Annotated in this window: 31 protein-coding genes, 1 tRNA gene, 1 other RNA gene and 1 riboswitch; of the genes, 22 read left to right on the top strand and 11 right to left on the bottom strand. The window is 68.2% G+C overall.

The features are described from left to right. Positions 1-976 (bottom strand): GAF domain-containing protein (locus MFF30_RS14845; RefSeq protein WP_238280165.1); only part of this gene is annotated, 976 nt, incomplete at its 3' end. Positions 977-1,228: 252 nt separating this feature from the next. Here MFF30_RS14845 and MFF30_RS14840 point away from each other — a divergent pair. From MFF30_RS14840 to MFF30_RS14820, 5 genes are all read left to right on the top strand, one after another. Beyond that, a complete protein-coding gene (locus MFF30_RS14840; RefSeq protein ID WP_238280164.1) occupies positions 1,229-1,450 on the top strand; it encodes a hypothetical protein in 222 nt (73 codons plus the stop codon). Between the two features lie 379 nt (positions 1,451-1,829). After that, positions 1,830-2,426: an AraC family transcriptional regulator gene (locus MFF30_RS26100; protein ID WP_306424581.1), complete on the top strand. Its 597-nt coding sequence runs from the start codon at positions 1,830-1,832 to the stop codon at positions 2,424-2,426. A 65-nt stretch (positions 2,427-2,491) separates the two neighbouring features. Beyond that, the gene (locus tag MFF30_RS14830) at positions 2,492-3,250 is read left to right on the top strand and encodes a sulfite exporter TauE/SafE family protein (RefSeq protein ID WP_238280163.1); all 759 of its coding nucleotides are present in this window, start codon (positions 2,492-2,494) and stop codon (positions 3,248-3,250) included. A gap of 1,223 nt (positions 3,251-4,473) precedes the next feature. Further along, the gene (locus MFF30_RS14825; RefSeq protein WP_238280162.1) at positions 4,474-5,448 is read left to right on the top strand and encodes an alpha/beta fold hydrolase; all 975 of its coding nucleotides are present in this window, start codon (positions 4,474-4,476) and stop codon (positions 5,446-5,448) included. 41 nt (positions 5,449-5,489) lie between these two features. Then, a complete protein-coding gene (locus MFF30_RS14820) occupies positions 5,490-6,983 on the top strand; it encodes an FAD-dependent monooxygenase (protein WP_238280161.1) in 1,494 nt (497 codons plus the stop codon). Between the two features lie 1,019 nt (positions 6,984-8,002). Here the strand turns inward: MFF30_RS14820 and MFF30_RS14810 are convergent. After that, on the bottom strand, positions 8,003-8,980 hold the full coding sequence (locus tag MFF30_RS14810; RefSeq protein WP_238280159.1) for a sensor histidine kinase: 978 nt from the start codon (positions 8,978-8,980) through the stop codon (positions 8,003-8,005). Between the two features lie 184 nt (positions 8,981-9,164). Here MFF30_RS14810 and MFF30_RS14805 point away from each other — a divergent pair, with 184 nt between their 5' ends. From MFF30_RS14805 to MFF30_RS14780, 6 genes are all read left to right on the top strand, one after another. After that, on the top strand, positions 9,165-9,539 hold the full coding sequence (locus tag MFF30_RS14805; RefSeq protein WP_238280158.1) for a response regulator: 375 nt from the start codon (positions 9,165-9,167) through the stop codon (positions 9,537-9,539). 248 nt (positions 9,540-9,787) lie between these two features. Beyond that, positions 9,788-13,153 (top strand): PAS domain-containing protein, encoded by a 3,366-nt coding sequence (locus MFF30_RS14800; RefSeq protein WP_238280157.1) that lies wholly within the window; start codon positions 9,788-9,790, stop codon positions 13,151-13,153. 330 nt (positions 13,154-13,483) lie between these two features. Beyond that, positions 13,484-14,092 carry a phosphatase PAP2 family protein gene (locus tag MFF30_RS14795; RefSeq protein ID WP_238280156.1) on the top strand — a complete coding sequence of 203 codons (609 nt, stop codon included), beginning with the start codon at positions 13,484-13,486 and terminating at the stop codon, positions 14,090-14,092. A gap of 39 nt (positions 14,093-14,131) precedes the next feature. After that, positions 14,132-15,007, top strand: coding sequence for an SDR family oxidoreductase (locus MFF30_RS14790; RefSeq protein ID WP_238280155.1), 876 nt, complete (start codon positions 14,132-14,134; stop codon positions 15,005-15,007). Positions 15,008-15,042: 35 nt separating this feature from the next. Beyond that, a riboswitch (cobalamin riboswitch) is annotated at positions 15,043-15,260 on the top strand. A gap of 317 nt (positions 15,261-15,577) precedes the next feature. Further along, positions 15,578-17,794, top strand: coding sequence for a TonB-dependent receptor (locus tag MFF30_RS14785; RefSeq protein WP_238280154.1), 2,217 nt, complete (start codon positions 15,578-15,580; stop codon positions 17,792-17,794). Beyond that, the gene (locus MFF30_RS14780; protein WP_238280153.1) at positions 17,794-19,209 is read left to right on the top strand and encodes a PepSY-associated transmembrane domain-containing protein; all 1,416 of its coding nucleotides are present in this window, start codon (positions 17,794-17,796) and stop codon (positions 19,207-19,209) included. Before MFF30_RS14785 ends, MFF30_RS14780 begins: the two co-directional genes overlap by 1 nt. Here MFF30_RS14780 and MFF30_RS14775 read toward each other — a convergent pair. Next, positions 19,206-19,427 carry a hypothetical protein gene (locus tag MFF30_RS14775; protein WP_238280152.1) on the bottom strand — a complete coding sequence of 74 codons (222 nt, stop codon included), beginning with the start codon at positions 19,425-19,427 and terminating at the stop codon, positions 19,206-19,208. The two genes, MFF30_RS14780 and MFF30_RS14775, sit on opposite strands and share 4 nt — an antisense overlap. Before the next feature lie 421 nt (positions 19,428-19,848). Between MFF30_RS14775 and MFF30_RS14770 the strand changes: the two genes are divergently transcribed. Both MFF30_RS14770 and bla read left to right on the top strand, forming a co-directional pair. Next, positions 19,849-20,346, top strand: coding sequence for a hypothetical protein (locus MFF30_RS14770; RefSeq protein ID WP_238280151.1), 498 nt, complete (start codon positions 19,849-19,851; stop codon positions 20,344-20,346). A 225-nt stretch (positions 20,347-20,571) separates the two neighbouring features. Then, positions 20,572-21,456 (top strand): class A beta-lactamase, encoded by an 885-nt coding sequence (gene bla / locus MFF30_RS14765; protein ID WP_238280150.1) that lies wholly within the window; start codon positions 20,572-20,574, stop codon positions 21,454-21,456. A gap of 663 nt (positions 21,457-22,119) precedes the next feature. On the opposite strand, the gene MFF30_RS14760 is transcribed toward bla, so the two are convergent. From MFF30_RS14760 to MFF30_RS14745, 4 genes are all read right to left on the bottom strand, one after another. Then, on the bottom strand, positions 22,120-23,331 hold the full coding sequence (locus MFF30_RS14760) for a S1C family serine protease (RefSeq protein WP_238280149.1): 1,212 nt from the start codon (positions 23,329-23,331) through the stop codon (positions 22,120-22,122). Positions 23,332-23,356: 25 nt separating this feature from the next. Next, positions 23,357-23,704: a hypothetical protein gene (locus MFF30_RS14755; protein WP_238280148.1), complete on the bottom strand. Its 348-nt coding sequence runs from the start codon at positions 23,702-23,704 to the stop codon at positions 23,357-23,359. Positions 23,705-24,564: 860 nt separating this feature from the next. Continuing rightward, a complete protein-coding gene (locus MFF30_RS14750; protein WP_238280147.1) occupies positions 24,565-24,738 on the bottom strand; it encodes a hypothetical protein in 174 nt (57 codons plus the stop codon). A gap of 221 nt (positions 24,739-24,959) precedes the next feature. Further along, positions 24,960-25,036 (bottom strand) — tRNA-Arg (locus MFF30_RS14745). A gap of 462 nt (positions 25,037-25,498) precedes the next feature. Between MFF30_RS14745 and MFF30_RS14740 the strand changes: the two genes are divergently transcribed. Both MFF30_RS14740 and MFF30_RS14735 read left to right on the top strand, forming a co-directional pair. Then, on the top strand, positions 25,499-25,885 hold the full coding sequence (locus MFF30_RS14740; RefSeq protein ID WP_238280146.1) for a hypothetical protein: 387 nt from the start codon (positions 25,499-25,501) through the stop codon (positions 25,883-25,885). Between the two features lie 43 nt (positions 25,886-25,928). Next, on the top strand, positions 25,929-26,603 hold the full coding sequence (locus MFF30_RS14735; RefSeq protein ID WP_238280145.1) for a hypothetical protein: 675 nt from the start codon (positions 25,929-25,931) through the stop codon (positions 26,601-26,603). Between the two features lie 183 nt (positions 26,604-26,786). Here the strand turns inward: MFF30_RS14735 and ssrA are convergent. The 4 genes from ssrA to MFF30_RS14715 all read right to left on the bottom strand — a co-directional run bounded on the left by ssrA (position 26,787) and on the right by MFF30_RS14715 (position 29,010). After that, positions 26,787-27,154: a transfer-messenger RNA gene (gene ssrA / locus MFF30_RS14730) on the bottom strand. A 5-nt stretch (positions 27,155-27,159) separates the two neighbouring features. Next, on the bottom strand, positions 27,160-27,507 hold the full coding sequence (locus MFF30_RS14725) for a hypothetical protein (RefSeq protein WP_238280144.1): 348 nt from the start codon (positions 27,505-27,507) through the stop codon (positions 27,160-27,162). Continuing rightward, complete coding sequence (locus MFF30_RS14720) at positions 27,488-27,670, bottom strand: hypothetical protein (RefSeq protein WP_373320908.1); 183 nt, start codon at positions 27,668-27,670, stop codon at positions 27,488-27,490. The genes MFF30_RS14725 and MFF30_RS14720 overlap by 20 nt, the downstream gene beginning before the upstream one ends. 167 nt (positions 27,671-27,837) lie before the next feature. Beyond that, positions 27,838-29,010 carry a zinc-dependent alcohol dehydrogenase gene (locus MFF30_RS14715; RefSeq protein WP_238280142.1) on the bottom strand — a complete coding sequence of 391 codons (1,173 nt, stop codon included), beginning with the start codon at positions 29,008-29,010 and terminating at the stop codon, positions 27,838-27,840. 206 nt (positions 29,011-29,216) lie between these two features. Between MFF30_RS14715 and MFF30_RS14710 the strand changes: the two genes are divergently transcribed. From MFF30_RS14710 to parE, 7 genes are all read left to right on the top strand, one after another. After that, a complete protein-coding gene (locus MFF30_RS14710; protein WP_238280141.1) occupies positions 29,217-29,423 on the top strand; it encodes a hypothetical protein in 207 nt (68 codons plus the stop codon). Between the two features lie 193 nt (positions 29,424-29,616). Further along, on the top strand, positions 29,617-30,000 hold the full coding sequence (locus MFF30_RS14705; RefSeq protein WP_238280140.1) for a response regulator: 384 nt from the start codon (positions 29,617-29,619) through the stop codon (positions 29,998-30,000). A gap of 98 nt (positions 30,001-30,098) precedes the next feature. Further along, entirely contained in the window at positions 30,099-32,003 is a 1,905-nt protein-coding gene (locus MFF30_RS14700; RefSeq protein WP_238280139.1) for an AI-2E family transporter, read from the top strand. 173 nt (positions 32,004-32,176) lie between these two features. Continuing rightward, entirely contained in the window at positions 32,177-34,984 is a 2,808-nt protein-coding gene (topA, locus tag MFF30_RS14695) for a type I DNA topoisomerase (RefSeq protein ID WP_238280138.1), read from the top strand. A 284-nt stretch (positions 34,985-35,268) separates the two neighbouring features. Beyond that, positions 35,269-37,005 carry a methyl-accepting chemotaxis protein gene (locus MFF30_RS14690; RefSeq protein WP_238280137.1) on the top strand — a complete coding sequence of 579 codons (1,737 nt, stop codon included), beginning with the start codon at positions 35,269-35,271 and terminating at the stop codon, positions 37,003-37,005. A gap of 97 nt (positions 37,006-37,102) precedes the next feature. Next, a complete protein-coding gene (locus tag MFF30_RS14685) occupies positions 37,103-39,079 on the top strand; it encodes a PhoX family protein (RefSeq protein ID WP_238280136.1) in 1,977 nt (658 codons plus the stop codon). A gap of 262 nt (positions 39,080-39,341) precedes the next feature. Continuing rightward, complete coding sequence (gene parE / locus MFF30_RS14680) at positions 39,342-41,393, top strand: DNA topoisomerase IV subunit B (protein WP_238280135.1); 2,052 nt, start codon at positions 39,342-39,344, stop codon at positions 41,391-41,393. The last annotated feature ends 165 nt before the right edge of the window (positions 41,394-41,558 follow it).

Genomic DNA, 41,558 nt, shown 5'->3' with positions numbered 1-41,558 from the left:
AGCGGCCCTCCTGGGCGGCTTCGACCTCGCGTTCGCGGCTCTCCAGGATCCAGGAGAACATCTGTCCGAACAGCTCCGCGCCGGTCCGGCGCTCCAGCGAGATGTGCCGCGCCTCCATGTGGTGGCAGGCAAACAGGCCCCAGAGACGTCCGTTGCGCAGGATGGAGACCGACAGCGAGGCGGCCACGCCCATGTTGCGCAGGTATTCGAGGTGGATCGGCGAGACCGTCCGTAGGGTCGAGAGCGAAAGGTCGAGCGGTGCTTCGTCGGGATCGCGCGCCGGCACCACCGCGGCGCCGGGTGCGTCGACATCGGCGATGATGCGCAGCCAGTTGCGTTCGTAGAGGGCCCTGGCCTGCTTCGGAATGTCCGAGGCCGGGTAGTGCAGGCCGAGGTAGCGGTCGAGGCCGGAGCGCACCGCCTCCGCGACGACTTCACCCGAGGCGTCCTGCGCGAAGCGATAGACCATGACCCGGTCGAAGCCGGTCAGCGCCCGCATCTGCCGGACGGCCTCGCGGCAGAGCGGCTCGAACCCGGCCGTCTGCTGGAGGCGGGTGACCATGCTGCGCACAAGGTTGCCGGCACTGAGGTGCTCCGGCGCGCTGGGTTCGGCCTCGATGACGATGGAGCCGCCCGAAAGGTGCAGGGCTACGTCGAACAGGGGCTGGTCCAGCAGCAACCGGACCCCGAACACCCGGTCGACGGCATCGGGGCCGCGCAGGGTCTGAAGGTGACCCCGCAGGACGTGGAGGGCCTCGCCGTCGATGAGCTCGTCCAACGGCATGCCGAGCATCGCCTCGACGGGACGCCCCAGCCACTCCGATGCATTCGCGCTCGCCCGCGCCACGATCCAGTCCGGGGACACGGCCAGCAGGAAGCCGAAGCCTTGGACGGCCCCGAGGATGTGGATCGGCTCGCGGTCGCACGAGTTCAGGTCGACGGATGCAGGGGGCTGGCCGTCAATCGTCTGGGTCATGTCTTGGGAGGCTTGGGGCACGCGAACCGCCGCTCGGCCCGCCATGCATCCTCTTCCGAGGCATTCACGGCAAACCCATGGCGGTCAATGCAGAGAAAATGCGGAGATGCCCGTTCTGTCGAAGCACTTTCGATCGGGACCAGGACGTGACTCGATCATATGGGAACGGACCATTGTGTAGTTTCATACGTTGTTCTTGAGTCGGCGCCGTCAGGGGTCGACCACATCGCGTGCCGGGAGGCGAATATGCCCATGAGGATACCCTCCAGTCCGGAGTTCAACCGAGCCGCGTGCCTGACGGAGCTGAGCGCCTGTATTGCCGAGGTCGAGGTGTCCTCCTCCGCCCAGGCAGCTACGGTCCGCATCCTAGCCCGGACGGGGTACGATGCGTCCGAGGCCACGCAATCGCTCTGGGGTGAGATGGATGCCCTGGTGGCCTTGCGAGAGGTCCGGAGCTTTCTCGCCATCTACTGATCATCACGGTAGAGCTCGCCTGGGGCAGCGAGTGAATCACCGTTGTGCCCGACGCCTCAGCGGTGTCCGATACCTTGCGGCTACAGCGCAGATCACTAACCGTCGGAGGATGCGCGAGAGATCCTCCACCGAGTAAGGCTTTCGTTCAGCGATCTGCCAACGTCCGCTTCTTAGGACCTGGATCGTTATGATGAACGACTCAATTGGGTCGGGACCCGTCCAGTCGCTCTATGACCGGGTCGGGTGGATTTTTACCAGTCCGCTCTTGGAGGAGATAGCTTGTGACGCGGACGTTTGTGCGAGGGGTGGCATCCTGACCGCAGTCGCGGACTATTTCCACCGGTGTAGCCGGCCCCATCAAGCGAGAGGATGAGGTTCCATGTCATGGTGCTACGTGCGGTCACTTGTTGGTCAAGATATCGAGTTGGCTGTGTGCCGTGCCGGCCGCAATAAATCTCTCGTCCAACATTTCCATCAAGAAGCGCAGATCAGCTTCGTTCTGACTGGCTGGCGTCAGTTCCTAGTCGACGGCTGCCACATCGATGTACCGGCTGGAAGCTCCTGCGTCCTGCCTGCAGGCGTCCCGCACCAGGGGATTGATTGTGCTCCCGACACTGTATCCCTCAATCTCTACGTTCCCGCTGAACACTCTATAGCTTTGATGAGCATGACGAGGCCACTAGCGGAACTCTTCCCAAATAGGCCTTCCTCTACTGGGACTGCGACAATCGCTTGCGTCGCAGCCCGGGCCGGCTTGAGCCGAGAGGGTTTCACGCGCCGCTTCTCGCGCCACCACGGCATGCCACCTCATGCTTACAGGCGCATGCTCCGCCTCAATGATGCCCGTCGGATGCTGCGGACGGGTACGCCCCCCGCAGAGGTGGCTGCGGCGACAGATTTTGCTGACCAAAGCCATTTCGGCCGCTGGTTCAGGCATGCCTTTGGGACCACCCCCTCCCGCTACCAGTTTGCCTGAGAGCGGTCACAAACGTTCCAGACTTCTCGTCTCGCAGCCATCACAACCCGCGCTGGAGGTGAACGATGGACTGGATGACAGCGACGCTTCTCATTGCAGCTGGAGTGGCTGGGGGTGTGATCAACGCGGTGGCCGGAGGGGCAACGCTCATCACCTTTCCGGTCATGCTCCAAGTCGGCCTGCCTCCCGTGATCGCTAATGCTTCAAATGCCGTGGCAGTCATGCCAGGTCATCTCATCGCTGCCCTCGCGGATCCAGGACGATGGCCACCGCTTAACGCACGCCTTGCCTGGCTGGCTGCCGCATCCCTTTTCGGAGGCATGTCCGGTGCGCTTCTCCTGCTCTGGCTTCCCGAATCTCTATTCACGGGTCCGGTACCGATTCTCATCGCGTTCGCGACACTCCTGTTCGCGTTTGCACCAACAATCCAGGCTCGCCAGACGAAACGTGGTCCCAGGCCCATCGCAGCGCTGAGCGGCCCTGCGATGATCGGCGTGGCTTCCATCTACGGCGGCTTTTTCGGTGCGGGGCTCGGTGTCATCCTGACTGCACTTTTGTCGATCAGTGTCAGCCGGGACATTCGCACGGTGAAGGTACTTAAAAACCTGATTGCGACTATTGTTAGTGTCGCGTCCACGACGGTATTCATCACTCAAGGTGCAATAAGTTGGCCGGAAACTTTCATCATGCTGTTAGGAGCCCTTATGGGCGGTTTTATGGGAGGTTGTCTCATAAGATTTCTGCCAGCCGAATGGGTGCGCCGGGCAGTGATTGCTGTGGGATGCTTGATGTCCACAATATATGGAATTAAATATTGGACGTAAGGTACACAATATTACGTGTTCCGTTCGGTAATACTTGCACGGGGAATGTCCGTTTCCGAGGACGATGGCGACGGACGTCAACGACCAAGTTGGGTTCGGATGCGGGCGAGTTGCTTGGGGTGGAATTCAGCTCGTCTGCTTCAGAATGAGGCAAGCATTAAGTGGACGTAGCCGTTCCGCCCATTTTCGACACTTAGTGGACTTCGCGCTGAACGTTTCCATCAAACGCACATCGAAGGGATCGGTGTGAAAGCCAGAGACCCAAGGTAACGCTTGCTATCAGCATAGGTATAAGGATGGGCCAAAATATATAGAATGCCATGCTGCTTGCGTCAGAAGGCATCGTATTCAGCCAGCCGGCAAACAGGGCACAGCCAAGGCCGAAGGAGCCTACCGTCGCTCCGACTCCTATGAGGAGTGGCTTCATGAATGGGCGCGGCATCATATGGCAACCATACTTAAAGAGCCCGTAGCTCGGAGAACCGATTGTACAACCAGTCAGCTTCGGCTTTCCACCCCGAGCCAAAGCTGACCGAGGACTGAGGAACGGCCGCTTTGGAAAAGCGCCGCCGACGGTCTGAGCGGCTTTGTTGAGTCGGATGCGGAACGTCTGCTTCAGGACGAAGGGTTCATCTCACCACCCAACCCGGTCATAGAGCGGGCGGTCAGGACCAGACCGGACCTCGCCGTCGAGGGTGATATGTTCCACTCTTGAAAGCTGATCTTCGCTGCAATGCAGGTTCCGCCGAAGTCAGGGCGAGCAGGAAAACATTCACGAATGTCCCAATATGTCTTGTGAGTGTCAGGAAAAATCAAGTAGTGCTTTCATATGCTGTTACGGTTCTCCTCACAATGACCTGATACGTTGATCGACATGCGGCTTTCGAATTGGTAGCGAGATGTTGCTTTAGAGGCTGGCCGGGATCTGCTTATCCTTGGCTTCGATGACTGGAGGTCAAAACGTGATCGAAAGGTCGAAGCAGGCGCTCGCCGCGCGGGGCGTATTTTGGGAAGCGAAGACGCGAGTTAGCATCTTGCGGCTGTTTGGGATTCTTCTGTTGACCGCGGGCCTGTCTGCATCGGCCTCGCTCGCTGTGGCGGGTCAGGCGCATGGGCGGTCGGCAAGTATGCGATCCGGTTCAGGAACCCTGCTTGACCAGCAACCGCTACCGAATGCGCCGCTGGGCGCAACGGCCTACCGGGTACTCTATCGCTCGACCGGGATGCGCGGCGAGTCCATCGCCGTCTCGGGTGCCATCATCGTGCCTGCCGGGCCAGTACCGCCGGGCGGGCGCCCCATCGTGGCCTGGGCACACCCGACCACGGGCGTCGTCGACAAGTGCGCGCCCTCGCTCGCCCGCGTCCTCTACCAATCGATCCAGGGCCTGCAGGGGATGCTGGACCGCGGCTACATCGTGGCCGCCACTGACTATCCCGGGCTCGGGACACCGGGCGTGCACCCCTATCTCGTCGGCGTGAGCGAAGGGCGCGCCGTGCTCGATTCGGTGCGGGCCGCCCGTCAACTCGCCGGCCCCGGAGGCGCTACGAACGCGTTCGCCGTATGGGGTCACTCGCAGGGTGGCCACGCAGCCTTGTTCACGGGCATCCTGGCGCGCGGCTACGCACCGGAGCTGACGCTCGTTGGCATTGCGGCGGCGGCCCCGGCGACCGAGCTTGCCACCCTGATGATGGCGGACCTCGACACGTCCGGCGGGAAGAACCTGACCGCCATGACGCTTTGGACGTGGTCCCAGGTCTACGCAGCGCCCATGAACAAGGTGGTCACGCCCGCAGCCTTGCCGGTCATCGACGAACTCGCGAACGACTGCATCGAGACGATCCTCGACGTGCTGGAGCGGCGCGGCCCGTCGAAGGCACTCGACCGCAGCTTCCTGACGGTCAACGACCTCGCCGACCGGGAGCCCTGGCGCTCGCTGCTCGCCCGCAACACGCCCGGCACCCTGCCGCCACGCATCCCGGTTTTTCTGGCGCAGGGCACCGCCGACACCCTCGTCCTACCACGGGTGACGCAGGACTACCGGGCGCGCCTGTGTCGGGCCGGTAGTCGCGTCGAGTTCGATCTCGTGCCGGGCGTCGGGCATCTTTCCATCGCCAAGGATGCGGCACCTGCCGCCCTCGACTGGATCGGCGCCCGTTTCGCCGGCGAGCCGGCACCGAGCAATTGCGGAGCGCAGTGATCCCGGGCTCGCGCCGAGCCCCCGAGCGTGAGGAGGAATCGATGGCGGACGTCCTTGTGGTCGGAGCCGGCCCGGTCGGCTTGACCATGGCAGCCGAACTGGCACGCTACGGCGTGGGCGTGCGCCTGATCGATCACGCCCCGCACGCCACCGATACGTCGAAAGCCCTCGTGCTCTGGTCGCGCACGCTCGAACTCATGGACAGGATGGGCTGCACTCAGGCTTTCCTGGACGCAGGGCTGCGTGCCCCCGGCGCCTCGATCCGCAGCGGCACGAAGGTTCTCGGCAACCCGCGCTTCGATCATATCGCCAGCGCCTACAACTACGCCCTGATGATCCCGCAACGGGACACCGAGCGCCTTCTCGCCGGGCACTTACGGTCCTTCGGCATCGCGGTAGAGAGGCAGTTGGAACTGGTCGGCTTCACCGAGGCGGCGGACGGTGTCGAGGCGCGCCTGAGGCACGCCGACGGGCGCGAGGAGACGATCCGAACGCCGTGGCTGATTGGCTGCGACGGGGCCCACAGCACGGTGCGGCACGGGCTCGGCGTCGCGTTCGAGGGTTCGGCCCAGGGCGACGATTGGCTGCTCGCCGACGTGCGCCTCGACGGTCCGGGGGCACCGCCGCCAGACGAGATCGCGACCTACCTGCACCGCGACGGTCCTTTCGTGATCTTCCCGATTCCGGGCGGACGGGCGCGCGTGATTGCCACGGTGGGCAAGACGGATGGGGCGCATCCGCGGTCCGACCCCACCCTCGACGAGGTACAGGCCCTCGTCGACCGGCGCGCGGGCGGCGGCTTCCGCGTTTCCGATCCGGTCTGGCTTACGAACTTCCGCATCAACGAGCGCAAGGTGGCCGAGTATCGGCGCGGACGCATCTTCCTCGCCGGCGACGCGGCGCACATTCACAGCCCGGCCGGTGGCCAGGGTATGAATACCGGCATGCAGGATGCGGTGAACCTCGCCTGGAAGCTGGCGATGGTGGTCCGCGGCCAGGCCGGCGAGTGCCTGCTCGAAAGCTACAGCCCCGAGCGGAGCGCGGTTGGTGACATGGTGCTGCGCAACGCCAGCCGGCTCACCGACTTGGCGACGCTGTCGAACCCTGCGGCACAGGCTGCACGCAACCTCGCGCTGCGCTTCCTGCTCGGCCTTCACGCCGTCCGCGATAAAATGGCGACGCAGATGAGCGAGATCGAGATCGCCTATGCCGATAGCCCGCTCTCCGCCGGATCCGGATCCGGAGTGCGATGGGAACCAGACGCCTACGAGGGACCGGCCCCAGGGGCGGGAGGGGAGCCGCGCTTTCTCCTCTATGCCGCCGATGAGGCGCGCGGGGCCGCGCTGACGGGCCGCTTCCCCCGCCTTTTGGAACCGGCACCGCGAAAGCCACCAAACGCCTCGGGCTTCTTCGTCGTTCGACCCGACGGATACGTCGGCCTGTCGGCCGGGGAAGCGGGGTGGGACGACGCGGAGCGGTATTTCGAAGCGCTCGCCAAAACCGACGGCGGACACGCTTGGGGACAGGAATCGTAAGGGTACCGACGCTCATCCCCCCGAGGCCTCGCGCCGCTCGGGGTAGGTCTCGCCATGGCCGCCCGCCTCGCCGTCGGGCCTGGCTAGAGGGTGTGATCGTCGACTTTCATGGGAGACCCAGCGCTCAAGCCTCACGAATGGTCCGATGCCCGGCAGTCGAGGGTCGCAGTGGCCGAAAATCAGCCGGGCGGCACCCATGCCCCGGGACACGCCTCCGACCCAACCCAATTACTCACCCGTCGACCGCTGCCTCGACAACCCGGGGATTGGGAGTACGCTGTTGCTGGCACGCTTCGTAGCCGCGTTGCGGCGCGAGATAGCTGCACTTCATCTTATGAGGCCAAGGTCATGCATCGCGCGCTGCCGGCTCTCTTCGTCTCCTTCACGCTGATTACTGCCGCCCTTGCGGAGGAACCGCCGATCCAAAGCCCGGAGGACGGTGCTTGCCGCAGTCAGGCGAGGGCCGAGGTGTTCAGTGCCCCCAACCCCAATCACCTTGGCCTATGGGATCTCGGCTCGCAGATCTGGCATACTTGCATGGCGAGCTACCACGGCCGCGGTCCTAATCCAGACCGTCAGGAGCGCCGTTTCTAGCAAGCCGATATCGGGGGGCGTTCAGTTCAGCCGGGACGTCGCCATACCCCCGGAGCATGGACTTGTTTCAGCACCGGAAGCCGATCACGCCAGAGATGGCGACGGCCCTCCTGCATGGCGACAATCTGCATAAGGCCATTGTGGGAAGCGGGGCCCTTCTCACCCGCCTCAGTCGTCGAATGGAAGCAAAGTCGTCGATGATCCTATGCGAGGGAAGGTCCGCCTCGTTGATCCCGTCGCCCATAACCGAACCGGCAACAATCCACCCATCGCAGACGCTTTACCTTGGTTACGATCCATCAGACTTTCACCACTGAGCGAGAGCGGATTGGCGCGTACCCTACGAGAGCTCGATACCCCCCTCAGGTTTGCCGTTGCCGAAATGTGTACGGCTTCTCCACGAACGTCACACGTGCGCTCGATCCCTAATCGGTCGGGATCACCATCTCGAATTGAAGTCCGCTCTCGTCGATAATGCGCCGGTAGCGTCCCAGCAGGCTCCGCTCGATGGTCTGTTTGAGAAGGCGAGAGCCGAACCCGGTCCCATCGACCTTGTCCGCTTTGGACGGTGGCACGCCCTCTTCCCATACGATCTTCGTTTCGTGGTCTTCCCCGGTACCGCGCAGCTTGAGCGTCCCACCGCCTGACAGTGCCCCGTACTTGGCGGAATTGGTCGCGAGTTCGTGGAAGATCATCGCGAAGTCGTTGATGCGGTTGGGCGTCGCGACGGCTTTGGCATCGATCTCGATGCTGATGTTCGAGCCGGCTCGATAGGGGGACAGGATGCGCTCGGCGAGGTCCTGAAGCCTCACATCGCCTTGGTCGTGCTTGTGCGAACGCGTCGCCAAGGTCGTCGCCTCGTGCAGAACGCCGAACCGGCGCGAAAGGTCCTCAGCGAAATTGGGGGTCGACTTCGCCTCACGGGCGACGATGGCGGTGAGCGCCCGGGCGACGGTGAACATGTTCGAGACGCGATGTTCGAGCTCGGCCGTCAGAAGGTGTTCGGCTTCCTCGGCGCGCTTGCGGTCGGTGATGTCGAGGAAAATGGCCTGCACCCACTCGCCGACCTGGCCGGCATCTCCTCCGACGCCGCGTGCCGAGATCCAACGAGCGTCGGGACCGTCGCCGATGCGAAAGTCGAAGCTGTAAGGCCCTGGATCGGTTGCGCTCGCATCCCAGTCGAGCATCATTCCGTGGCGGTCTTCGGGGTTCACCTTGGCAAAAAGCTCGTCGATGGAGACGACGGATTTCGCGGTCGCCCAGAACTCGCGGCACAGGTCGTCGAGTTGGGCCAGCCGCCGGGTCGGCGACCAGGCCCACAAGGCGACGCCGCCCCGGTGGATCGTTTCCGTGAAGTTCGCGAGCGTCCACTCGTACTCGGTCGTCGTGGTATCCTCGGCCATGCAATCCCTAGGTCGGTCCTGATCCTTGGCGACGCCTACCGCATCACCGGGAGAAGGAACCCCTCGTCCGGCGATTTGCTCCACGCCCAGGCCAAGTGTGGCGCCCGCGCACGTGATGGGCGCGACCATTTCACAATCACGTCCGAAACCGGCAACCCATCCCCGCCTGGCCTGTTGACGCGCCATGTCGATGAAGCGCGCCCCCGACGCATCGGTCATCCTCGTCGTCGAGGACGATGACCTCGTACGCCTGTGCGCCGTCGAGATGCTCGAAGACGCGGGCTTCGCCGTGGTCGAGGCGCGCCAGGCCGACGAGGCTTGGTCGGTCCTGCATCGGCGGTCGGATATCGGTGTGCTTTTCACCGACGTCGACATGCCCGGATCGATGTGCGGGGTGACCCTGGCCGGACGCGTCTTCGAGACGTGGCCCGATATCCGTCTGATCCTGACCTCGGGGCGCCAGCGTCTCGCCGACCGGGAGGTTCCCGACCACGGCCTCTTCGTGCCGAAGCCCTACAGCGCATCGCAGGTCGTCGACGCGATCCATCACGCCGAGTGAGGCGGATGCCATCGTGGATTTTCTCGACCAGCCTCAGGACGTGGCTGGCATGTCGGGGGGCTCGACTGCGGCTCCATGCCTTCCTGGATGTTCCAGAATCGCCTAGTTCCTCGTGACGCGAGGACGGGACGTTCGATGACCCGCTTTCGTCGCCATTTTTTTCGAGCGGCGGTGCTGAGACGCGAGCCGGCAGCATCAGATGGTTCAAGTGAGCCGGCGTGGCCGGTGAGGCGACAAGCGTGAGAAGTATGTCAGTACCAGGCCCGACGCCGCAAACGTCGTCGGAAACCGTCCGGATCGACACGCACCGCATCCTATCGGAGATCGCCGGCGGCGATGGGCTCACCGACCCCTTCGCGGCGGCGGTCCGCGCCACGCGCATGCCGATCATCATCACGGATCCCCGGCAGCACGACAACCCGATTATCTTTGCCAACCAAGCCTTCCAGCGTCTCACCGGGTACGCCCCCGAGGAGATCATCGGGCACAACTGCCGCTTCCTACAGGGACTGGATACCGACCCGCGGGACGTGGCCCGCATCCGTGCTGCCGTCACCGAACGGCGCGGCATCGAACTGGCGATCCTGAATTACCGCAAGGACGGGACGACGTTCTGGAACCAGTTGCTTCTTGCCCCGGTCCTGGATGCCAACGGTGAGGTCGCGTACTTTTTCGCCAGTCAGTACGACGTCACCGCCGACACGAGGCAGCTGACCACCCTGAGGGGCGAGAACGACGTTCTGACGGCGGCACAAGCCACCAATCTGGACCGCCTGCAGTTCAGCGAGACGGTCCTACGCCTCGCCACCGAGGCCGCGGAGATCGGGACCTGGGATCTCGATGCCGTCACCGACACCCTGATCTGGTCGCCTCGCACCAAGCCGATGTTCGGTCTCTCGCCGGATGCTACCTATGACCTGTCGACCTTCCACGAGACGCTGCATCCCGAGGACCGTGACACGACGATGGCGGCATTCGCCGCGATGCTCGACCCGGCCAGGCGGGCGGCCTTGGACATCGAGTATCGCATCGTCGGCCGCGAGGACGGGATCGTCCGCTGGCTCGCCTCGAAGGGCCGGGGCATCTTCGACGAACAGGACCAGTGCGTTCGCGCCATCGGTGTGGTCGTCGACATCAGCGCGCGGGCCGAGATCGACCGCTCCTCGCGAGAGGACGAAAAGCGCCGCACCACCCTCCTCGATCTGAATGACAGACTCCGAGACATCCAGGACCCGGATGACCTTGCCTTCACGGCGTGCGAGATCCTGGGAAGGACGCTTGAGGTAAGCCGGGTCGGTTACGGCGTGATCGACAAGGTGGCCGAGACCATCACCATCGAGCGGGACTGGAATGCGCCGGGCATCATCAGCCTCGCCGGCGTCCTGCATTTTCGCGATTACGGATCCTACATCGAGGACCTGAAGGCAGGTCTGACGGCCATCGTCGCCGATGCGGCGACGGACCCACGCACGCGGGCCAACGCAACGGCCCTGTCGGCGATCAGTGCGCGTGCGTTCGTCAACATGCCGCTGGTCGAGCAAGGCCACTCCGTCGCGCTTTTCTATGCGAACCATGCCGAGGCCCGCGCCTGGTCCGAGGGCGAACTATCCTTGATGCGGGAAGTCGCCGAACGGGTGCGCCTCGCGACCGAACGGCTGCGGTCCGAGCGCGCCCTTCGCGCCAGCGAGGAACAGTTCCGCGTCTTCACCCAGGCGGTCCCGAACCAGGTCTGGGCGGCCCGGCCCGACGGGTATCTTTTCTGGTTCAACGAGCAGGTCTACGCCTACAGCGGGGATGCGCCTGGCACGTTGGACGGGGAGATCTGGGGCCGCATCGTCCATCCGGACGACCTTCCCGCGGCAGGCGAAGCCTGGACACGATCCCTGGCGACCGGTGAGGTCTACGAGACCGAGTTCCGCATCCGCCGCGCCGATGGCGCTTTCCGCTGGTTCCTGGTCCGGGCCGAGCCGGTCCGGTCGATCGATGGCAGCATCATCCAGTGGGTCGGCACTAATACGGACATCGACGAGCGCCGGTCGCAGGCCGCCGAACTTGCGGAATTGAATGCCTCCCTGGAGCGCCAGGTCGCCGAACGCACCACCGACCGCAATGCGTTGTGGCAGCTTTCCGCCGACATCATGCTGCGCTGCGCCTTCGATGGTCGGATCGTCGCCGTCAACCCGGCATGGGGGACCATGCTCGGTTGGCGTGAGGATGAACTCGTCGGGACCTCCCTGTTCGACCTGCTGCATCCAGAGGACATCGAGAACACCCTTGCGGGTGCCCGCCGCTCGGCCGAGGGCAATTCCCTGGCGCGCTTCGAGAACCGCTATCGCCACAGGAACGGAACCTATCGCTGGATCTCCTGGTCGACCCGTCCCGACGAGACCCTGATCAATGCGGTCGGTCGCGACATCACGGCGGAGAAGGACCAGGCCGAGGCCCTGCTCCGGGCCGAGGACCAGCTTCGGCAATCGCAGAAGATGGAGGCGGTCGGCCAGCTCACCGGGGGGCTGGCCCACGACTTCAACAACCTGCTTGCCGGCATCTCGGGCAGCCTGGAGCTTCTCCAGATCCGCATGGCGCAGGGGCGTCTGACCGACCTCGACCGTTACATCAACGCCGCCCAGGGCGCCTCGAAACGGGCCGCGGCGCTGACCCATCGCCTCCTCGCGTTCTCCCGCCGCCAGACCCTCGACCCGAAGCCGACCAACGTGAACGGGCTCGTGACCGGGATGGAAGATCTCATCCGGCGAACGGTCGGGCCTGCGATCCATGTCGAGGTTGTCGGGTCTCCAGGGCTATGGCCGGCCCTCGTCGATCCGCCGCAGCTTGAGAATGCACTCCTGAACCTGTGCATCAACGCCCGCGACGCGATGCCGGACGGCGGCCGCATTACCATCGAGACGGCGAACAAGTGGCTCGACGACAGGGGAGCCAAGGAGCGCGACCTGCCCCCCGGCCAGTACCTGTCCCTGTGCGTCTCGGACACCGGGACCGGGATGACGCCCGAGGTGATCGAGCGTGCCTTCGACCCGTTCTTCACGACGAAGCCCATCGGGCAGGGCACCGGCCTCGGCCTTTCGATGATCTACGGCTTCGTCCGGCAATCGGGCGGCCATGTCCGGATCTACTCGGAGATCGGCGACGGCACGACGATGTGCCTGTACCTCCCGCGCCACTACGGCGAGGCCGAGGAGGCGGATCTCATGGCGTCCCTGAGCGACGCACCCCGCGCCGAACAAGGGCAGACCGTGCTCGTGGTCGACGATGAGCCCACCGTCCGGATGTTGGTGACGGAAGTGCTGGAGGATCTCGGCTACACCGCCATCGAGGCCGCCGACGGACCGGCAGGTCTCAAGGTGCTGCGCTCGAACGTGCGCATCGATTTGCTGGTCACCGACGTCGGGCTGCCGGGCGGCATGAACGGCCGGCAGGTGGCGGACGCGGCCCGGGTCAGCCGGCCGAGCCTGAAGGTGCTCTTCATTACCGGCTACGCCGAGAACGCCGTGGTCGGGAACGGGCACCTCGACCCCGGCATGGCCGTCCTGACGAAGCCCTTCGTGATGGAAGCCTTGGCCTCACGGATCCGGGAGCTCATTGCCAGTTCGTAGCGCCTCCACGCCATTCTCTCCGCTGGTCGGTGTCTGTTCCGCCCATGGGGAGGATTGTTGCGGGTACCAGCCCATTAATCCATCGCATCGAGGATACCTGCTCGCCGCAAACGTGATGGGCCCAGATTCCGGCTCCACGCTGACCGATCACCACATATGCCTTCCACTGAGTGCCATGTTTCCCGGCGCCAGTGCCAATTAATACCTCCCCTGGCACACGCTGCCCCCTGGCGGCGGGTGGATGCACGGGGTCTCGAACGATCCGCGCGGCGCGGCGTTTACGGCCGTGCTTTGCCCGAGGATGGACCCGGCCCGAGGATGGACCCGTCGATGATCAAGGATGCTGCCGGCCTCGCCCGGCGCCTGGAGGCGGGGGATGTCCGCCTCGGCGTGTCCCTGGCGCGCGCCAAGGACACGGGCCGGGTGCGGGCCTTGGCGGCGGCGAGCGAGGCCGGGGGCTGGCGCTGGCTGCTCGCCCTCTCCGCCGGCACCCTGGCCTGGGGGGCTTTAAGCGGAAACCGCCGCCTGGCGACGACCGGGCGGCACATGCTCGCGTCCGGAATCCTGGCCGCGGCCACGAAGACAACGGTCAAGCGCATCGTGCACCGGACGCGCCCCAACGTGCTGATGGACGAGGGCCTCTACGAGAAGGGCTGGTTCGGGCCCAATGTCGGGCCCTGGCAATCCTTCCCGTCCGGGCACTCGGCGATGAGCGTCGCGGTCGCGTGCGCGGCCAGTCGCGCCTATCCGGAGATCCGGGGCGTCGCGGCGGCGGCGGCCTTCGGCGTCGTGGCGGCCCAGGTGTTGCGGGGCGCGCATTTCCCCTCCGACGTGACCGCCGGCGCCCTGGTCGGGTTCACGGCCGAGACGCTCGTGCACCGCCTCGGCTCCGGGTGGAATGGTCGCGCGTCCGGAACGGAGGCGGATTCCTCCGGTTGACGCGGCATTCCCCGCACGAACCGCCATCGGAGACGCCGCGTGCCCCACGATCCCCTGTCGAAGTATCCCCGCCCGCCCTTCGAGGGACAGCCCCAGAGCTTCCCTGGCAAGACCGACCGGATGTCCCCCGAGCCGGATCACGGCGAGACCAGCTACCAGGGCTCGGGCAAGCTCGCCGGCCAGGCCGCGCTGATCACCGGCGGCGACAGCGGCATCGGTCGCGCCGTGGCCATCGCGTATGCCCGCGAGGGCGCCGACGTCGCCATCGCCTACCTCCCCGAGGAGCAGCGGGACGCCGAGGCGGTGGCCGCGTGGGTCGAAAAGGCGGGCCGCCGCGCCCTGCTGCTGCCCGGCGACCTCAAGCAGTCCGGCCACGGCCGCGAGATCGTGGCGCGGACCGTCGAGGCGTTCGGCCGCCTCGACATCCTCGTCAACAACGGCGCCTTCCAGCAGCCCAACCAGGGCCTGGATTCCATCGAGGACACGGTCTTCGAGGATCATTTCCGCACCAATGTGTTCGGTCCGTTCTACGTGACCAAGGCTGCCCTCCCCCACCTGAAGCCGGGCGCCTCGGTGATCTTCACCTCTTCGGTGAACTCCAAGCACCCGATGCCCTCGCTGATGGCCTACAGCGCCACCAAGGGGGCACTCAGCAACATGGTGCTGAGCCTGTCGCAGCTGCTGGCCGAGAAGGGCATCCGGGTGAACGGTGTGCTGCCGGGCCCGATCTGGACGCCTTTCATCCCCGCCGGGATGAGCGAGGATTCGGTGAAGTCCTTCGGCAGCCAGGTGCCGTTCGGGCGCCCCGGGCAGCCGGCCGAACTCGCCTCCGCCTACGTGATGCTTGCTTCCGAGGAGAGCAGCTACACCTCCGGCGCCCTCATCACGGTGGCGGGCGCCATGCCGGTTCTCTGAGGACGCTCGGCCGGTTGACGCCCACCCCCCGCACCGCCTAGCTTGCCCTGGACGGTTCCTCTTCAGGAGGATCAAAAGGGAACGCGGTGCGGGGCTCAGGCCCCAACGCCGCGGCTGCCCCCGCAACTGTAAGCGGCGAGCCCATCATCAACACGTCACTGGGTGGAAGGTCCGTCAGGACCCGGGGCCTGGGAAGACGATGAGAGGGCGGTGACCCGCGAGCCAGGAGACCTGCCGTCAGTCGTGGTCACACGCGGAACGCATCGGGCGGGGTGTCCTGGTGGGTGTCGGGGCGTTCGCATGCCGCGAACGGACCGACGTCTTCGCGGTGACGTGCCACTTCGCGCGCGTTTCGCGTCCGCAAGCCCGTCGATGTCCGTCTCCGCCCTCGCCTTCCGCGCGTCGCGCGCCCGCCTGTTCCATTCGGCCGCCCAGCCGATGGTCCGCAGGATCGTGGGCCGAACCGACATGCGTTCGCCGAGACTTTGCGATTGTAACATTATAACATTCGCTTTAGCGGAGGGGACTCGTCGGCTCCGGCCGATACCCGTGCCCGTCCCCGGTTGCTCCATGTCCCGCTCCGACCCGCATCGCCACCATTTCCGCGCCCGGTCCGCTGAACGTTGCAAGCATCGTCTTCGAGACCGGGCCCTGCCCCTCGTCGCACTACTCAGCGGCGCCCTGTCCGCCCCCGCCTATGCCCAGGAGGCCGTGACCCTCGACACCCTCTCGGTCTCCGGTATCGGCACCGGGAGCGCGCCGCCGGCCGAGGGGCTGAACCTGCGCAGCCCCGGCCGCAGCGCCAGCCGCCTTGGCCTGACGGCCCTGGAGACCCCCGCCAGCGTGGACGTGATCGCGGGCGAGACCACCCGCCTGCGCGGCCAGAATACGGTGGCCGAGGCCGTTACCCAGAACGCCACCGGCATCACCACGGTGGCGGCGCCGGGCAACGGCAACGGCGCCTTCACGGCCCGGGGCTTTTCCGGGCCGAACTCGATCCAGCAGCTCTACGACGGGACCCGCCTGTTCGTGGGCGCCGGTACCGTCACCTTCCCGTTCGACACCTGGAACGTCGAGCGCATCGAAGTGTTGCGCGGGCCGGCCTCCGTGCTCTACGGCGACGGCGCCATCGGCGGCGTGGTCAACGTGGTCACGAAGAAGCCGCTCTTCACGCCCTTCAACGAGGCCCGCGCGGCCGTGGGCTCGGACGGGCTCGCGCGCCTCGCCCTCGATTCGGGCGGCCCCATCGGCGAATCGGTCGCCTACCGCCTCAACGTCAGCGGCAACCGCGCCGAGGGCTGGATCTCGCCGAACGGGGAATTCCGCAACCTCGCGGTCTCGGGTGCCCTCACCCTCCAGGCGACCCCGGACCTCGCGTTCACCCTGAGCCACGATTTCGGCTACCAGGAGCCCGCCCGCTACTGGGGCACGCCACTGGTGAACGGACGCATCCTCGAATCCATCCGGTTCAACAACTACAACGTCCGCGACGCCAAGATCCTCTGGACCGACAACTGGACGCAACTGCGGACGGAGTGGACGCCCACCGCCGACATCACGATCCGCAACACCGCCTACCGGCTCCAGAGCCGGCGCCAATGGCTCGACGTCGAGCAATACGCCTTCAACCGGGACACCGGCCGGATTGATCGCTCCGACTACCTCGAGATCTACCATAGCCAAGAGCAGGTCGGGAACCGCTTCGACGCGACCTTCCGGGGCACCCTGTTTGGGTTCCGCAACGAATTCCTCGCCGGCTTCGACGTGAATCACATCGCCTTCCGGCACACCAACAACTTCGCGTCCGAAGGCGGCGGCCTCGTCACTAGCGTCGACCCCTTCGCCTACGACCCCGGCCTGTTCCCGGCCAACGGCCGCGCCTCCCCAGCCTACGCCACCAGCACGCGCCAGGCCTCGGTCTTCGCCGAGAACCGGCTGATCCTGTCCGATCAGGTCTCGCTGCTCGCGGGGGGGCGCTACGACGCGCCGGTGCTGCACCGGACCAACCTCGTCACCGGCGCCGGCTTCGACCGGGATTTCCAGGCGCTGAGCTACCGCTTCGGGGCTGTCTACAACCCGACGCCGCTGCTGGCGCTCTACGCGCAATACGCCACCGCCACCGATCCGGTGGGGAGCCTGATCTCGCTCTCGCAGTCACTCGCCAACTTCCAACTCTCCACCGGCGAGCAGGTCGAGGTCGGCGCCAAGGGCGTCGCGCTCGACGGCCGGGCCGAATGGACGCTGGCCGGTTACCGCATCGTCAAGGACAACCTGATCTCGACGGTCCCGGGCCAGCCCACCCTGTCCACCCAGGTCGGCCGGCAATCCTCCCTCGGGGTCGAGGCGGCCGTGAGCCTGCACCTGTTCGCGGCTTGGCGCATCGACGCCAACGTCGCCCTCCTCCACGCCCAGTACGACGACTTCAACCAGGCGGTGGGCGGGCAGGTCGTATCCTATGCCGGGCGCCAGCCCATCGACGTGCCTGAGCGGGTCGCCAATCTGTGGGTCAATTGGGCCTTCGCCCCGGCCTGGGAGGCGCGGGTCGGCCTCCAGCACGTAGGCGAGACCTTCAGCGACTTCGGCAACCAGGCGCGGCGCCCGGCCTATACCCTGGTCAATGCCGGGCTCGACCATCAGGTCACGCAGACCTCGCGGCTGTCGCTTCGGGCCTACAACCTCTTCGACGAGATCTATGCGATCAGCGGCAACGCCGTGAACGGCATCGGCACCAACTGGCTGCTCGGCCGGCCCCGCTCCTTCGAGGTGGCCTACAGCGTGCGGTTCTGATGCGGCTCAAATTCCTGAAGCGCTGGCTGATCCTCGGCCACCGTTGGCTCGGCATCGCCACGGGCCTGTTCCTCGCCGCCTGGGTGCTGTCGGGGCTGGTGATGCTCTACGTGGCGTTCCCGGCGCTGACCGAGGCCGAGCGCCTGTCCCACCTCGCGCCCATCGCCTGGGACCGGGTGCGCCTCGGCCCCGCCGAAGTCATGGACCGGGCGGGGCTCGACCCCGCCCCCGGCGGCCTCAGCCTCGCGATGCGGGGCGGGGCGCCTGTCTATCAGGTGACGACCCGCGACGGCGCCCGGCACGCGGTCTCGGCCGAGACCGGGCGGGTGCTCGGCCCCGTCGACGCGGCGGCGGCCCTGGCGCCGTTCGGCCCGGGCGCCACAGTGCGGGCCGTGACCCGCGACCAGTGGACGGTGCGGGACCGCTACGATCCACTGCGCCCCTTCCACGTGGTGGCGCTCGGCGACGCCGCCGGCACCGAGCTCTACGTCTCGGCCCGCACCGGCGCGGTCGTCCTCGACACCAGCCGCCGGGAGCGCCTGTGGAACTGGCTCGGGGCGATCCCGCACTGGTTCTATCCCACGCCGCTGCGGGCGCGGGCGGAGCTCTGGCGCGGTGTCCTGCTGTGGGTCTCCGGCGTCGCGGTCGCGGGGGTGCTCAGCGGCCTCGTCCTCGGAATCTGGCGCCTGCGCCTGCGCCAGCCCTACGCCTCCGGGGCGGTGACGCCCTATCGCGGCCTCGGGCGCTGGCACCACCTCCTCGGCACCTTCGGGGGCCTGTGCCTTCTGACCTTCATCGCAAGCGGCTGGCTCTCGATGAACCCGAACCACTGGTTCACGCCCCGAACGCCCCCGGCGGCCATGCGGGAGGCCTATGCAGGTTCACCCAACCGGATCGATCGCGCGGCCCTGGACGGATTTCCGCATGCGGGGATCGTCGAGGTCCGGTTCACCCAGGTCGACGGCCGGTCCGTGCTGGTCGCGGCCGATGCGGGGGGGCGCCGGTTCGCGATCCCGTCGCCCGCGGAGGAAACCCTGAGGGCCGCCGCCGCCCGCGCCCTGCCGGAGGCCCGCATCGCCGGGACCGAGACGCTGACCGCCTACGATGCCTACTGGTATCCCCACCACGACACCCGGCCGCTCCCGGTGCTGCGCGTGCGCTTCGACGACGCGGCCGCGACCTGGCTGCACATCGACCCGGAGACGGGCGCGCTCCTCGACCGCCTCGATGCCAGCGGCCGGCTCCAGCGCTGGCTGTTCGAGGCACCGCACCGCCTCGACTTCGGAAACCTGTTCCAGGCCCGTCCGGCCTGGGACGCGGTGATGTGGCTCCTCAACGGCCTCGGCGCGGGCATCGCCCTCTCGGGCGTGGTGATGGGCTGGCGCCGCCTGCGCCACACCGCCCGGGTCCGTTAGGTCGGCCCGGCCGGAACCGGGTCGGCGTCGCGCCGGAGCGCGGCCACCTCCGCCAGCGCTCCGTCGCCCTGCGCCCGCGCCGAGACGGCATCGGGCAGCGCGTAGGCCGCGACGCGCAGGATGTGGTCCCGGTCGCGGATGACCCAGCGATAGCGGGTCGGATCCTCGGCGCAGGGCTCAACCTGGAGGGTGAGCGGGCCCGTGGTCCTGGTCTCCATCGTGGTCTCCCGTCGGACTGAAATCCCGCGCCGCCTGGGGCGCCGGGGACTCGGGTTGCGGACGATCGGGCGGTGGGCGATCGGGCGGTGGACAATCGGGAAAGTCCATCCAGTCCGTGAAGGCATCGGCCGGGTAGCTGTGCTGGCAGGAGGCAACGTGCCAGGGGCGCGGATCGCCGGCGGCCTCCGGGTCCCAGCGGATCACCGCGCGCCGGTCCGGGTCGTCGCGGTGGATCGCGATGATCCAGCGCCCGTCATGCGGAGCCCGGTCCATGGCCCTCCAGGTGCGCATGCTGCTCCCCCGCCCCCACCCTCTCCGAGGCGACAGCAACGCGCGAAGGGCCGGAACCGTTCGAACCGGTCTCCACCGAGGCGGCTGGGCTGCCTTGTGGGGCTTTCCCACGCCTGCCATGGTCGCGCCATGGCCCACCCGATCCCGCCCCGCTACTCACCCGCCGAACTCATCGCCGAACTGCGCGAGGCGGCTGAGGAGATCGCCCCGGAACTCAACGGCATCCGACCGGAGGAGACCCTGGAGGGCGAGTCGGCCCAGACCCTCGAGGAGATGCTGGACGCCCTGCGGCGGATCGCGGGCGGCGCGCCGAACCCCCAGGAGATCGCCCGCATCGCCCTGGACGCGAAGGCGCCCCTGAGGCCCTTCGGAAAGGCGCGGAAGGGGACGGGCAAGGTGGTGAGCAAGATCACGGACAAGCCGGCGGCCAGGGCTCCGGAGCGCGGTCCGCCCGAGGCACCGGGAAGGCCGCCGATGAAGCGGCCGCCCCAGGCGCCGGCGAAGCCGGCGTTCGGCAAACCCTCGCCTGGCAAGTCTTCTGTGAACAGGACCGCCCCGGGCAAGGCCGCCTCGGGCAAAACGTCGTTCGGGAAGCCGTCGGGAAAGCCGCACAAGCCCGTTCGCTAGGCCGCCGGCCATCCCGCGACAGCGCGCCGGATCGGCCCTTCGTGGCCTCGGGACGCGCCGCTTCCGCCGCCGCCCGGCCCTCCATCCGGATCGCGTTCGACGCGATGACGATCAGGGGCAGGCGGTCATCGGCTGACGCACGCGGGCACGGATTCGGCCGGGCCCCCGCCACGCTGGCGCCATCCTGCGGTGCTGTCTGCCCGGCGACCACGGAAAGGCTCCGCGATGCTCGACAGACGCACCCTCCTCTCCGGCGGCGGCGCCGCCCTCTTCTGCGGAGGCGCGGTACTGGCCGGACAGGGGCCTGGCGCGCCGTCGCGCCCGGCCCTCTCCGAGCGCTTCGCGGCGCTGGAGGCGCGCAGCGGCGGCCGCCTCGGCGTCCAGATGCGCGACACCGGCACGGGCCAGATCTCCGGCCACCGGGCGGAGGAGCGCTTTCCCCTCTGCAGCACCTTCAAGCTGCTGGCGGCCGGGGCGGTTCTGGCGCGGGTGGACGGGGGCACGGAGCATCTGGAGCGTCGGGTCCCCTACGGCCCTGGGGATCTGGTGGAATACTCGCCCGCCACGCAGCCCCGCGTGGCCGAAGGCGGCATGACCCTCGGGGATCTCTGCGCGGCGGCCATCACCCTGAGCGACAACACCGCGGGCAACCTCATCCTCACCACACTCGGCGGCCCCGCCGGGCTCACCGCCTACCTGCGCGGTCTCGGTGATCCGACGACCCGGCTCGACCGCAACGAGCCGACCCTGAACGAAGCGCTGCCGGGCGACCCGCGCGACACCACCACCCCGGCGGCGATGGTGGCGAATCTGGAGCGGCTGACCCTCGGCACCGCCCTCACGCCCGCCTCGCGGGCGATCCTGCTCGGGTGGCTCGCGGACAACCAGACGGGGGGCGCCCGGCTGCGGGCGGGCCTGCCCCCGGGCTGGCGCGTGGGCGACAAGACGGGCTCCGGCGACCGGGGCACCACCAACGATGCGGGCCTGCTCTGGCCTCCGGGCGGCGCGCCGATCCTCGTGGCGGTCTATCTGACGGAGACGGACGCGCCCACCGAGCACCGCAACGCGATCCTCGCGGACGTCGCCCGCGCCATTGCGGCCAACCTCTGACGCGATGGGAGCTGGCGACCCTCGCGCGATCGGCAGGCTTCGATCGAACGCAAGCAGTCTGACTGTACGGAGAACGTCTCCGCGCGCCTTTATTGCGCAAGATCGTTCTGAAGGTTCCATCCAATCAACGGCATCGGAAGAGGTGGCGCGTCTTTTCGAATAAAACCCCGAACACCTCCGTGATCGAGATCTCAAGGGCGTTTTCCGTAGGTGATGCGAAGCATGGGATGACGTCTCCGGACCTTCGGTCCGGCGGACAGACCGGAACTCGAGCGCGGATTGCGCGAGGCCGCTGCGACGTCGACGCTGCCGGAGGCTCATCGGGCGCGGGGCGCGGTGCCCCTGGCAGGACGCACATCCCTGCGTGACAGTCTGCTCGGCGCGATGGCGCAGGACGGACAGAACGTCCTGCAAGCCTACGAATTCCTGCAACGCGGCCTGCGTGGCAGCCCTCTCGGGGCGAGTGCGAGCGGCTCGCTCACCGCCTTTGCCTTCCTCCACCGGGGGGCTTCGCGGACATGACGCCCCCCTGCAACAAGGTCGACCCGAACGCCGAGCCACCGCCCGAGTGGCGGGCTCGGCCGCCAGGCATCGCGTTCGCGCGCCAGGGCGCATCGTTGTCCGACCCGGGGTATCCCCGCGGCCGATCGAGAACGGTACGGCTTATCGGCAGGTCACGTGAACGGTATAGGCCTTGGCCTGCTCGGCGACCGTCGCCGGATCCAGCGGGGTCGGATTCCTGGCGCCGCTCGCCGTGACGATACCGTTGGAGTCCAGGAAATTCAGCGCGATCATCGACTTGATGGCGAAGTTCACGTTTTGCGGGATGTCGTTGTTGACCTTCGCGACCGTCATCGCATTGAGCTTGGAGGCGATGACGCCGACCACGGCGCCGTACTGATCGATGAGCGGACCGCCACTGTTGCCCGGCTGAACGGGCGTCGAGATCTGCAGCATGCGGGTGTCATCGCCGAGGCCCGCCGCTGCGGTGATGTTGCCGACCGTGAAATTGCCGGAGGCTGCCAGCAGGTTGGGAAGCGGAAAGCCATAGGCATAGACGCTCTCGCCGACCCTTGGCTTGAGCGACAAGGCCGGCACCACGGGATGCTCGAAGGCGGTGCTCAGCACAGCCAGATCGTTCTGGACGTCGGTCGCGACGAGCCGAGCCCGCAGGGACGGCAGACCGAACTTGGCGATATTGATCTCCGTGCAGCCACTGATGACGTGGTTGTTGGTCAGCACGTGTCCGGCCTCCGACACGAAGAAGCCCGTTCCCGAAGAGCCGCTCTCCCGCTTCGGCGTCACGCCCGCGTCGGGGTTTGGCTTGTTCCTGGGGGGCGCAGCCTCCGCTTTCGCTTCGACGATGGCTTTCTGGCAGTCGATCATCGCGCTGATCGCATCCGAGGATCCGGACAACGAGAGCCGCGCGATCGACTTGCGCTCGAACAGCACCTCGATCCCACCGGCACGGGCGATGTCGAGCACGAAGCTCTTCTTCAGCCCGGATGCCATGAGACCGCGATCCGCACCGCGTTCGAGACCGGTGAACTGACCCTTCCAGCGTCCCCGTCCGGTGAGCATCATGAGTTGATAGATGCGATCGGGTTCGATTGATCGCCATTTGGGATTCGTGAAGGCGAGGAATGCCTCGTCCCTTTCTCCGTTGAATCCCATCCAGACCGTCGTCTGGTCCTCGTAGGTCGCGGCGGCCAGACAGCCGTCGGTCGATCGGCTGACCCCGATCGACCAGCCTGAAACCTTACCGATCGTTTTGTCCACGCCGAGGACAGGAGCAGCGGTGGCCGCCCGTGGTGCAGGGAGCGCAGCCGCAAGGGCCAGCAGGCCGATCAGGAACGGGCGCAAGACGAGACGCATGACGGTAAGAACCTTCCCGATGGTCTCAGCGGCCGCTGACGGGAATCGGCCGTGCGGTGCTCGATCCTGCGAACGGGTCGGATGCGGTGCTGATGGCCGCGCCGCCCTGCAACGGCCCGGCATTCCGACGAACCGGGGCGGATGCGACGTGGCGGCGGGACGGACGGTTCCGATAGACGATGACGCGTCGCGTCCGCGGAGCGTAGTATGCGTGCCGCGGCGCAGCCACCATGGCACCCAGGGCGAAGCCGATCGCGCCGCCGGCAAGGCCGTCCAGCGGGCCCGCCGATGCGCGCGGCACACCTGCGGTGCAACCGATGAGAGCCGCCGCGACGGCGCTGAGAACATATTTTGAAGCGTTCACCGAAAGCATCCCGATCGTAGGAAGGCTCAGAGGTTTGCGAACGACCTCCCGGGCCAGTGCGGAGAGGCATTCGGCGACTGGATCTCCGCGCCCACAACCCCCGCGCCGCCGATACAACCTATTCGAACGGCCACGCTTGAAAAGTCGTTTTCCGGCTTAGGATCGTGGGCCTGCAGTGTTTTTGAGCGACAACCTTACCGATTCGTCGGCCAGATCCCTCAAGGTAATGGCCAATGCCTCCAGGGGCGAGGTTGCGGCGCTGGACGGCTGCGGGGCCGCGAACAACCATCGTGGCTCCGGCGAAGGCATTCGGCGTTGATCCTGACGCCGGCCCTGACGCGGCAGGGCGTCCGCCGAACGCCCACTCCCCGCCTGGCGCATGAGGCGAGCACGCTGCTATGCTCAGTGCTAGGGCAGCCCGCCTGCTGAGCTTGAAGAGCATCGCGACGCGATCGAGCATCACGTGAAGGGCTGGGGCTGATCCGACGAGCAACCTCGTCCGGTTCGCCGCCTGAGGGCGTCTCCAGGGCACGACCGTTCCGCCGCGAGGCGTTCGAGCGCTGGCGGATCTCGCCTTCGACGCGGCAAGTGATGATCCCGAGAGGGCGCCGGTTGCCGACGCTGAACCGTCACTCGGCGCGCCCGAGCCTCAGGAGCGCCGGTCGGTCTGGCTGCGTTGCGACGATAGAGACCTGCAACTCTGACCGCATGAGCGGACTGCGATGTCGTCCACGCCCGCCCGGAAACGGGGGGAAGCCGAGCATAGGGGGCGTGGACGGTCGATCCTCGGACCGACACGCAGGAAAGTCCCGCCCCATGCCGTTCGTTCGCCACGGCGCTCAGATGCCGCGCCCCCGGCGGCATCGGCATCACTCGTCCCGCGATCGCAGGCCGAGGATCAGCGTGGTCGTCAGAACCGAACCGGCGATGATCAGCGACAGGACCAGTTCATCCGTTGGCGAGCCCGCGAAGGCCCGAGCCGTGGCAGGCCCGATCAGAGCACAGCCGGCGCCAGCAACGATCGCGGCTGTCCGTGGCGTCATTCCATTACCTCTCGCGGGCCAATTCAGACTTGCGAGTGGTAACGCTCGGCCGGGCGGTTTGTGCGCCCAAGCCGACCGCTCATGACGGTCTGGTTGCGTGTGCGAGCAAAGCAGAACCGCGAACGATCTACGAATTATCTTGGAAGGTTCAGGGTGCCTGCGCTGTGACCCACAGCGTTACCCCTGATCATTCAAGCCGGTCTGGAAACCAAGCTGAGTATTGGCGCGCCCGAAAGGATTCGAACCTCTGACCCCCAGATTCGTAGTCTGGTGCTCTATCCAGCTGAGCTACGGGCGCCTTCGACCGGGTGGCTCGTTGCCGCCGCCCCGGTGTGAGCGGGTGTTTAGAGGCTCCTTTTTGCGCTGGCAACCCTGGCCGGACAAGTTTTTCACGCCGGCTCGCCAGATGGGGCCGGCCTGCCTCGGCGCTGCGCACGGCGCGCTGTCGCCGGTCCGGCGGGACGCCCGTTGGCGATCGCGGCCGCGTTCGGCGGATGAAGGTTTTGAAACACGGCTGGAACGTCCAGAGCTGGGTGTCTGCAGGAAACCTGTCCGTCGCGAAAAGATCGACCGTGTTGCAGAGCAACTCGCGGAGCGCGATTCATCTTGCGATATCTGTCACGTTTTTTCGGAACAACCGACGGGCGGGCAAAGCTTGGCTCGCCCGGCGTTTTTGTTCGTTGGCACAGCTTGGAACGCTTTGCGGTCTCGCGAGATTGAGAGGGACTTTCATCCGTCGCGATACCCCAAGGAGAATGCCGTGAAACGGTCCCTGACCACCCTCGCCCTTCTGTCGCTCCTCGGCGCGAGCCCGGCCTTCGCCCAGACCACCGTTACCGGGACCCCGGCCCCGGACGCGAAATCCAGCGCGAATTCCGGCGGCCAGGAGGCGGTCACCCGCCCCAACACCGACAAGCCGGACGCCACGAAGCCCGCCACCACGCAGGCGGCAGCGCATGCCAAGCTCGAGGAAGGCGCCAACAGCTTCACCGAGGCGCAGACGCATCACCGCCTGACCGAGGCCGGTTACAAGGACATCAAGGGCCTGACCAAGGACGACAAGGGCATCTGGCGCGGCGACGCGGTGCTCAACGGAAAGCCGGTCAAGGTCGGCGTCGATTTCAAGGGCAACGTCGCCGCCCAGTAACGGATTCCGAAACCGAAGCGACCTTCGCGAACAGGAGCATCCTATGGCCCACCAGACCATCACCGCCCTCTACGACGATTACGACGCCGCCAGCACCGCCGTCGGCAAGCTCGAGGCGGCGGGCATTCCCCACGCCGACATCAGCATCGTGAGCAGCAACGAGGGCGACCGGCACGCCGGCCGCCTGAACACCACGAACGCGGTCGGCGGCACCGGCCACCACGACACGACCGAGAAGGCCTCCAGCGGCGCCGGTGCCGGCGCCACCGTCGGCACGGTCCTGGGCGGCGCGGCCGGCCTGCTCACGGGCCTCGGCCTCCTCGCCATCCCGGGTGTCGGCCCGGTGGTGGCGGCGGGCTGGCTCGTGGCGACCGTGACGGGTGCGGGCATCGGTGCCGCCGCCGGTGGCCTGGCCGGTGGCCTCACGGGCGCCGGGCTCAGCGAGAGCGACGCCCAGACCTACAGCGAGGGCGTGCGCCGGGGCGGTACCCTCGTGACGGTCCGGGCAGACGATGCTCACGCGGCCCGGGTCATGGACATCCTGGAGGAGCACGGCTCGATCGACGTCGACGAGCGGGCGCAGAACTGGCGCGCCGAGGGTTGGACCGCTCCGCAGGCCGCCGCCGCCACCTCGCCGGACGCGATTCCCGGCAACGCGCTGGGCGGCACCGTCGAGGGCCGCAACCGCGTGCGCGCCTACCCGAACACCCCCGTCTAAGGGCGGGGCGCCGTCCGAATAGCGGGCGCGAGCGATACGAAACGAGAAGCCCCGGGGCCCGATCGGCCCCGGGGCTTTCTCACGTCGCCGGCGCGGACGGCATGACTCCACGTCGCGAAGGCCCCGCATCGCGGGTCGCTCGGGAGATTTGAAATTGTCGGGAAAGGTGGGTCCCGGAGCCGAAGCTCCGGGTTCTGTTTCGACGGTTACCCTACCGCAAGATGCTTACGCCGCGAGGCGGGCATCCATGACAACGTTATCGTTGGCATTTAGAGTTTTGGCCAAATGCTCGAAACAGGGGTTACCTGCGTCGAACCGGTCGAGTCCTTACCGACAGCCGCATCGTCTTGCACCGAAGTGAAAGCGAACTCGCGATCCCTTTACCGCCCAGTCGATCCTATTTCGCCCCCATCAGAAGCTCACCGGCACGGACGCCCGTGAGCTCGTGGTGGAGGCGCCGGAGTACTGCCCTCCGGGTCCTGAAACGTTATTACGAACCGGTCATCAACCGCAGCTTCGATATAGGCGAACCCGGTCCGCCGGTCCAGTCGGCGCGTTATCCCGCCGCATCTTTCTGGTCCGCGAACCAGGCGGCGTAGGGCGTGTTGCGGGCCATGTGCCGGTTGAGGTCGGGGGCGCCATCATCCCACCAGACGGGGCCACGCTCTCCGAGGCCCCGCTTGGCGGCGTCGACGGCGCGACGGGCGCCCGCGAGTGCGTCCGCGTCCCCCGCCGTGGCGGCCTTCACGGCGCGGCGGGCCTCCATCAGGGCCGTCACGAGGGTTTCGCGGTCGGCGGGTGCAAGGTCCGGGCGGGTCCGGCGCCAAAGCCGTCCGCGCACCACGAGGTAGCGCCCGTCCGGCGTCACCGGGGGCAGGCCAGCCTCACTCCGCGGCGCGGCCACGGCGCGGGGCCTGCTCCTCGATCAACGCCTCGACGGCCGCGATCGTGTTTTCGAGGTCCGCCACGCGCCGCAGCATGCTGTCCGGCGGTAGCATGGCGATCTTCGCCGCCTCGACGATGAGCGTACGCTGAGCATCCTTGAGGCGGTCAAGGAGTATTTCCAAGTCTGACATGCTCCGGCTTTAGCGGATGCTTGGCCCGGCCCGCAATGGACTTCGGGCTCGGGCGCAGCAGAACCCGGATCATGAACGATCCAGTTCCCGCCGGTCGATCGCCCGGCCGCGCGATCGACCGGCGAACGGGTCCCGTTCCAGGCCCAGCCCGATCCGGCTCAGTTCGGATGGAAGACCACTTTCACGCAGCCGTCCTTCTTGTCGCGGAAGGTCTTGTAGAGTTCGGGGCCGTCGGCGAGGTTGGTGGAGCGGTGCGTGATCAGCGAGGTCATGTCGAACCGGCCTTCCTGGATCAGCTTCGTCAGGGTCTCGAGGTAGCGCTTCACGTGGGTCTGCCCGCTCTTCAGGGTCAGGCCCTTCTGCACGATCGAGCCCATGTTGACCGGCACCGGTCCGCCATAGACCCCGGGCACCGAGACGATGCCGCAAGGGCGCACGGCCTTGATCGCTTCGGCCAGCACATAGGGGCGCTCGGTGGAGGTGAGTTTCTCCTGCAAGGTGCTGAGGACCCCGGCGATGCCGTGGCCGGCGGTGGCCTCCATGCCCACGCAGTCGATGACCGCATCGGCACCCTCGCCCTTGCTGATCTCCTTGATGCGCTCGAACACGTCCTCCTTCATGAAGTCGATGACGTCGGTGGCGCCGTATTTTTGGGCCAGCGCGATGCGCTCGGGCACGGTCTCGATGGCGATGATGCGCTCGGCGCCCATGATCTTGGCGGATTGGATCGCGAACAGGCCGACGGGCCCGGCACCCCAGACCGCGATGATCTCGCCGCCCTGGATCTCGCAATGCTCGGCGCCCTGCCAGCCGGTGGGCAGGATGTCGGTGAGGAACAGGACCGACTCGTCGTCCATGCCGTCCGGCACCTTCATCGGGGCGACGTCGGCCATGGGCACGCGTACGTACTCGGCCTGTCCCCCGGCGTAGCCGCCGGTGATGTGCGAATACCCGAACAGGCCCGCCGTGGTGTAGCCGAACTGGGCGGCGGCCATCGCGGCGTTGCGGTTGGAGCGCTGGCAGACCGACCAGTTGCCGAGCCGGCACTGGCGGCATTCGCCGCAATTGATGTTGAAGGGCACGACGATGCGGTCGCCCTTGCGGAATTTGGTGAAGCCGCTCCCGACCTCGACCACCTCGCCCATGAACTCATGGCCGAGCACGTCGCCCGATTCCATGGTGGGCATCTGCCCGTCCATCAGGTGGAGATCGGAGCCGCAGATCGCGCAGGACGTCACCTTGATGATGACGTCGCGGGCATCCTCGATCCGCGGGTCCGGGACCGTATCGCAGCGGATGTCGCCCTTGCCGTGCCAGCACAATGCCTTCATCGCGAATCTCCATCCGGCGGGCGTCGGATCGCGACGCCCGGCGCTCCGGGGCGGTCTGTGAGGAATGTGGGACGCCGCGACCCGGGCACCCGCCACGAGAAGGTCGGCGGTCGCGGCCTTGTTCCCTGCGGACGCGGCGCGCGGGAACGGGCGGAGCCGCCCCCCGTTGGCCACGGACTCACCGGGCGAAAAGGCTGGTCCCCCGCATGCTGTTCCTCGTCCTGCTCCTCGTCCTCCTGGCGACCTTCGTGCTGATGGTGGTCCGGCGCAGGCATCTCGGGCGCCTCGCCTCCTTCGCCACACTCGTCGCCACCATCATGCTGATGCTCTGGATGCAGGATAGCGGCCTCCTGCCCGGCACCTCCGGCCCGTTGAGCGACGCCCGGCCGAAAACCCGGCTCGACCCGCCCTAAGTGTCGCGGGCATCACAGGGTTATGTGCCTGTCGCCGGATCGGCTGGAATGCCATGGACCGTTCCGGCCGGTCGTGCGTTCACAGCACGGCCCGAGCACGTGTCTTGCTCGGGAGCCAGCCCGGGTCTGGCCGCGATGCGCGCGACGCGCCGTGCGGCGAGGCGGCTGGTGACGTTCGAGGGGTTCAGGGCGAATGGCGAAAATCCTGCTGGTGGAAGATCACGAGGAGATCTGGGACTTCCTGTCCCGCCGGCTGAAGCGGCGCGGCTACGACGTGATCCTCGCCCATGACGGCGAATCCGGCGTGCAGCAGGCGCGCACCGGGCAGCCCGACGTGATCCTGCTCGACATGAACCTGCCGATCCTGGACGGCTGGTCGGCGGCCCGCGTGCTGAAATCCGGCAGCGACACCAAGGGCATCCCGATCATCGCGCTCACCGCCCACGCGATGTCGGGCGACCGCGACAAGGCGATCCAGGCCGGCTGCAACGACTACCACCCCAAGCCCGTGGATTTCTCCAAGCTGCTGACGCAGATCAACGCCGCCGTGGGGCCGCAGGCACCCGCCGCCGTCTGACCACGCCGCCGACCACCCGCGTTCCACGCCCCTGCCCGTTCGACGCGTCGCGGGTTGGCCGTGCCCGTCGCTCATCCTGACGAGATCCGAAGCATTCCATGAGCGACGATCCCATCACCGCCCGCCTGCTGCGGCAGGCGATGCCGGTCTTCACGACCCTGGCCTCTTGTCTCCTCGTCATCACCATCGCGGCGGCGCTCTATCTCGGGCGCGACATCTTCGTGCCCGTGACCCTGGCGATCTTGCTCAGTTTCGTCCTCGTGCCGGGCGTGCGCCTCCTGCGCCGCATCCGGGTTCCCCGGGCGATCGCCGTGCTCGTCGTTGTGCTGACCGCCTTCGGGGCGCTGCTCGGGGTCGCCCTGCTCATCGCCAACGAGGCGGCGCAGCTCGCCTCCGACCTGCCGCGCTATCAGGTGACCATGCGCGAGAAGATCGGATCACTGAAGGAGGCCACCGCCGGCAGCGGCACGCTCTCCCGCATGGTCGACATGGTGCAGGACCTCAGTGCCGAGCTTCAGCCGGACCTGAAGACGCCCATCCCCGAGGGGACCGCCGGCAGCGCCGCCCATCCGTTCCACGTGCAGATCGCCTCCGCCAAGGCGGGGCTGCTCGGCACCCTCGGCGCCGTCGCGGGTCCGATCCTGCATCCGCTCGCCACCACGGGCCTGATCCTCATCTTCACGATCTTCATCCTGCTGCAGCGGGAAGACCTGCGGAACCGCGCGATCCGGCTGGCTGGCTCCGGCGACCTGCGCCGCACCACGGCGGCCATCGACGACGCGGTGGCCCGGTTGAGCCGGTTCTTCCTCGCCCAGCTCGTCCTCAACATCGCCTTCGGCGTGGTGATCGGCCTCGGCCTGTGGTGGATCGGCGTACCGAACCCGATCCTGTTCGGGGTGCTCGCCGCGATCATGCGGTTCGTGCCCTATATCGGCGCGGCGATCAGCGCCCTCCTACCCCTCATCGTGGCGGCCGCCGTCGATCCCGGCTGGAGCATGGTGATCGCCACGGCGGCGCTGTTCCTCGTCGTCGAGCCCATCGCCGGCCACGTGATCGAGCCCCTGCTCTACGGTCATTCCACCGGCCTCTCGCCGATCGCGGTGATCCTGGCCGCCACCCTCTGGGCCTTCCTGTGGGGGCCGATCGGCCTCGTGCTGGCGACTCCCATCACCGTCTGCCTCGTGGTGCTCGGCCGCCACATCGACAGGCTGTGGTATCTCGACGTGATCCTGGGAGACCGCCCGGCCCTGTCGCCGCCCGAGATCTTCTACCAGCGCATGCTGGCGGGCGACCCCGCCGAGGCCATCGACCAGGGGCAGCTGTTCCTGAAGGCCCGCGCCCTCGTCACCTACTACGACGAGGTCGTGCTGGCTGGCCTCCTGATGGCGCAGGAGGACCTCTCGCGCGGCAGCCTGGACCGGTCGCGGCAGGACGAGGTCGGCACCGCCCTGCGCACCGTCGTGTCCCGCCTCGGGGCGCTGCCGGTCCAGCGCAGGACAGGCTCCGGCGCTTCGGCGGGCAATTCCGAGACCTCGGCGGCCTTCGACGCCATCGGGCCGGACCGGCAGGTCGCCGCGACGGTGCTGAGCCCCGGCGACCTTCCGGCGCGCTGGCGCGCCCCCCGGCCCGTGCTCTGCGTGTCCAGCCGCGGCCCCTTCGACGAGGCCGCGACGCTGATGCTCGGCCAGATCCTCGGGCGGCACGGCCTGTCCGCGCAGGTGATGTCGATGGCCCAGCTGCGCCGGGGCGAGACGCCGGAGGACCTCTCGGGGATCGCCCTGGTGTGCTTCTCCTACCTCGAGCCCGTCAGCCTGTCGCAGATCCGGCTCAACGTGCGCCAGGCGCGCCGGGCGATCCCGGGCGTGAAGGTGCTGGTCGGGTTCTGGCGCGAGCGCGATCCGGCCACCATCGACCGCCTGCGCCGCACCCTCTCGGCCGACGCCCTGGTGACCACCCTGAACGGCGCGCTGGACGCCGCCCTCACCTTCGCCAGACGCGCCTGAGACGGGGCCGGCGGCGGGCGGTCATTTGACATCCCCCCGGGGTTGACCCACTTCTCCCCCGCGCCGGCCCCCTGTTCGCGGGTGGCGGCACCCCCCGCACACTCTACCGCCGGTCGTCGCTGCTGCCGGTCGTCGCTGCGGGTCAGGCTCTGACGAGAGGCTAGAATCCGCACATGAAAGTCGTCGTCGTCGAGTCGCCGGCCAAGGCCAAGACGATCAATAAGTACCTTGGCGGCGACTACGAGGTGCTGGCCTCGTTCGGCCATATCCGTGATCTGCCCGCCAAGGACGGCTCCGTCGATCCGGAGGCGGACTTCCACATGCTGTGGGAGCTCGACGATCGGGGCTCGAAGCGCGTCTCCGACATCGTCAAGGCGCTGAAAGGCGCCGACGGCCTGATTCTGGCGACCGACCCGGATCGCGAGGGCGAGGCGATCTCCTGGCACGTGGTGGAGGCGCTCACCGCGCGGCGCGCCCTCAAGGGCATTCCGGTGGAGCGCGTGACCTTCAACGCCATCACCAAGGCGGCGGTGGAGACCGCCATGCGCCAGCCCCGGCAGATCGACCAGGCGCTGGTCGACGCCTACCTGGCGCGCCGTGCGCTGGACTATCTCGTGGGCTTCAACCTCTCGCCGGTGCTGTGGCGCAAGCTGCCGGGTGCCCGCTCGGCGGGCCGCGTGCAGTCGGTAGCGCTCCGTCTCGTCTGCGAGCGCGAGCGCGAGATCGAGGTCTTCAAGCCCCGCGAGTACTGGTCGCTGGTGGCGACCCTGGTGACCGACACCGGCGCCACCTTCGAGGCCCGCCTCACCGGCGCGGACGGCAAGCGCATCCAGCGCCTCGACGTCGGTTCCGGCGACGAGGCGGCGGCGTTCAAGCGCGACCTCGAACTCGCCACCTTCTCGGTCGGCAGCGTCGAGGCCAAGCCCGCCAAGCGCCACCCCGCCCCGCCCTTCACCACCTCGACCCTCCAGCAGGAGGCCTCCCGCAAGCTCGGGATGGCGCCGGCCCAGACCATGCGCGCCGCCCAGAAGCTCTACGAAGGCGTCGAGATCGACGGCGAGACGGTGGGTCTCATCACCTACATGCGGACGGACGGCGTCGACATGGCGCCGGAGGCCATCGAGGACGTGCGCCGGGTCGTGGCCCGGGAGTACGGCGAGCGCTACCTGCCGGGAAGCCCGCGCAAGTACAGCGTCAAGGCCAAGAACGCCCAGGAAGCGCACGAGGCCGTGCGCCCCACCGATATGGGCCGGCTGCCCAAGACCGTGGCCCGCACCGTCGATGCCGAACAGGCCAAGCTCTACGAACTGATCTGGACCCGCACGGTGGCGAGCCAGATGGAATCGGCCGAGCTGGAGCGCACCACGGTGGACGTCGTCGCGCAGGTCGGGCCGCGCAAGCTGGAGCTGCGCGCCACCGGCCAGGTGGTAAAGTTCGACGGCTTCCTCACCCTCTACCAGGAGGGCAAGGACGACGAGGAGGACGAGGACGGCCGTCGCCTGCCGCCGATGAAGGCCGGCGACCCGTTGAAGCGCGAGCGCATCGCCTCGACCCAGCACTTCACCGAGCCGCCGCCGCGCTATTCCGAGGCCAGCCTCGTCAAGCGCATGGAGGAGCTCGGCATCGGCCGGCCCTCCACCTACGCCGCCGTGCTGCAGACCCTGCGCGACCGCGAATACGTGCGGATCGACAAGAAGCGGCTGGTCGCCGAGGACAAGGGCCGCCTCGTCACCGGCTTCCTGGAGAGTTTCTTCAAGCGCTACGTCGAGTACGACTTCACCGCCGATCTCGAGACGCAGCTCGACCGGGTCTCGAACGCCGAGATCGACTGGCGCGAGGTGCTGCGGGACTTCTGGCGCGACTTCTCCGCCGCGATCGCGGGCACCAAGGAGCTGCGCGTCGCCGAGGTGCTCGACGCCCTCAACGACCTGCTCGGCGCCCACATCTTTCCCGAGAAGGCCGACGGCTCGAACCCGCGCACCTGCCCGACCTGCGGCGCCGGCCAGCTCTCCCTGAAGCTCGGCAAGTTCGGGGCCTTCGTGGGCTGCTCGAACTATCCGGAGTGCAAGTACACCCGCCAGCTCGCCGCCTCGGGCGTCGAGGGCGATGGCGAGGGCTCGTCCGAGAACGGCGGCCAGCCCGGCACGCGGGTCCTCGGCAACGACCCCGTGTCCGGCCTGCCCGTGACGGTGCGCGACGGCCGCTTCGGCCCCTTCGTCCAGCTCGGCGAGGCCTCGACCGAGAAGGAAGCGCCCAAGCCCAAGCGCTCGTCGATCCCGAAGGGCACCAGCCCGTCCTCGGTCGACCTGGAGATGGCGCTGAAGCTTCTGTCGCTCCCGCGCGAGGTGGCCCGCCACCCAGAGACCGGCGAGCCGATCCTGGCCAATCTCGGCCGCTTCGGCCCTTACGTGCAGCACGGCAAGATGTACGCGAATCTCGGGCGCGACGACGACGTGCTGGAGATCGGCGCCAACCGGGCCATCGACCTCATCGTCGCCAAGGAGCAGGGCGGCGGCCGGCGCGGACCGGCGGCCGATCCGGGCCGGCCGCTGGGCGAGCACCCCGAGACGGGTAAGCCCATCGTGGTGAAGTCCGGCAAGTACGGCCCCTACGTCACGGACGGCACCACCAACGCGACCCTGCCGAAAACCATGGCCGCCGAGGCGGTCGACCTGCCCCAGGCGCTGGAACTGATCGCCGCGCGGGAAGCCGCCGGCGGGGGCAAGAAGAAGGCGCCGGCCCGCAAGGCGGCGGGTGCGAAGGCTCCGGCCAAGAAGGCTCCTGCCAAGAAAGCGCCGGCCAAGAAAGCGCCCGCCAAGAAGGCCGCTGCCAAGACGGCGGCGAACGGAGACGAGCCGGCCGCCGAGCCGGCGGCGAAGGCGGCTGTGGCCAAGAAGCCGGCCGAAAAACCGACGAAGAAAGCAGTCGCGAGCGCTGCCGGGACCACGGCGGCCAAGCCGGCGGCGCGCAAGAAAGCCTGAGGCTCGAGAAGGCCTGAGGCTCGGGGGCCGCGCGCCTCCGGGGCCAGGCCGCCTCACGACCGTCGCGGTGTTCGATGACATCGCGACGGTCGGGAAGCCCCGGTCGGACCGTTTGCCGGCTCTAAATCGCTCGGGGGTGCAAGACGCCGTGTGCATCTCGACGCCCAGGCTCACGAAAATCTGAATACAGGACTGGGTGTGCGTCCGAGGGGACGGTGCGGGGGACGCCGCTGTTGTTATCAGTTGTTTAGGGTGTCGGCCCGAACATTATGGACATGCGATTCTTGTCCAGACGACCTGCCGACCGGCCCGACGCAACCCTCGCGCAGCCCGCGCCCGCCGCGCAGGCTTTGGCCGGCGCCGTACAGACGCCGCCGGAGGCCAGCCACGGCGAGGTGCTGGACGCGATCGAGAGCGACGTCCTGAAAGCGATCGGCAGCGTCGGCGAATCGATCGCGGCCACCCGCACCGACGTCGTGGACATGCAGGCCGGGCTGGCTGCCATCCGTGCCCGCATGAGCGATCTCGCGGAGGCCGCCGAGGCGGCCAGCGCGGCCAGTTCCGGCTTCACCGAGCGGACCGAGGGCCTGTCCACGGTCTCGACGCGCATCACCGATGCGCTGCACCAGGCCTCCGGGCATCTCGACCAGGCAGGCAGCCGGGGCGCGGAGGCCCGGGCGCTGATCGGCGCCCTGGCGACGGCCGGGAACGAGATCGCCAGCATCGTCGACACCATCTCGGCGGTGGCACGCCAGACCAACCTGCTGGCGCTTAACGCCACCATCGAGGCGGCACGCGCCGGCGAGGCGGGCCGCGGCTTCGTCGTGGTGGCGGCGGAGGTGAAGGCTCTGGCGGTCGAGACCGCCCGGGCGGCCGACGACGTGCGCAGCCGGATCGCGCGCCTGCGCGAGGGAGCGACCGCCTCCAGCGCCGCCATCGGCGCGGCGGCCGAGGCGATCGAGGCGGTCCGGCCCGCCTTCGGCACCGTGCGGGGCATCGTCGACCAACAGGTCGGCATCGTCACCCACGTGGTCTCGGAGGCCACGCGGACGGCGGACCTGATCGCCGACGTGAGCACCGGCGCGGGCGAGACCAGCGCCGCTACGGTCGCCCTCGACCGTCGGGCCGAGGCCATGGAGAGCGCGGCGGCCCAAGCCGCCGAAGAGGCCGCCGGCCTCGGGCGCCGCTTCGTCGCGGTGATCCGCCAGAACGAGATCGGCGACCGGCGCCGGGCCGACCGCTACCCGGCCGACCTGACCGTCGCGCTCGGGAGCGGCGCGCGCACCCGCACCATCGACCTCAGCGAGGGGGGCGCTCTGCTGGCCCGGCCCGAGACCGGGCCCGAGATCGGCGCCGGTCATGCGCTCGATCTCGACATCGCCGGGATCGGCGCCGTTCGGGCGCGTGTGGCCGCGATCAGTCCGATGGGCCTGCACTGTGCCTTCGAGGCCCTTGGGTCGGAAGCGCAGGCGAAGCTCGCCGGCAAGCTCGGGGCGATCCAGGCGGAATATGCCCCCCTGGTCGCCCGGGCCCAGGGGCTCGCCGGCACCATCAGGGACCTGATGGAGGCCGAGATCGCCGCCGGGCGGCTCACCGCCGCCCTCCTGTTCGATACCGACTATGTGGCGATCCTCGGCACCGAACCGCGCCAGTTCACGACTCGCTCGGTCGAGGTTTTGGAGCGGCTGCTCCGCCCGGTGCTGGAGGCGCCGCTGGCCGAAGACCCCGCGATGATGTTCTGCATCGTGGCCGACCGGAATGGCTACGTGCCGGTGCACAATCGCGCGGTGTCCCAGCCGCAGCGGCCGGGCGACCCCGTCTGGAACAACGCAAACAGCCGCAACCGGCGCATCTTCGACGACCGCACCGGCATCACGGCGGCTCGCTCGACCCGCCCTGCCACCGTGCAGGCCTATCGCCGCGAGGTCGGCGACCGCATCGTCATGGTCCGCGAGGTCGATGCGCCGATCCGCGTCCAGGGCCGGCACTGGGGCGCCTGCCGTACCGCCTACCGGTTCTGACGTACGTAGGGCTTCGCGGCGCTCGGGCGTTGTCACATCGGTGCCATGCGGCCGGATTACCCGGGACGCTCGTCTTCAGCCTTCACGGACCCGACCGATGACCGAACCGACGCGAACCCGCTCGCAGGCCGCGGAGGCCGCCGAGGATCGCGGGTCGAACGGCAGCGCCAACCCGACCTTCGGCGATGTGGTCGCGGCGCGCTTCGACCGGCGCGACCTCCTGCGCGGACTCCTCGGCGTCGGCGCCATCGCGGCCGTGGTGACGCCCCGGGCGCTGGCCGCCGGGGCAGCGCAGGCGGCGCAAGGTCCGGGCACCCGCTTCCCGTTCGAAGAAATCGAGGCCGGGTCGGACGCGCACCACCACGTCGCCCCCGGGCACGACGCCGAGATCCTGATCCGCTGGGGCGATCCCGTGCTGCCGGGGGCGCCGGCCTTCGACCCGCGCAACCAGACGCCGGCCGCGCAGAGCCAGCAATTCGGCTACAACAACGACTTCGTGGGCTACTTCCCCATGCCGGGGGCGGCCGATCCGGCGGCGCACGGCCTGCTCGTGGTCAACCACGAATACACCAACGAGGAACTCATGTTCCCCGGCCTCGGCCGCCAGGATACCAAGGCGGCCGACTTCAAGGGGATGACGCGGGACCTCGTCGACATCGAGATGGCGGCCCATGGCGGATCGGTCCTCGAGATCCGGCGCCAGGACGGCCGCTGGACGGTGGTGCCGGACTCGCACTACGCCCGCCGCATCACCGCCACGACGCCGATGGTGCTGACCGGCCCGGCCGCCGGCACCGAGCGGGTGAAGACCGCCGCCGACCCCACGGGCCGGGCGGCGCTGGGCATGATCAACAACTGCGCCGGCGGCACGACCCCCTGGGGAACCTGGCTGACCTGCGAGGAGAACATCAACTATTACTTCTCCGGCGCCTTGCCCGCGGGGTCGCCTGAGGCCGCCAACCACAAGCGCTTCAACCTGCCGGCCCGCGCCTATGCCTGGGGCCGCTACCACGAGCGCTTCGACGTCGCACACGAGCCGAACGAGCCCAACCGCTTCGGCTGGGTGGTGGAGATCGACCCGTTCGATCCGACGAGCGTTCCGAAGAAGCGCACGGCGCTCGGCCGCTTCAAGCACGAGGGTGCGGCGGGCATCGTCGCCAGGCAAGGCCAGTACGTGATCTACCAGGGCGACGACGAGCGCTTCGACTACGTCTACAAGTTCGTCACCACGGGCCGGGCCGATAGCGGTGACCGCGACCTCCTCGATTCCGGCACCCTGCACGTCGCCCGCTTCGACGCCGACGGGCGCGGCACTTGGATGCCGCTGGTGTTCGGGCAGGGGCCGCTGACGCCCGAGAACGACTTTGCCTCGCAAGCCGACGTGGTGATCGGCGCCCGGCTCGCCGCCGACCGGCTCGGCGCCACCAAGATGGACCGGCCCGAGGACGTCGAGGCCAACCCGAAGACCGGCAAGGTCTACGTGATGCTGACCAACAACGGGAAGCGCAAGGCCGGTGAGGTCGACGCCGCCAACCCGCGCGCCGACAATCGCTTCGGCCACATCGTCGAACTCACCCCCGACGACGGCGACCACGCCGCGCCCGGCTTCACCTGGGAGATCCTCGTCCGCTGCGGCGATCCGGGCCTCGCGGCGGTGGGCGCCACCTTCTCGTCGGCCACCACGAAGGACGGCTGGTTCGGCATGCCGGACAACTGCGCCGTCGACGGCCTCGGCCGGCTCTGGGTCGCCACCGACGGCAATGCCCCCTCGCGCACCGGCCGCAACGACGGCATCTGGGCGATGGAGACCGAAGGCGCGGGGCGCGGCACGGGCAAGCACTTCTTCCGCGTGCCCCACGGGGCCGAGATGTGCGGCCCCTACTTCACCCCCGACGACACCACCTTCTTCGTCGCCGTGCAGCACCCCGGCGAGGCCGACGAGGAGGACCCGAAGGCGGTACCCGCCACCTTCGAGGCGCCCGCCACCCGCTGGCCCGACTTCGACCCCGCGATGCCGCCCCGCCCCGCCGTACTGACGATCACGAAGCGCGGCGGCGGCCGCGTCGGGACCTGAGCGGCAGAGAACCCGCCCCTTCCGCAACGATAAGCGCCGCGCGCCACCGTCAGGCATTCTTAACCACCCCCATACCATGTCATGGGGTGGTACGCCGTGCGCGGCGGGGGCTTCGAGCCCCTGCCGAGCCGGGCGGGAACCCCTTTCTGTTTCCGGTTTGTTCCGGTATGGTGAGAGGATGAAGGCGAATGCTGCACGGTCTCCCTCTGCGATCCGGTCCGCGAAGCCCGCGGCCACACCGTCACCTGCGCGGGGCGCTTCGGTGAGCGACCCCGCACGCGATCTCTTCGCCGGCGGCAAGGCGCCGCCGGCCAAGCCCGCCGAGCGCCGCAAGCTCGATGCCGCGGTGGCCCCGCTGGCGCCGCCCGTCTCGGCGGAAGTCGGCTACGACGCCTCCACCATCGAGGTGCTCGAGGGGCTGGAGCCGGTGCGCCGCCGCCCCGGCATGTATATCGGCGGCACCGACGAGCGCGCCCTCCACCACCTCTTCGCCGAGGTGATCGACAATTCCATGGACGAGGCGGTGGCGGGGCACGCCAGCTTCATCGAGGTGGAGCTGGAGGAGAGCGGCCACCTCGTCGTCACCGACAACGGCCGCGGCATCCCGGTCGACCCGCACCCGAAATACCCCAACAAGTCCGCGCTGGAGGTCATCATGACCGTCTTGCACGCGGGCGGTAAGTTCGACTCGAAGGTCTACGAGACCTCCGGCGGCCTGCACGGCGTCGGCATCTCGGTGGTCAACGCCCTCTCGGACGAACTCGAGGTCGAGGTCGCCCGCAGCCAGACGCTCTACCGCCAGACCTTTTCGCGCGGCCATGTGCAGGGTCCCCTGGAGACGGTCGGCCGGGTGCAGAACCGGCGCGGCACCCGCGTGCGCTTCCACCCCGACGCCGAGATCTTCGGGGCGCTGAAGTTCGATCCCCGCCGCCTGTTCAAGATGGCGCGCTCCAAGGCCTACCTGTTCGGCGGGGTCGAGATCCGCTGGCGCTGCGCGCCCTCCCTGCTCGAGGGCCTGGACGACGTGCCGGCGGAGACGGTCCACCGCTTCCCCGGGGGCTTGCGCGACTATCTCGCCCGCGATCTCGAGGGCAAGGATCTCGTCACCGACGCGATTTTCTCGGGCAAGATCACCAAGCCGGGCGGGCACGGTTCGCTGGAATGGGCGGTGGCCTGGATGGTCGCGGACGACGGCGTCTCGGCCTCCTACTGCAACACGATCCCGACCGCCGAGGGCGGCACGCACGAGAGTGGCCTGCGCGTCGCCCTGCTGCGGGCCCTGCGCGAGCATGCGGAGCGGGTCGGCCAGGCCAAGCGCATGACGGCGGTGACCACCGACGACGTCATGGCGACCTGCGCGTCGATGCTCTCGGTGTTCATCCGCGAGCCGGAGTTCCAGGGCCAGACCAAGGACAAGCTCGCCACCGTCGAGGCCTCCCGTATCGTCGAGACCGCGATCCGCGACGCCTTCGACCACTGGCTCGCCGCTTCCCCGGCCCAGGCCAACAAGCTCCTCGACTGGGTGATCGACCGGGCCGAGGAGCGCCTGCGCCGCCGCCAGGAGAAGGAGGTCGCGCGCAAGTCCGCCACCCGCAAGCTGCGCCTGCCGGGCAAGCTCGCCGACTGCTCCAAGGCGGGCATGGCCGGTTCGGAGATCTTCATCGTCGAGGGCGACTCAGCCGGCGGCTCGGCCAAGCAGGCGCGCGACCGTGCCACGCAGGCGATCCTGCCCTTGCGCGGCAAGATCCTCAACGTTGCCTCGGCGAGCCGGGACAAGCTCGGGGCCAACCAGCTCATTTCCGACCTGACCCAGGCGCTCGGCTGCGGCACCGGCACCGGCTACCGCTCGGAGGACCTTCGCTACGAGAAGGTGATCATCATGACGGATGCCGACGTCGACGGCGCCCACATCGCCTCGCTGCTGATTACGTTCTTCTACCGGCAGATGCCCAAGCTCATCGACCGTGGGCACCTCTACCTGGCGATCCCGCCGCTCTACCGGATCAGCCAGGGCGCCAAGACGGCCTATGCCCGCGACGACGACCACAAGGCGCAGCTGATCAAGACGGTGTTCAAGGGGGCCAAGGTCGAGATCGGCCGCTTCAAGGGCCTCGGCGAGATGATGCCGGCGCAGCTCAAGGAGACCACCATGGACCCGAAGAAGCGCACGCTCCTGCGGGTCGAGGTGCTGGACGAGGCCCGCGCCTCCACCGGGGACGCGGTCGAGCGGCTGATGGGCAACAAGCCGGAGGCGCGCTTCACCTTCATCTCCGAGCGCGCCGCCTTCGCGGACGGGGCCGAACTCGACATCTGAAGGGCGGGGGGCGTCCGGTTGCGTTTGGGGGCTCGCCCGAACGCAACCGGCCCCTGCGCCGGCGCGAGCCCGCTAAATGCACCCGCGACACAGCAAAGAGCCCGGCCGCGTGGCGGCCGGGCTCTTTGCTGTTTTCGGCAGGTCCCGCGCGGACCGGGGTCGGCC

The sequence above is a fragment of the Methylobacterium goesingense genome, assembly GCF_022179225.1.
GTDB classification, from domain to species: Bacteria; Pseudomonadota; Alphaproteobacteria; order Rhizobiales; family Beijerinckiaceae; genus Methylobacterium; species Methylobacterium goesingense.
Note: the sequence above shows the minus strand (reverse complement) of the source record. Positions and strands in the feature narration are given on the sequence as shown.

Bases quoted from the DNA above. Each gene is read 5' to 3' on its own strand.
- bla (WP_238280150.1), top strand. From the start codon at position 20,572: ATGCTCGACAGACGCACCCTCCTCTCCGGCGGCGGCGCCGCCCTCTTC.
- MFF30_RS14755 (WP_238280148.1), bottom strand. From the start codon at position 23,704: ATGCTTTCGGTGAACGCTTCAAAATATGTTCTCAGCGCCGTCGCGGCG.
- MFF30_RS14825 (WP_238280162.1), top strand. From the start codon at position 4,474: ATGCGCGGCGAGTCCATCGCCGTCTCGGGTGCCATCATCGTGCCTGCC.
- MFF30_RS14840 (WP_238280164.1), top strand. From the start codon at position 1,229: ATGAGGATACCCTCCAGTCCGGAGTTCAACCGAGCCGCGTGCCTGACG.
- MFF30_RS14810 (WP_238280159.1), bottom strand. From the start codon at position 8,980: ATGGCCGAGGATACCACGACGACCGAGTACGAGTGGACGCTCGCGAAC.
- MFF30_RS14785 (WP_238280154.1), top strand. From the start codon at position 15,578: ATGTCCCGCTCCGACCCGCATCGCCACCATTTCCGCGCCCGGTCCGCT.
- MFF30_RS26100 (WP_306424581.1), top strand. From the start codon at position 1,830: ATGTCATGGTGCTACGTGCGGTCACTTGTTGGTCAAGATATCGAGTTG.
- MFF30_RS14775 (WP_238280152.1), bottom strand. From the start codon at position 19,427: ATGGAGACCAGGACCACGGGCCCGCTCACCCTCCAGGTTGAGCCCTGC.
- MFF30_RS14685 (WP_238280136.1), top strand. From the start codon at position 37,103: ATGACCGAACCGACGCGAACCCGCTCGCAGGCCGCGGAGGCCGCCGAG.
- topA (WP_238280138.1), top strand. From the start codon at position 32,177: ATGAAAGTCGTCGTCGTCGAGTCGCCGGCCAAGGCCAAGACGATCAAT.
- MFF30_RS14750 (WP_238280147.1), bottom strand. From the start codon at position 24,738: ATGACGCCACGGACAGCCGCGATCGTTGCTGGCGCCGGCTGTGCTCTG.
- MFF30_RS14705 (WP_238280140.1), top strand. From the start codon at position 29,617: ATGGCGAAAATCCTGCTGGTGGAAGATCACGAGGAGATCTGGGACTTC.
- MFF30_RS14830 (WP_238280163.1), top strand. From the start codon at position 2,492: ATGGACTGGATGACAGCGACGCTTCTCATTGCAGCTGGAGTGGCTGGG.
- MFF30_RS14710 (WP_238280141.1), top strand. From the start codon at position 29,217: ATGCTGTTCCTCGTCCTGCTCCTCGTCCTCCTGGCGACCTTCGTGCTG.
- MFF30_RS14700 (WP_238280139.1), top strand. From the start codon at position 30,099: ATGAGCGACGATCCCATCACCGCCCGCCTGCTGCGGCAGGCGATGCCG.
- MFF30_RS14735 (WP_238280145.1), top strand. From the start codon at position 25,929: ATGGCCCACCAGACCATCACCGCCCTCTACGACGATTACGACGCCGCC.
- MFF30_RS14805 (WP_238280158.1), top strand. From the start codon at position 9,165: ATGTCGATGAAGCGCGCCCCCGACGCATCGGTCATCCTCGTCGTCGAG.
- MFF30_RS14800 (WP_238280157.1), top strand. From the start codon at position 9,788: ATGTCAGTACCAGGCCCGACGCCGCAAACGTCGTCGGAAACCGTCCGG.
- MFF30_RS14715 (WP_238280142.1), bottom strand. From the start codon at position 29,010: ATGAAGGCATTGTGCTGGCACGGCAAGGGCGACATCCGCTGCGATACG.
- MFF30_RS14795 (WP_238280156.1), top strand. From the start codon at position 13,484: ATGATCAAGGATGCTGCCGGCCTCGCCCGGCGCCTGGAGGCGGGGGAT.
- MFF30_RS14820 (WP_238280161.1), top strand. From the start codon at position 5,490: ATGGCGGACGTCCTTGTGGTCGGAGCCGGCCCGGTCGGCTTGACCATG.
- MFF30_RS14760 (WP_238280149.1), bottom strand. From the start codon at position 23,331: ATGCGTCTCGTCTTGCGCCCGTTCCTGATCGGCCTGCTGGCCCTTGCG.
- MFF30_RS14770 (WP_238280151.1), top strand. From the start codon at position 19,849: ATGGCCCACCCGATCCCGCCCCGCTACTCACCCGCCGAACTCATCGCC.
- MFF30_RS14780 (WP_238280153.1), top strand. From the start codon at position 17,794: ATGCGGCTCAAATTCCTGAAGCGCTGGCTGATCCTCGGCCACCGTTGG.